Origin of the sequence: Methylobacterium organophilum, from assembly GCF_022533465.1 — a bacterium.
GTDB lineage: Bacteria > Pseudomonadota > Alphaproteobacteria > Rhizobiales > Beijerinckiaceae > Methylobacterium > Methylobacterium organophilum.
Genome location: NZ_CP092848.1, coordinates 3,862,704 through 3,918,011, shown reverse-complemented (window position 1 = coordinate 3,918,011; position 55,308 = coordinate 3,862,704). Strand labels below are relative to the sequence as shown.

The 55,308-nt window shown below is 69.4% G+C and carries 53 protein-coding genes, 2 tRNA genes and 1 pseudogene (2 of these 56 running past the window's edge); 31 read left to right on the top strand and 25 right to left on the bottom strand.

What is annotated here, in order from left to right; all coding sequences use genetic code 11:
* Together MMB17_RS18475 and MMB17_RS18470 are read right to left on the bottom strand one after the other, a co-directional pair.
* Positions 1 to 1,213 carry the 5' portion of a phage terminase large subunit family protein gene (locus MMB17_RS18475; RefSeq protein ID WP_241099835.1) on the bottom strand. 806 nt of this gene lie to the left of the window's left edge, so only the first 1,213 of its 2,019 coding nucleotides appear in the window; the start codon lies at positions 1,211 to 1,213; the stop codon falls past the left edge of the window.
* A gap of 4 nt (positions 1,214 to 1,217) precedes the next feature.
* A complete protein-coding gene (locus tag MMB17_RS18470; RefSeq protein WP_241099834.1) occupies positions 1,218 to 1,865 on the bottom strand; it encodes a hypothetical protein in 648 nt (215 codons plus the stop codon).
* Between the two features lie 247 nt (positions 1,866 to 2,112).
* Here MMB17_RS18470 and MMB17_RS18465 point away from each other — a divergent pair.
* Positions 2,113 to 2,460, top strand: a pseudogene (locus MMB17_RS18465) (IS1595 family transposase); the annotation flags it as partial.
* 611 nt (positions 2,461 to 3,071) lie between these two features.
* Here the strand turns inward: MMB17_RS18465 and MMB17_RS18460 are convergent.
* The 7 genes from MMB17_RS18460 to MMB17_RS18430 all read right to left on the bottom strand — a co-directional run bounded on the left by MMB17_RS18460 (position 3,072) and on the right by MMB17_RS18430 (position 7,467).
* A complete protein-coding gene (locus MMB17_RS18460; protein ID WP_241099833.1) occupies positions 3,072 to 3,311 on the bottom strand; it encodes a hypothetical protein in 240 nt (79 codons plus the stop codon).
* A 19-nt stretch (positions 3,312 to 3,330) separates the two neighbouring features.
* Positions 3,331 to 3,407 (bottom strand) — tRNA-Met (locus MMB17_RS18455).
* Between the two features lie 248 nt (positions 3,408 to 3,655).
* A complete protein-coding gene (gene nusG, locus MMB17_RS18450) occupies positions 3,656 to 4,360 on the bottom strand; it encodes a transcription termination/antitermination protein NusG (RefSeq protein ID WP_241099832.1) in 705 nt (234 codons plus the stop codon).
* A 20-nt stretch (positions 4,361 to 4,380) separates the two neighbouring features.
* A complete protein-coding gene (locus tag MMB17_RS18445; RefSeq protein ID WP_241099831.1) occupies positions 4,381 to 5,310 on the bottom strand; it encodes a DUF1376 domain-containing protein in 930 nt (309 codons plus the stop codon).
* Positions 5,310 to 6,719 carry a replicative DNA helicase gene (locus tag MMB17_RS18440; RefSeq protein ID WP_241099830.1) on the bottom strand — a complete coding sequence of 470 codons (1,410 nt, stop codon included), beginning with the start codon at positions 6,717 to 6,719 and terminating at the stop codon, positions 5,310 to 5,312. The genes MMB17_RS18445 and MMB17_RS18440 overlap by 1 nt, the downstream gene beginning before the upstream one ends.
* Positions 6,716 to 6,931, bottom strand: a complete 216-nt coding sequence (locus tag MMB17_RS18435; RefSeq protein ID WP_241099829.1) for a hypothetical protein — start codon at positions 6,929 to 6,931, stop codon at positions 6,716 to 6,718. Before MMB17_RS18435 ends, MMB17_RS18440 begins: the two co-directional genes overlap by 4 nt.
* Positions 6,932 to 7,092: 161 nt before the next feature.
* A complete protein-coding gene (locus tag MMB17_RS18430) occupies positions 7,093 to 7,467 on the bottom strand; it encodes a hypothetical protein (protein WP_241099828.1) in 375 nt (124 codons plus the stop codon).
* Between the two features lie 110 nt (positions 7,468 to 7,577).
* Here MMB17_RS18430 and MMB17_RS18425 point away from each other — a divergent pair, with 110 nt between their 5' ends.
* The 9 genes from MMB17_RS18425 to MMB17_RS18385 all read left to right on the top strand — a co-directional run bounded on the left by MMB17_RS18425 (position 7,578) and on the right by MMB17_RS18385 (position 15,347).
* Positions 7,578 to 7,769 carry a hypothetical protein gene (locus tag MMB17_RS18425; RefSeq protein ID WP_241099827.1) on the top strand — a complete coding sequence of 64 codons (192 nt, stop codon included), beginning with the start codon at positions 7,578 to 7,580 and terminating at the stop codon, positions 7,767 to 7,769.
* 375 nt (positions 7,770 to 8,144) lie between these two features.
* A complete protein-coding gene (locus tag MMB17_RS18420; RefSeq protein WP_241099826.1) occupies positions 8,145 to 8,954 on the top strand; it encodes a helix-turn-helix domain-containing protein in 810 nt (269 codons plus the stop codon).
* 434 nt (positions 8,955 to 9,388) lie between these two features.
* The gene (locus MMB17_RS18415; protein ID WP_241099825.1) at positions 9,389 to 11,881 is read left to right on the top strand and encodes a hypothetical protein; all 2,493 of its coding nucleotides are present in this window, start codon (positions 9,389 to 9,391) and stop codon (positions 11,879 to 11,881) included.
* Positions 11,878 to 12,117 carry a hypothetical protein gene (locus MMB17_RS18410; protein WP_241099824.1) on the top strand — a complete coding sequence of 80 codons (240 nt, stop codon included), beginning with the start codon at positions 11,878 to 11,880 and terminating at the stop codon, positions 12,115 to 12,117. The genes MMB17_RS18415 and MMB17_RS18410 overlap by 4 nt, the downstream gene beginning before the upstream one ends.
* Positions 12,114 to 12,563 (top strand): hypothetical protein, encoded by a 450-nt coding sequence (locus MMB17_RS18405; RefSeq protein ID WP_241099823.1) that lies wholly within the window; start codon positions 12,114 to 12,116, stop codon positions 12,561 to 12,563. Before MMB17_RS18410 ends, MMB17_RS18405 begins: the two co-directional genes overlap by 4 nt.
* A gap of 265 nt (positions 12,564 to 12,828) precedes the next feature.
* Entirely contained in the window at positions 12,829 to 13,521 is a 693-nt protein-coding gene (locus MMB17_RS18400) for a hypothetical protein (RefSeq protein ID WP_241099822.1), read from the top strand.
* Positions 13,518 to 14,501 (top strand): DUF6551 family protein, encoded by a 984-nt coding sequence (locus tag MMB17_RS18395; protein WP_241099821.1) that lies wholly within the window; start codon positions 13,518 to 13,520, stop codon positions 14,499 to 14,501. The genes MMB17_RS18400 and MMB17_RS18395 overlap by 4 nt, the downstream gene beginning before the upstream one ends.
* A complete protein-coding gene (locus MMB17_RS18390; protein WP_241099820.1) occupies positions 14,498 to 15,037 on the top strand; it encodes a hypothetical protein in 540 nt (179 codons plus the stop codon). The genes MMB17_RS18395 and MMB17_RS18390 overlap by 4 nt, the downstream gene beginning before the upstream one ends.
* Before the next feature lie 91 nt (positions 15,038 to 15,128).
* On the top strand, positions 15,129 to 15,347 hold the full coding sequence (locus tag MMB17_RS18385) for a hypothetical protein (RefSeq protein ID WP_241099819.1): 219 nt from the start codon (positions 15,129 to 15,131) through the stop codon (positions 15,345 to 15,347).
* On the opposite strand, the gene MMB17_RS18380 is transcribed toward MMB17_RS18385, so the two are convergent.
* The 9 genes from MMB17_RS18380 to MMB17_RS18340 all read right to left on the bottom strand — a co-directional run bounded on the left by MMB17_RS18380 (position 15,311) and on the right by MMB17_RS18340 (position 24,585).
* Positions 15,311 to 16,645, bottom strand: a complete 1,335-nt coding sequence (locus MMB17_RS18380) for a site-specific integrase (RefSeq protein WP_241099818.1) — start codon at positions 16,643 to 16,645, stop codon at positions 15,311 to 15,313. The two genes, MMB17_RS18385 and MMB17_RS18380, sit on opposite strands and share 37 nt — an antisense overlap.
* A 114-nt stretch (positions 16,646 to 16,759) precedes the next feature.
* Positions 16,760 to 16,849 (bottom strand) — tRNA-Ser (locus MMB17_RS18375).
* A gap of 129 nt (positions 16,850 to 16,978) precedes the next feature.
* A complete protein-coding gene (gene tatC, locus MMB17_RS18370) occupies positions 16,979 to 17,779 on the bottom strand; it encodes a twin-arginine translocase subunit TatC (protein ID WP_241099817.1) in 801 nt (266 codons plus the stop codon).
* Positions 17,776 to 18,246, bottom strand: a complete 471-nt coding sequence (gene tatB, locus MMB17_RS18365) for a Sec-independent protein translocase protein TatB (protein ID WP_241099816.1) — start codon at positions 18,244 to 18,246, stop codon at positions 17,776 to 17,778. Before tatB ends, tatC begins: the two co-directional genes overlap by 4 nt.
* 88 nt (positions 18,247 to 18,334) lie before the next feature.
* On the bottom strand, positions 18,335 to 18,619 hold the full coding sequence (locus tag MMB17_RS18360; protein WP_241099815.1) for a twin-arginine translocase TatA/TatE family subunit: 285 nt from the start codon (positions 18,617 to 18,619) through the stop codon (positions 18,335 to 18,337).
* Positions 18,620 to 18,792: 173 nt separating this feature from the next.
* A complete protein-coding gene (gene nagZ, locus MMB17_RS18355; protein WP_241099814.1) occupies positions 18,793 to 19,800 on the bottom strand; it encodes a beta-N-acetylhexosaminidase in 1,008 nt (335 codons plus the stop codon).
* A 180-nt stretch (positions 19,801 to 19,980) separates the two neighbouring features.
* Positions 19,981 to 21,387, bottom strand: a complete 1,407-nt coding sequence (locus tag MMB17_RS18350) for an SPOR domain-containing protein (protein ID WP_241099813.1) — start codon at positions 21,385 to 21,387, stop codon at positions 19,981 to 19,983.
* 25 nt (positions 21,388 to 21,412) lie between these two features.
* Complete coding sequence (argS, locus tag MMB17_RS18345) at positions 21,413 to 23,170, bottom strand: arginine--tRNA ligase (RefSeq protein WP_241099812.1); 1,758 nt, start codon at positions 23,168 to 23,170, stop codon at positions 21,413 to 21,415.
* A 122-nt stretch (positions 23,171 to 23,292) separates the two neighbouring features.
* On the bottom strand, positions 23,293 to 24,585 hold the full coding sequence (locus MMB17_RS18340; protein ID WP_238311203.1) for a deoxyguanosinetriphosphate triphosphohydrolase: 1,293 nt from the start codon (positions 24,583 to 24,585) through the stop codon (positions 23,293 to 23,295).
* A gap of 123 nt (positions 24,586 to 24,708) precedes the next feature.
* On the opposite strand from MMB17_RS18340, the gene MMB17_RS18335 reads away from it, so the two are divergent.
* A complete protein-coding gene (locus MMB17_RS18335; protein WP_238311202.1) occupies positions 24,709 to 25,035 on the top strand; it encodes a HesB/IscA family protein in 327 nt (108 codons plus the stop codon).
* Positions 25,036 to 25,151: 116 nt separating this feature from the next.
* On the top strand, positions 25,152 to 27,089 hold the full coding sequence (locus tag MMB17_RS18330; protein ID WP_241099811.1) for a hypothetical protein: 1,938 nt from the start codon (positions 25,152 to 25,154) through the stop codon (positions 27,087 to 27,089).
* 46 nt (positions 27,090 to 27,135) lie between these two features.
* On the opposite strand, the gene MMB17_RS18325 is transcribed toward MMB17_RS18330, so the two are convergent.
* Positions 27,136 to 27,423, bottom strand: a complete 288-nt coding sequence (locus MMB17_RS18325; protein ID WP_238311200.1) for a hypothetical protein — start codon at positions 27,421 to 27,423, stop codon at positions 27,136 to 27,138.
* Between the two features lie 154 nt (positions 27,424 to 27,577).
* Here MMB17_RS18325 and MMB17_RS18320 point away from each other — a divergent pair, with 154 nt between their 5' ends.
* Positions 27,578 to 28,540, top strand: coding sequence for a lytic transglycosylase domain-containing protein (locus MMB17_RS18320; RefSeq protein WP_420847285.1), 963 nt, complete (start codon positions 27,578 to 27,580; stop codon positions 28,538 to 28,540).
* Between the two features lie 63 nt (positions 28,541 to 28,603).
* Positions 28,604 to 29,509: an alpha/beta hydrolase gene (locus tag MMB17_RS18315; protein WP_241099810.1), complete on the top strand. Its 906-nt coding sequence runs from the start codon at positions 28,604 to 28,606 to the stop codon at positions 29,507 to 29,509.
* Between the two features lie 46 nt (positions 29,510 to 29,555).
* Here MMB17_RS18315 and MMB17_RS18310 read toward each other — a convergent pair whose 3' ends face one another.
* From MMB17_RS18310 to sfnG, 4 genes are all read right to left on the bottom strand, one after another.
* The gene (locus tag MMB17_RS18310; RefSeq protein ID WP_241099809.1) at positions 29,556 to 31,253 is read right to left on the bottom strand and encodes a methyl-accepting chemotaxis protein; all 1,698 of its coding nucleotides are present in this window, start codon (positions 31,251 to 31,253) and stop codon (positions 29,556 to 29,558) included.
* Positions 31,254 to 31,446: 193 nt separating this feature from the next.
* Positions 31,447 to 32,583 carry an endo-1,4-beta-xylanase gene (locus MMB17_RS18305; RefSeq protein WP_241099808.1) on the bottom strand — a complete coding sequence of 379 codons (1,137 nt, stop codon included), beginning with the start codon at positions 32,581 to 32,583 and terminating at the stop codon, positions 31,447 to 31,449.
* A 158-nt stretch (positions 32,584 to 32,741) separates the two neighbouring features.
* Positions 32,742 to 34,001 (bottom strand): SfnB family sulfur acquisition oxidoreductase, encoded by a 1,260-nt coding sequence (locus tag MMB17_RS18300; protein ID WP_241099807.1) that lies wholly within the window; start codon positions 33,999 to 34,001, stop codon positions 32,742 to 32,744.
* 43 nt (positions 34,002 to 34,044) lie between these two features.
* On the bottom strand, positions 34,045 to 35,160 hold the full coding sequence (sfnG, locus tag MMB17_RS18295; RefSeq protein WP_241099806.1) for a dimethylsulfone monooxygenase SfnG: 1,116 nt from the start codon (positions 35,158 to 35,160) through the stop codon (positions 34,045 to 34,047).
* Between the two features lie 539 nt (positions 35,161 to 35,699).
* Here sfnG and msuE point away from each other — a divergent pair.
* The 17 genes from msuE to MMB17_RS18205 all read left to right on the top strand — a co-directional run bounded on the left by msuE (position 35,700) and on the right by MMB17_RS18205 (position 53,674).
* Positions 35,700 to 36,293, top strand: a complete 594-nt coding sequence (msuE, locus tag MMB17_RS18290) for an FMN reductase (RefSeq protein ID WP_238311194.1) — start codon at positions 35,700 to 35,702, stop codon at positions 36,291 to 36,293.
* On the top strand, positions 36,290 to 37,264 hold the full coding sequence (locus MMB17_RS18285; protein WP_241099805.1) for an aliphatic sulfonate ABC transporter substrate-binding protein: 975 nt from the start codon (positions 36,290 to 36,292) through the stop codon (positions 37,262 to 37,264). Before msuE ends, MMB17_RS18285 begins: the two co-directional genes overlap by 4 nt.
* Complete coding sequence (locus MMB17_RS18280) at positions 37,261 to 38,046, top strand: ABC transporter permease subunit (RefSeq protein WP_241099804.1); 786 nt, start codon at positions 37,261 to 37,263, stop codon at positions 38,044 to 38,046. Before MMB17_RS18285 ends, MMB17_RS18280 begins: the two co-directional genes overlap by 4 nt.
* Positions 38,047 to 38,050: 4 nt before the next feature.
* Positions 38,051 to 38,920, top strand: coding sequence for an ATP-binding cassette domain-containing protein (locus MMB17_RS18275; RefSeq protein WP_241099803.1), 870 nt, complete (start codon positions 38,051 to 38,053; stop codon positions 38,918 to 38,920).
* A gap of 17 nt (positions 38,921 to 38,937) precedes the next feature.
* Positions 38,938 to 40,113: an FMNH2-dependent alkanesulfonate monooxygenase gene (gene ssuD, locus MMB17_RS18270; RefSeq protein WP_238311190.1), complete on the top strand. Its 1,176-nt coding sequence runs from the start codon at positions 38,938 to 38,940 to the stop codon at positions 40,111 to 40,113.
* A gap of 42 nt (positions 40,114 to 40,155) precedes the next feature.
* Complete coding sequence (locus MMB17_RS18265) at positions 40,156 to 41,139, top strand: sulfonate ABC transporter substrate-binding protein (protein WP_238311189.1); 984 nt, start codon at positions 40,156 to 40,158, stop codon at positions 41,137 to 41,139.
* Between the two features lie 155 nt (positions 41,140 to 41,294).
* A complete protein-coding gene (locus MMB17_RS25280) occupies positions 41,295 to 41,885 on the top strand; it encodes a ComEA family DNA-binding protein (protein ID WP_276518045.1) in 591 nt (196 codons plus the stop codon).
* A gap of 613 nt (positions 41,886 to 42,498) precedes the next feature.
* Positions 42,499 to 43,200, top strand: coding sequence for a carbonic anhydrase (locus MMB17_RS18250; RefSeq protein ID WP_241099802.1), 702 nt, complete (start codon positions 42,499 to 42,501; stop codon positions 43,198 to 43,200).
* Positions 43,201 to 43,213: 13 nt separating this feature from the next.
* Positions 43,214 to 44,776: a SulP family inorganic anion transporter gene (locus MMB17_RS18245; protein ID WP_241099801.1), complete on the top strand. Its 1,563-nt coding sequence runs from the start codon at positions 43,214 to 43,216 to the stop codon at positions 44,774 to 44,776.
* A gap of 164 nt (positions 44,777 to 44,940) precedes the next feature.
* The gene (locus MMB17_RS18240) at positions 44,941 to 45,798 is read left to right on the top strand and encodes a TrmH family RNA methyltransferase (RefSeq protein WP_241099800.1); all 858 of its coding nucleotides are present in this window, start codon (positions 44,941 to 44,943) and stop codon (positions 45,796 to 45,798) included.
* 48 nt (positions 45,799 to 45,846) lie between these two features.
* Positions 45,847 to 47,439 (top strand): phytoene desaturase family protein, encoded by a 1,593-nt coding sequence (gene crtI / locus MMB17_RS18235; protein ID WP_238311185.1) that lies wholly within the window; start codon positions 45,847 to 45,849, stop codon positions 47,437 to 47,439.
* Positions 47,439 to 47,861 carry a DUF2141 domain-containing protein gene (locus tag MMB17_RS18230; protein WP_241102234.1) on the top strand — a complete coding sequence of 141 codons (423 nt, stop codon included), beginning with the start codon at positions 47,439 to 47,441 and terminating at the stop codon, positions 47,859 to 47,861. Before crtI ends, MMB17_RS18230 begins: the two co-directional genes overlap by 1 nt.
* A gap of 8 nt (positions 47,862 to 47,869) precedes the next feature.
* Positions 47,870 to 48,847, top strand: a complete 978-nt coding sequence (locus tag MMB17_RS18225; protein ID WP_238311184.1) for an ABC transporter ATP-binding protein — start codon at positions 47,870 to 47,872, stop codon at positions 48,845 to 48,847.
* Positions 48,844 to 50,043, top strand: a complete 1,200-nt coding sequence (locus tag MMB17_RS18220; RefSeq protein WP_241099799.1) for an ABC transporter permease — start codon at positions 48,844 to 48,846, stop codon at positions 50,041 to 50,043. Before MMB17_RS18225 ends, MMB17_RS18220 begins: the two co-directional genes overlap by 4 nt.
* A 124-nt stretch (positions 50,044 to 50,167) precedes the next feature.
* Complete coding sequence (locus MMB17_RS18215; RefSeq protein WP_238311182.1) at positions 50,168 to 51,718, top strand: phytoene desaturase family protein; 1,551 nt, start codon at positions 50,168 to 50,170, stop codon at positions 51,716 to 51,718.
* Positions 51,719 to 51,797: 79 nt separating this feature from the next.
* Entirely contained in the window at positions 51,798 to 52,550 is a 753-nt protein-coding gene (locus tag MMB17_RS18210) for a lysophospholipid acyltransferase family protein (RefSeq protein WP_241102233.1), read from the top strand.
* Complete coding sequence (locus MMB17_RS18205) at positions 52,547 to 53,674, top strand: glycosyltransferase family 2 protein (protein WP_241099798.1); 1,128 nt, start codon at positions 52,547 to 52,549, stop codon at positions 53,672 to 53,674. Before MMB17_RS18210 ends, MMB17_RS18205 begins: the two co-directional genes overlap by 4 nt.
* Before the next feature lie 20 nt (positions 53,675 to 53,694).
* Here the strand turns inward: MMB17_RS18205 and surE are convergent, their stop codons facing one another.
* Together surE and serS are read right to left on the bottom strand one after the other, a co-directional pair.
* Complete coding sequence (gene surE / locus MMB17_RS18200; RefSeq protein WP_238311180.1) at positions 53,695 to 54,459, bottom strand: 5'/3'-nucleotidase SurE; 765 nt, start codon at positions 54,457 to 54,459, stop codon at positions 53,695 to 53,697.
* Positions 54,459 to 55,308: the 3' portion of a serine--tRNA ligase gene (gene serS / locus MMB17_RS18195; RefSeq protein WP_241099797.1), read on the bottom strand. 650 nt of this gene lie beyond the right edge of the window; only the last 850 of its 1,500 coding nucleotides appear in the window; its start codon lies off the right edge, out of view; the stop codon is at positions 54,459 to 54,461. Before serS ends, surE begins: the two co-directional genes overlap by 1 nt.

Genomic DNA, 55,308 nt, shown 5'->3' with positions numbered 1-55,308 from the left:
CGTCGGCGCCGGCGAACAGGATCAGCGCACCATGCGAGACCGTACCCGACAGATAGTCGTCGCGCCGGGCGTAGACATCCTGCCATTCCGGCGCGTCGGCGCCCTCCTTCCAGGTGCGGGCGAGCTGCGTGTTGAAGAAGGTACGCAAGGCCTCCGGCCCCCGCCTCAGCGCCCGCCGGAATTTCGCGACCGTCTCCCGGATGGTCTGTTTCGGTGCGTAGAGCTTGGAGGCGACGCCGCCTGCATGCTCATTCGGCACGGCCATTGCCCCGCACGAGGGGCAGAGCGCTCGACGAACCCCGAAGGCCTCGGGCGCCCAGACTTCCGGCAGCTGCCGCTCGCCGCAGCAGGTGAAGGCCGCAGTCTGCCGCCATTCGATCCGCTTCAGCGCGACGAGGCGCTGCGCCTCAGTCCATGGCTTCTCGCAGGAGATGCACTCGTATCGCGCCGTCTCCGGCCGGATCGTGCCGCCCTCGTCCTTCTCGAACCGAACCCGCTCCCATTCCAGCGATTGCCACGCCGAGCAGTGCGGGCAGGAGACGAAGGCCTTGCGCTGGTCGCTCTCCTCGTAGCTGGCTTCGATCGCGGAACGCCCCGACACGGTGGGCGAGCACGCTACGACGGTGAGGCTGTTTCCCTTGAACTCGGCCTGCCGTTCCTCGGCCAGATCAATCGGCGGGCCCTCGCCGCCGGCTGAGGCGGGATATTTGTCGATCTCGTCGCAGACCAGCAGCCGAATGGGCCGCATCGCAAGGTTGGTCGGGCTGTTCGCGCCGACGAGCGTGATGTGCCCCCCGGGGAACTGCTTGTGGGTCAGCGTGGCGCCCGCATCCCGGGCCTTCGCCTCGCCGAACAGCTCCCGCAGGACCTTGGTGTCCCGGATCATCGGCGCGAGACGGTCTTTCGAGAACGTCTCGGCCGCATCGTCCTTCGGCAGGACCGCCAGAATAGGGCACGGGTCCGAGTGCACGAATCGGCCGATGATATTTTCGAGCACCGTCGTCTTGAGCAACTGGGTGCACGCCATCAGCGTGATCTTGCTCACCCCGGGCTCGGTCGCCCACAGCATCGGTCCGCGGGCGACCTCGACCCGCGAGACGATGAAGCGGCCGCCGTTCGACGACTCCTTGCTCAACCGGCGATACCGCTCGGCCCACTCGACGACGTTGACGCCTGGAGGCGGGGTCAGGCCGCGGCCCCAGGCCCGCCTCACCCCCTCAAGGTCGAGGGAGGTCGATGTCGGGCTCGCCGAGCTCGACGAGGTGCTGGTGGACATGGGCGGTGAGGACAGTCGTCAGCGTCCGCGCATCAATCTTCAGCTCGTCCGCCATCACCACCGCCACCCGCGCTGGCCACGCGAGCCAAGCGTCCCGCAGATCGCGGGACAGCTCAAAGAACAGGTTCTCGACAGCGTCACGGTCGACCAGCTTGCCCTGGTCTCGCTCGACGATCTGCTTTCGCTGCAGGCCGAGCCAGTTTTCTTTCCGCCTCACAGCCTCCGCGATCGGGAGGTTGGGGCTGTCGGGATCAAGGTGGAGCTCCTCGTCCTCGTCTCCGCCCTCAGTCGGCAGTTCAGGCCGCTGCGGCGGTTCCGGGGCGAGGTCCGGAGCCGGCTTCGGGCGGGCCTCGGCGTGACTGGCGTTGTTACCATCCCTGCCGCGCACCGGGCGGTGGGTAACACCGCCCCGGTAGTTCGCTGGGCGCTGGTCGAGGTTCCATTCGGTGCCCTCGACGTCGACCAAGCCGGCATCGTTAACGACCAGAAGTCCCTTTTGCTTCCAGGTGGTTACGGCCTTCCGGGACACGCCTCTCTGACGCGCGAACTCGGCCTGGCTTAGGAATTTCGCCCTGCTCGTTTCGGCCATGGGCGTTGTTACCTGTTACCCTGTTACCGGGTTTTCGAACCCTGGCGCTAGAAATCGATGGGGCCCCGTCCACCCGTATAGATTTCGACCTCTCCAGGGTCCCCGCCGATCAGGGGGGGGCGGCATGGGGCCTCTGACCACCTGCCGTTCGAGGTAGTCTATGATCTGCCTGCCTGTACTCGTTCCGCCCGGCGATGGGCCATTGGCCGGGTGGGTGCGTGCCAGTTCTTCCATTCTCGATGGAGGCTTCAAGTGCGCGGGTTGCGGCAAGCAGTACTCGGTAACGAGCGGCACCATCTTCGCCAGCCGCAAGCTGTCGTTCATGGACCTGTGCGGCGCAGTTGCGATCTTCGTGAACGCGGTCAAAGGGCTGTCGGCCCTGCAACTCGGCCGAGACCTGTCCGTGTCCTACAAGACGGCCTGGGTTCTCGCGCACAAGCTGCGCGAATCGCTTGGCGCCGAGATGAAGGGCTTTGGCCTTGCGGGCGAGGTCGAGATCGACGGCGCCTACTTTGGCGGCTCGGTACGGCCCGAGAACCGCAAGGAGGATCGCAAGGACCGCCGCCTCAAGGAGCACCAGACCGGCGAGCGCCGAACTACCGCAGATTTTGCGGTTGTTGGTCGCCAAGCTAACCCTTTGATCCCGCTCCGTTATGGGATTTCCCATATCGGCTTCAGTATCCCCAAGCCTGCGGCGGCCGGCCGCCAGAGGGTTTTGGTGCAACTTGCACCGAAACCGTCGCAACTTGCGACAGTTTAAGACCGGCCTCTACCGCCCGAAACTGGCTCAACTTGAGCCAGTTTATCGTCTGCATCCGTGGGTTCGTTCAGCCTGAGATCGCGGGCCGCTGCCCTTACTCCACCTTCCGGCCGACCGACACGGAATTTTGCGTCAGGTTGACGCGATATTTCTGCCTTCAGGATGGCCTCCATAGGGTTTTGTCGCAACTTGCGACAAAACCTCTGCATCCGTCAGCCTGATCCACTCGGCAACGTGCTCGGAGGGGGGCTCCTCAGATCGGGGGACACCCGCCCCGGGCCGTAGAGCGGCTGAGCTTCGCTTCTCAGAGATCGGGGTTTTGTCGAGCCTCGATGCGGAGCGGCCGGCGTCGAGTAGGTGATGTCTCCTCGACCTATTCCACCAGCGGATAGGTTTTCCCCGGTTTGGGGGAAAACTTCGGCCGGGTTGGCTCTAGTCGATCTTGATCAGAGGCGAGCCGGTGCGCCTTCGGGCGCGTCAGGTCGCTCCATCCAGTGCGTTGCCCGCCACCCCTTCGGCAAGCCGCTCCACGACGCGGAGCGGTTGCACATGCTGTCGCCACTGTCCCACCGGCAATCGGGATATCGCTCACCGACGAAGCGGTCTCCATCCGCAAGCCAGATCTTGGCCCAGAGATCCACCTTGCGATCTTTCGGAGCCGTCTCGATGGCGTTCCATGCGGGCATCGGCCAATCCTCGGTGAAGTGGTTGCGGCGGTCGGATTCGAACCGACGACCTCCAGGTTATGAGCCTAGCGAGCTACCGGGCTGCTCTACGCCGAACACATGGAACTTGGTGCCAGGAAGGAGGAGGCGTCCTAGATGCGCTGCTTACGCAGTGCCCTGGCTGATCTCCTTGCCGTGTCTGAAGCCATCCGGAACGACTAAGGAACGTATCGCATAAACAGTGCACTTGGAGGGTACTGTTTATGGGACCAGCCTCCGAAGCAGAGAAGCGGTGCAGCCCGTCTCCGTCGCGGCTCCACATCAATCCCATCAGGGAGAGTTAAGCGACGACATTTGCAGATATATTAGATCCTCTGCAAATCGGCAATCCCAAGCCTTACCGGGGTCGAGCGGCCGAAGATGCTAACACCTACCTTGACGAAGTCTCCGGGCAGGATTTCCTCGACGATGCCGGGAAAGCTCGCGAACGGCCCCTCCCGCACAATCACACTGTCACCAATCTTGATCCCGACCGGCTGCACGATCTCGTTCCTGGCTACGGCGTCGAGGAAGCGCTGTAGGCTTTTGGGGTCGAGACGCGCGGGCTTCATCACCATGCCGGGCACGTTGCCAATGGTCTCCGCCTCCGGTTCCGGCTGGCTGACAATCTCGGAGATGCCGGGCAGAGCCTGCACCTCCTCCAAATGGGCGCCGTCACGCACGCCGATGATCAGCGTCCGGATCAGCAGAGGTACGTGTCGGACCACACGTCGGCCACGGCGCACAACAATCAACGATGCTCGCGGTTGGAAGGCTGGAACGGCAAGGTTCTGCAATGACTCGTCTAGGGTCTTTCGACCCAACCTGCCGAGGTGCGGACCGGTACGGGCAAGATGCCAGCGCAGAGAGGCGTCGATGGCTACCCCCTCAGAGCCTCGGATCGGCTCAGAGGCGCCGGCCGCAAGTCCTGAGGAGAGGGATTGGCCGCCCGCCGCCCGCATCTCCGCCTTCCTCAGGGCCCGACGCTGCCGCCTGGCCCGCTCACGCTGCCTCTTTCCGGAGCGGCTCATGCCTCTGTTTCCTGCTCTTTTCAGCTTGCGGTTGCCCAGACGGTTCTGCCGGGCTGGATCGCGAATTCGTTCAGAATGGCTTGCGGAACTCGGGTTCTGGCATCGTCCGGCGGAGGCGTGCGCTGTGCGAGCAGCCATTGGCCTCCGGTCCGGCGCCATTGCTGGACATGGCGGCGCCAGTCCTCATCCGTGAGGTTGGCCAAGAACGAGGCGTGGTCTTGGGGCCGACCACTAGGCGGATCAGCATAGCCAGAGGGCGGTTCGAATCTGTCCTGGTTCAGCCATGTCGCAGCCTGTGCGACAAACTCGGTGCCGATCTTCCCGCCCTCGGCAAGCTGTGCTGCGTAGCGGCGCACGCCCTCCATGATCCTCGCTCGGGTCGCCCCTCGTCGGATTGCTCCGCCGTAAGCCTTCACGGCTGTCTTCCGAGGATTGTCCCCCGATCTCTTAGGATAGGCTGCCCAAAATTCGGCGAAGCCTTCTGGATCCGTCCCCTTGGGGACTATAGGGGTATCTTCTCTTCTCTTCTCTTTTAGGCTTCGATCATTATTAAGCGGCGCTTCGGTGTAGTCGTTGTTTTTCAAGGGCTTATCGGCGTCATTTTCTAGGTCAGCCGGAGTTTTCCGCTGCTGCCGCGAGATTTTTCCGCCTTTTCCCGCATTTTCCCGATTTTTTCGCACGGAATCGAGTTCACGGGCGGCCCGGTCATTGCTGATCCGGCCGTCTTCGAGGGTAAGCTTTCCGGACGCGACCAACTCGTCGAGGTGGCGCTGAAAAATCTTGAGAGTCTGGTTGCAGCGGCCGGCGAGACCTCGCGTGTTCAGCGTGATCGGGCCTTCGTTCAGCATGATGAGCTGCACGACGACGTGATAGACCCGATACGCGCCGTCGCTCAACGCCTCCGTCCCGTCCATCCAGGCCGGGATGTCGTGCTTGTAGAAGCCGACCATCAACGCGCCTCCGCGAGCACGTTACATGCAATGTCGCAGAAGCACTCGATGCGCCGGCACGGGCCCGAGCGCTGCTTCAGGATCTCAATTTCTAGGACGTGCTGCAGGCGAGCGAGGTTGTCGACCTCAGGATCCGTCAGGTTCGCCTTGTGCTCAAGGTAATAAGCCTCGCGGTACAGGCCGAGCACAACGTCAGCGTCCTGCTCAATGGATCCGGATTCGCGCAGGTCTGAGAGCTGCGGCCGCCTCTCCTGTCGCTTCTCAACTTCGCGGTTGAGCTGCGACAGTCCGAGAATCGGAGCCCCCAGTTCTTTCGCTAGTCCCTTCAGCCCGGTCGAGATCTCCGTCATTTCCTGAACGCGATTGCCGGCGTAACGCTTGGACGGACGCACGAGCCCGATGTGGTCCACGATGATTGCCGCCAGCGGTAGGCCTTGGCGCTCCGCTCGGAGCCGCATCTGACGCGCACGGGAGGCTATCTGCGCCAACGTGATGCCAGCCTGCGGCTCAATCCATAGCGGCAGCTTCTCCGAGAAGTCTCGCGCGTCCCGCAGGCGCCGAAGCGCGTCATCGGACAGGCTGCAGGCCTCTGCGATGGCGCGGTAGCTGATTTGATCAAACGCACGGGGATCGTAGGCCAGGGCAGCCAGAACCCGCTCCGCCAGCTCCTCCGCTTCCATTTCGAGGGAGAAGAAACCGACGACACCGGCGGTCCGGGCTGCGGCAAGCGCGAAATGCAGTGCGACCAGGGTCTTGCCCATACCGGGCCGGCCAGCGAGCACGATGAACTGCCCGGGCCCCATGCCCAAAGTAGCGGCATCGAGCGCCGGGACCCCGAAGGACACGCCGCGCCTGAACTTGCCCTGCCGGGCCTGCATCACACGGTCTAGCGCCTTAGTCGCGCTTTTTCCAAGCGTGACGCGCCGCGCGTGCTCCGCCAAGCCAGCGCTGGCGACGTCGTCCAATGCCTCGATCATGCCGGCGGCATAAGACGAGGGCGCGTGCACAGAACCGGACGTCATCGCCGCCACGGCTTCCTGTGCGGTGGCAAGCACCCTCCGCATCTGCGCGGCCTGAGCGATCAGGCGGGCATAGCCGGGCGCGCCGGAGACCGTGATCGCCTCGGCCACGAGGCGGGCGAGGTAACTGCCGACCGTGACGCCGCCGAGATCGGCATTGCCGAGGACCGACAGCATCAGCTTCCGGTCGATCGGTTCGCCGGCATCCCGGCGCGCGCACATGACGGCGAAGATGTGCTGATGCACCGGCTCCACAAAGTCTTCCGGCTGGACATGCTGGCGAGCGAGGTCGAGGGCGTCGTTGTTGATGATGACGGCACCGAGCAGCGATTGCTCTGAATCGATCGCCTGCGGCGGCAGGATCTCGCCGGTTGGGACCTTAATTGTCATGTCCGCTTCTCAAACCTTGCCGCGGCACCCTTGATCCAAGCCGTCTGTGCTGGGGTCTGGAACAGTTCGAGGAATGCGGACCAAGCCTTGGCCGCCTCGCGCCCATCCTCGATCCGCAGCGTCCGATCCGCTCGGGTCTTCGCTGCGACGAAGCGATCCCAAGCTTCTGCTTCACGCCGATCGCGTTCCGCTGCGAGATCCACGACGCTCATGGCGGCAACCTCTGAAGAGGGCATAAGAAGACGGCGGCGCGGTGCAGAAAGCATCGCGGCCTAAGTTCTGGATTGAGCTTTCGGGTAACCCGGAGGTTGCCGGCCCTCGTCAGCCGTTACCTCACGGAATCGGCGGCTCGCGATCGGAGCGCGGCGTGGCATCAGGCTGCTGTCCGGTCCAGGGCGCGATCAGCACCGCCAGCCACCCGGCGCTCTCCATCAGGGCCTGTGCGGTTTTCGAGCGCAGACGGAACGCGAAGGGCCTCTTGGCACGCCCGGAGCCGGGCGAGGTGGGCGCGATAGGCACTGTCCAATTCCTCTCGGGTACGCGCGTCGAGGGCCACCTGGCGAAGGCGGTCCATCTCTTCGGCCCGGATGATCCGAGCCTCGTTGTTCCAAATCCCGCGGATGCGACGATCGCCGATGCCGGTGACGAGGGCGACCCGTGCGAGCGCAGCCTTGACGTTCTCGCCGAGTCGCAGCGGGCCAGCGATGAGTTCGACAAGCGTGCGAGCTTCGGCCTGGGCGGTGGACATGACGATTGCCTGACGTTCGGGACGTCGTCCCGCGATCGTGGGTGAATATTCCGACACCTTGGGTCTCTCCTGTGGTGGATTGCTCCTCGACCGCAGGAGAAGACTTCCAGATGGCGACCCGGAACGTTGAACTAAGCCGCTTCGAGACTGTCGGCCGCGATGCTTTGGCGAGCGCGAGCGGGCAACAGAATCGGGCGGCTGTGAAGGCGAAACGCCAGGAGCACGGTCGCCAGGAGGAGCGGCACCATGCCCCTTGGGAGCGCGCGAACGCGCCAATGCGCAGCATGGTGATGCAGCGCTGAAGGGCTCACAACGGAGCGCCCTCGGGTGCGGCTGCCGGGCGCGGGGACACCAAGCTCGGCGAGGCCGACTTTCTTTTCGGTTGCATCTCAGGCGGCGTGACGCGCCCGCCGGTGATCTCGTGAATCCGCGCGGCAACGCGGATCGACGGACCCCGGGCCCGAAATCGTAGCTTCCGAACCGTGAGCGCTCCGATATCGCCGATCAGGTCGGCCATCGCAGCGTCTGTCAGCCCTTCCGCACGCATAAAGTCTTTAAGCAGCATGGCCGACGTAAGTACACGCTCAGGGTACGTTCTGCAACCCCTATGTGGGAGCGCGACGAGTACACCACTAGGGGAGCGACCTCTAACCCTTTGCGAGGTTATCCCTTTTCCCATGTCACATACCCTAAGAGAACTCCGCGAGCGGCGCGGCTGGACCCAGAGCGAGGCGGCCGACCGGATGGGCGTGTCGCGCAGCCACTACGTGAAACTGGAGCGTAACGAGCGCGGCCTGACGGCGCACACGATCGAGCTGGCGGCCAAGGCCTTCGGGGTGCCGATGTGGCAAGTCTTCGGCGAGGCCGGCTCTGTCTCGGACCCGGCGCTCGACATTAGTATCCGGGATCATGTCGGTCGCGTCCTGGCCAGCGCGGAAGCGCGGGGACAGGCCCGGCCGCCAAACGCGTCACCTGATTCGACCGTCATTGCCCTTCGAAACCGGCTCGTCCCAATTCCAGTTGTCGGAAAGGCGGAGGCCGGCGCGTTTCGTGAGGTAGACGAGCTTGAGGATACGGGCGAGGAGCCTGAACTGATTTTCGACGAGCCGGATCCAGACTTTCCTAAAGCCAAGCGTGTCGCCTTCACCGTCCAAGGGGATTCGATGAATGCCGCCGTCCCGCCGCTCCTCGACGGCTACCGGTTGATCTGCGTCGACTTCCAGGATGCCGATGTCCCGCTCAGCGACGGCATGACCGTGATCGTGCAGCGGACACGCGACGGCGGTCTCACCCGTGAGTGGTCGGTGAAGGAGGTCGAGATGGGGGAGACCGAGATCGCGTTCTGCCCGCGTTCAACGAATCCGCGACACAAGCCTATCGTTGTGCCGATCGATGCAGAACCGAACGACGAGACGAAGGTCGAGGTAATCGCCATTGCTAGGTCGGTCTCGGCGTCGATCCCTCGCTACCGCATCAAGCGTCCTTAATCCGCCTTCGAGAAAAATTCGTTGGGGGAATCCACGGCCGTAAATTGGACACCCGCCGCACTCGCAGGAACAATGTGGGAATGAGTTTGGGCGGGGAGAGGTGATGGAGGCCGTCGCGTGTTTCAGGCTCCACGTTCGGTGCGGGAACTGCAAGAGGGTGACTGCTCACAATCTGAGCGTCCCAAATGTTGAGGACGCACCTCGCGAAGTCGATGAATTGCTCGCCAGCGCCTTCCTGGAGCGGCAGCGCATGTCCTGTTCGCAGTGCCAATCCTACAAGGTGCAGCTCATGGGCGCGACACAGATCGGCCTCGACTCCTTCGCCCAATGTACCCTTTGAGGGGTTGACCTGTACACTTTTAGGGTACTAATCTCCCCTCCGTCATCTTGGGCGGAGCTTCCCTATGAGTGCATGTGCAGCCACACGAAACGATATGTCCGCGACGGTCCATTTTGGAACTGCGGAGCGTGACGGGGCCACTCTGTTCTATGCCAGCGGTAACCGCGGCAAGAGCGTAAAAGCGGACGGAAGCGGCGGTGTTCTGGCGCGGGGCTGGTATCGGCAGGCAGACGGTGCGGAGCCGGTAGAGGGCCCTTTCCCGACGAAGACCGCTGCGCGTCACGCGTCCAGTGAAACTTCGAGTAAGCGCCCGGCAGATAACGCAGGTGCCGAAATACTCGGTGATCCTGCCGCTGCAGCCCAGGCGCAGAAGGCGGCGGCTCCGCTCGGCTTCATCCGTACCGATATCCCTCACGGCGAGAAGAGCTATGGCCTGATCGTCAATAAGGACGGTGCCGGCCTCTTGGCTCCTCCGGGCAGCACCGTCATCGTCGAGCCGACTCCGCCGACCGGCGCGGGGCTAGCTGTGCTTTACCGCAACAACCGGCCAGAGATCTGGGACCTTACGCACAATTTCGTCCCCGGCATGTTCGATCTTTGCGTCGGGTCCGGTGTTTCCTCGTTGGTCGAGGCAATCGAACCATCGACGGGACGGCTCGGCCATATCGATGGCCGGACCGTAGAGCGTGCGCACAGAATCGTCGGGGTGCATATTCCGCTCGACGTTTTTGGTCTGCACCGACGTGCTCCGGAAAAGCTGAAGGTCATGGCCTCTTGCCCTGAGGATATGGGCGAGTTCGAGGTTCGTGACGCTTCTGCCTATCCCACGCTACGGGTTGGCGAGACCGCAATTTTCGATGCGACCGCTCGCGATCTTCGTGATGGTGGTCTGTACGTATTCGAGTGGTCGAACGGGTTTCGGTCCATCTCGCTCGCCCGATTTCGGCCGGCCGACCATTGCAATCCGGATTACTGGTTCGTCGATCCGATCAACCTTCCCGGTAGCGCTGATCTCGCCAAGCGCAGTGAAGCGAAGGCGCGCTCAGGTGGCATTCTTTTCTCCAGCGACGGCCCCTACTCCGCCACGCAACTACAGGCTCGGATTGTCGGCACAGTCATTGGTGTGCTGGTCCCTCATCACGACGCTGTCCGCGGGAACAACACCGCGCCAAATCGAAAAATCGAGCAGCGCTCTGAGGCTGAGCCTCCGGCTCCTGGGTCTCCGGAGGCAATGGCGGCGTGGCGCGCTGCCAATGCCGAATTCGACCATCGCACGCGCCTCCCCGATGCCACCTTGGAGCGCCTACGCCTAGGCGATGTATGGTTGTGGACCACAGAAATGGTCCTTGGTGCCCTGGCCGGAGACTATTCAACCGCTGCGTCGAATGACATGGCCGTGGCTATGGAGGCGACGCCTGACTCCGATCTGCATGAGCTTCTCATTTTGACGAAAGAGCGTGATCTGCGGTTTCAGGAGGCGCTACGGGACACTCGGGTCAACGAATTCTTTGCGCTCGCATATCCTGATCGAGATGACGATGCCGACGAGAACGAGGGGCGCACAGACCCTGCTTTTGCGGCCATCGAAATACATAAAAAGGCCTACGCGGCGTGGCTTCCGCACTTTCGAACCGTGTCGAATCTCCTCATCACGGATCCCGCCTACACCGTAGCCGTAAACGAGGCTCAGGCACCTGAGCGCATCGAATCGGATGCCTTCGAAAATTTGTGCCTGACGATCCCTACCACATCCGCAGGGATCATCGCTCTCGCTGATTATCTGCCGGGCGCGGTGGCTCGCAACGGGGTGGTGCAGCACGACAATGACGCACTGGTAGCGCTGTCGACCATGTGCAGTGCCGTGAAGCAACATTTTGGCGGCGATATCCGCATCGAAATGGCGGACGCATATTATGACAACACATTGAAGATACTTGGGGCCATTAAAGACCATGAGCGTGCAAGGGAAGCCGAAAATATCGCCTGTGCTCGTTATGATGCAGGACTAGATCTTGACGGAGAACCGATTTCTGGGGAACAACAAAATGTATCTGATTTGGTTTGGTCTGATGCTATAAATCAGGCTAACGAAGCATGGCGGAAACTTTTTACTGTTCGCCCTCTTTGCCTTCACGAGTTGTGGCTATTCATTGATTATATTGGTAGGCAGTATCAAAATTATACTGGCATGACGGATGCACCTGACATCTGGGGTGCATTGCGCAGTTCTGTCGAATCTATTCGGACGGCATCCGAAGTTCCTGCGGCTCGGGGATACGACCTATCCAAATTCTCGGTGTTTGAACTGTCGAGTCTGTACGGGATATCCCGTCAACAGCAACGCGCTTTGGAAGGTTTTGGTCAAACGAGATCTGGTAAAAATCTTTCTGCGCTCGTTAAAGCGGAAGAGGATCGGTTCTCGTTCCTCGCCGACGACGTCATAAGAGAGATGAGCCGGCGCCAGCCAGCAGACGCGGACGAGCGCGATATCATCCTCTGCGACCGTCTCCGCCACGAGTTGGACTGCGAATATCGTCTCGACGCTGATTTGATGAGCGAGATCTCCGCGACGTGGGGGGCGAAATGAGCAACGTCGTCTCCCTTATTTCTCAGCGGCCCGTCAACCGGGCCGCCCTCCGCCGCCGCATTGAGATGTCCATTGAGCAGGCTCTCGATGCCGCCGCCCGCCTCATCGCCTACCTCGACGATCTGGACGGGGAAGCGGAGGCTGAGGACGACGGCACCGCTGAGCCGGCGATGGCAGCCATGGTCGCTGCCGACGCTCAGATCCGCTGGGCCGGCTACGAGGGAGGGGCCGCATGAGCACCTCTGCCCCGGCCGAGGCTCAGGTCCGCGGAGTCAACCTTATTCTCCTCTCCGGCGGCGGCGAGATCCATCTCGACGACATCGTGACCGCCGAAGAGGGACAGCGCGTCCTCGATGATATCGACGGGGCTATCCTCAATATCGAGGATCAGCTTGGCTTCGACAACGGCAGCCGAGACCCGTTCTGGCGCAAGCGTGCTGAGTCGGCGCTGAAGAAGAAGCGCCGCCAGAGGCCGGCAGTGCAGAAGCGTATTGCCGAGTTGCGCCGGGCAGAAAGGCGCATCGCTTGGCCCGATCCTTCTACTCTAATGATGGACGGTAAGCGGAAGGCCTTCGTCAAAGCCGCGGGAGATCTGCTGTCGCCGGAAGTGATCACAGAGATTTGGGCGCATGCCGCCGAACTCAACCCGTCCTTGTTTCAAAACGGAAGGGAAGGCGAATGAGACGTTCAGGCTACGTGGATGCTCTCGGCCGAACTTGGACTGCAAAAAGCCTCGATGCGCTTCTGGCTGATCCCGCGGTTCGCCTTACTGTCGAGCAGGGTGCCCAGATCGGCATGTTCAACCCTGGCACCCGCATGTCCCCCGGCGCCGTCTTCGCATGGGCCCGGGACCGTTACACGAGAGAGGAGCCTGCCGCCCTCCTGCTGTTGCTAGTCGCGCGGTTCTTCGACCGCGGCGGCAAACCAGGCTTGGGGAGGATCGAGGCGTGACGGACCCGATCTTCGCCGCCATCGCTGCCGTTGATCTCGCGCGTGGCACGCACTTGGCTGCTCTCGACGACCTGGACGAGAGCAGCGCCGCCCAGATGGGCCGCGCGAACGCCGCCGCCGACGCCGAAAGGACGGCATTCCAGCAAATCGCAGAGGTCATGCCGACCACGCTGCGGGGGCTCCATGCCTTGGTCGAACGCTACGCTGCGGAGGCAGAAAGGGACGAATGCCTGCCTTCTGGCGGCCTCTATATGCGTCACGTCGCCAAGGCAGTGCTCGCCTGCGAATCAAAAGGCTGTTTTTCAGCATGCTGTGAGCAAAAATCCCCGACAGATGAGAGACTTGGTCGGGCAAATCGAAATGCTCCTTGGGAGCGTCCGAAGCGCATCCCCGACATCGTCGATATTGTCGCTGGCTGGCGCAGCCTCACGCCCCAGATGCGAGAGCGCATCGGCGTCATGGTCGTCGACATGGTGCTGCAGGGCTTCATCTCGGGCGAAGCCTACATCGCTAGCGGCCAGCCCGAGGATCTGGCGGTGCTTGATGAGGAGATCCGCGGCAACGCCAAATGCGCCGAGGACGAACTGCTGACGACCCTGACGCAGGTCGTGGAGGCTGCGCTACCGGACCTCTTCGGAGCGCCTGATTGCAACCCCCTATGGTGCGACAATCCAGGAGCGCGGCCATGAGGAGACGTGTCGTAGCGCTGGACATGCCGGACGCGCAACCCGGCCATCCTCCAACCGCCAAGCCCGAGCTGACGTGGATCGCGCCTGGCGAGTTGCTGATCGATGAAGGGTATCAGCGCGACCTTTCCCAGGCCTCCCTCAAGCTCATTCGGCGCATCGTCGAGGGCTGGGACTGGCGTCGGTTCAAGCCCCCAGTGGTGGCATGGACGGAAGAAGGCCTTGAGGTGATCGACGGGCAACACACTGCCATCGCCGCAGAAACCCACCCGGGCATCGAAACTATTCCCGTCATCGTCGTTGACGCCGTGGCGCAGATAGATCGCGCTCAGGCCTTCATCGGCCACAACCGGGATCGGGTGGCGATCACGGCCCCCCAAATGCACGTCGCCGCCGCCGCAGCGGGCGACGCCGATGCGCTTGAGGTCAACCGGATCTGTCTGGCAGCGGGCGTCGAGCTGCTCAGGCTGCCGCCTGCCCGAGCGGTCTACCGTCCCCGTACAACCATCGCCCTGAGCGCGGTGAAGGCGCTCGTCCGTAGCGAGGATGAGAGCGATGCCACTTGGGTATTGCAGACCCTGGCGGATGCGGATCTAGCCCCGATCTCCGCCTCGCATATTCGCGCGCTACAGCACCTCATTACCAATGAGGATTTCAGCCCGATCGACCGCGCTGCTGCGGCCCGTGCAATCCAGGCGCATCCGATCAAGATCGCTATGAAGGAAGCCAAAGAGCACGCTTCCATTCACACCGTCCCAGTTTGGCGTGGTCTCGCTGCTGTCTGGTTTCGCGCCATGAAGAAGCAGTCCAAATCCGTCTCGCGTGGATTGGACGCTTCCTCTGCGACAGACAAAGTCATTGATGTACCAAAGTGGGTTCCAAAATTCCTCATTGAAGAATACTGTGATATTGCAATACTAGAAGACGAAGAAAGCGCCGCATCCAAGATTCGCAAGAAAAAACAAGAGGTTAGTGCAACATGATCCCGCCTGATGTCGTCGAGAAGCTGCAGAAGCAAATCTTGCTGTTGACAAGCAATCATGACGGCGAGGTGGTCGCGGCAGCGCACGCTATTGAGCGCACGCTGAAGGCTGCCAACCTTGACATGCATGCGTTGGCAGCCAGCATTCGCTCAAGATCGCCGGTGCGGAATGAGGTTTGGCGCAACGCGGCATATGCCACGCCTGGGTTCAACTACGCGAACGTGTTCTGGCAGGCGACGCAAAATGGCCTGCATCCCACGCACCCAGACGCCTCAAGCCCGCGCTTCGGCCTATGTCTATATACCACCGAGCGCGTCGAAACTTGGCGCGAGGTCGGTCGTCACTGCCTCGAACTGAATCGCAAGATCCCGAAGCGGTACGGCGGGCGGTTCTTGCGCGAGTTCGAGATCAAGCTGCTGGAGCAGATCAAGAAGGGCGGCCTGTGGCCGACGAACACTCAAGTAGCTTGGCTGGAGCGTGTCGTGGCTCAGTGCCACCAAGTACGTGATGCTCAGCGTCGGGCGGGTGCCGAATGAGCGAACGCGACCTCGCGGCTTTAAGTGTAGGCGTGCTTCATGCCGCCAGTACGGTCGCGAAGCTGCTGCTCGACCCGCTTCAGGAAACGCCATGAGGGAAGAGGCGGTCACGCCCGAGCGGATTGAGCGGGCCCTCCGCTACCTCGCATATATCGTGGCGCGGGATGATGAGGGCGAGGTCTATGTGCCGATTCTCGACCGGCTGGAAGAGGAGCTGGCCGAGTGCCGCCGGCGAGAACTGCCGCGGGATCGCGCTCGGCGCCTTCTCGCCGCTCACACGGTCGAAGGCGGCTTGAGAGCGATCCGCTGAAGCCATTCAAGCTTCTGCGCGAGGCTCGGGCCGGTGCCGTAGCGCGGCCGGTGGTACTTGTGGCCCATCAGTGCCGCCGCGACTTTGTCGGGCGCTTCGACGGCCGTCAGGCGATCCTCGAAGGTGTGCCGGAACGAGTAGAGCGTCTGCCCTTGCTGGGGTAGAAGCTTGCGCCCGCTCATCATCTTGTTGACGAGTGCCGAGAGCGAGGCCGCCTTGTCGCGGTAGCGCGGGAACCCGTGAGGGCTCGCCTTCGCCGCCATCAGTGAGACCCCGACCAACGGGATATCGCGTTCTGACTGATCGGTCTTCATGCGCCGCCCGTCCGGCCGGACCTTCACGTGCGGTATCGCCGCGTCCAGGCAGATGGTCTCGGCGGTGAGGTTGCAGGCCTCCGAAAGCCGCAGCCCAGTTTCGACGAGCAGGTAGACGATGAGCCGGGCTTCATCGTTGAGCCCCTCCAGTGCGCCGGGCTCTAGGTGCCTGGCCTGGACAAAGGCTGGATCGAAAGCCACGCGCTGGCCTTTGCCGCCGCCCTTGATGCGCATCTCCGAAAAGACGGGCGCGAGTCCGAGCCGCCGGGCACGATCGATCGCGCGGAACATGGTGGCGAGGTGCCCAAAATCCTTGTTGGCCGTGTCGGGATCCATGTCCTCATCCAGGATCCGACCCTGCCACCAATCCCGGAAGTCGAGCGCGTTGTTGCGTGTGACCCGCGTAACCTCCAGGTCGCCGACCAGCGAGATGAAGTTCGCGACGGCCCGCTTCTTCGGGTTGGCCCATTTGCGCCTCTGGTTGGGGGAGAGGTCGTGCAATTCGGCCTTGGACAGCTTCTCGAATTCGGCGAACAGGTCCGAGACCATCAGCTTGGGCGGAGCCACGCCGCCGAGCGCTGCGGCCTCGGAAACCCTGTCCTCCGGTCCGGCCGTCTCCGCAAGCGCTTCAACACGCTTCAAGATCTCCGCCACGGGCAGACGTGCGACATCGGTGGCGCCGAGGTATTCGAAGCCTAGGCGGCGAGCCATGATCCGCGCTTGGTCGTAGCGGGCCTGGGCGTCCGCCTGCTTCCCACTGAGGCTGGCGCGCCAGAACGTCTCAAGCTCCTCGTTGATCTGATGCGCTGCGCGACGGGCCCGCACCTTGCGCGGGTCGTCGACCACCCGGATCTTGGTGGACTGTCGGATGACGCCGCGAGGATCGACCTCGACGAAAGCGGCAGGCACTCGCCGGGCATAGTGCCAGATGCCTTGTCGGGCGGTCAGGAAGTCGGGCTTCGGAGGTCGGCTGCTGTCGCCCAAGGAATCGGCCTGCGTTGGACGAAACGTTAGACGATATCGTCCCCCATAAGGGTACGACTTGTCAAGAAACCGACGCTAAGTCTCTGTGATTGCTTATGTCTGGAATTTAGGCGGTGGCGGAAGGGGTGGGATTCGAACCCACGGTGGAGTTGCCCCCACGGCGGTTTTCAAGACCGCTGCCTTAAACCACTCGGCCACCCTTCCCCGCCGCCGCCGGCCGGGCCGGGGGGCGGGATGCCTGTCTAGGATCGCCGCCGCGGCAGCGTCAACCTCGGCCGCCGGGGCGCCCGGCCGGAAAGCGGGGGAACGGCCGGCGGCGCGGGGCCGCGGCCGTCAGTCCTCCAGCCCCTCGGCCTTGCGCTGCGTCTTGCGGCGCTTCTCCATCTGGCTCACCGAGAACACCGAGGCCTCGTAGAGGAGCAGCATGGGGATCGCCAGCGAGAGCTGCGAGATCACGTCGGGCGGGGTCAGCACCGCCGCGGCCACGAAGACCAGCACGATGGCGTAACGGCGCTTCTCCCGCAGGAAGGCCGCGTCGATCACCCCGATCTGGCCGAGCAGCGTCAGGATCACCGGCATCTGGAAGGCGAGGCCGAAGGCGAAGATCAGGGTCATGATCAGCGAGAGATACTCGTCGACCTTGGGCAGGAGCGCGATCGTCGGCTCGCCCTCGACCCCCACCTGCTGCAGCGAGACCGAGAACTGGATCAGCAGCGGCATCGCCAGGAAGAACACCACCAGCGCGCCGAGCACGAAGAAGATCGGGGTCGCGATCAGGTAGGGCAGGAAGGCCCGGCGCTCGTTGCGGTAGAGGCCCGGCGCCACGAAGGCGTAGATCTGCGTGGCGATCACCGGGAAGGCCAGGAAGGCCGCCCCGAACACGCTGAGCTTGATGTTGGTGAAGACCTGCTCGAGGAAATGCGTCGCGATCAGCTTCGCGTTCTCGGCCCCCACCACGGCGACGTAGGGGTGCACGAGGATGTTGTAGATCTGCCTCGAGAAGAAGAAGCACCCGAAGAACATCAGCACGAAGGCGATCAGCGATTTGATCAGCCGCGCGCGCAGCTCGATCAGGTGATCGAGCAGGGGCGCGCGGGAGGCCTCGATCTCGGCCTCGTCCGCCTCGGAGATCATGGCGCCTCGCCTGCGGAATTCGGATCGGTCTTCGGGAGCTCGGTCACGACCGCGCCCGTCCAGGATTTCTTCGCGGCCGGCACGGGCTCGGCGGCCGGCTCCGGTGCGGCCGGGGCGGCCTCCTCCGGGCGGGGCACGTCGTAGCTGCCGGCGGCGGGGGCCTCGGCCTTGCCGCTCCGGCCCTCGACCGCGTTCTTGATCTCCGAGCGGATGGTCTCGACCGGGTTGAAGTTCGGCCGGTAGCTGTCGACGGAGCGCTTCACGCCCTCGACGTCGCGGCGGATCTCGTCGAGCTCGGCCTCGCGGATCGCCTCGTTGAACTGGCCCTGGAACTCCGCCGCCATGCGGCGCACCTTGGTCGTCACCTGGCCCAGCGTGCGCAGGGCCTTCGGCAGGTCCTTGGGCCCGATGACGATGAGGGCGACGCCGCCGATCAGCATCACCTCGCCCCAGCTCATGTCCAGCATCGCGTCGTCCGTCCCGCGGTCAGCGCCCCATCAGGACGGTCGCGGGCCTCCCGGGGAGGGACCCGCGAAAACGCCCGTCCGATGGGACTCAGACGGCCTTGCGCTCGCCGGCCGGCACGTGGGTCTGCGGCGGGACGCCCGGCGCGCCGCCCGGCCCCTCGCCCTGCGGCGGCAGGGTGCGGATCGGCTCGCCGCTGCTCGGCGGCGGCGCGGCGTTGCCCGCGCCCGGGGTCTCGTCGTCGGCCATGCCCTTCTTGAAGGCCTTGATGCCCTTGGCGACGTCGCCCATCAGCTCCGACACCTTGCCGCGGCCGAACAGCAGCATCACGATGACGGCGACGACGACCCAGTGCCAGATACTCATGCTGCCCATGGCAACCTCCTGCGCCGCGCGGAGAGCGACAACCTCTTGCGCGCGGCGGATGTCCGTTCTGCTCGGATGGCCGGGAACCTAGGGATCGCGCAAGGCGAACACAAGCAGGGCGCCCGCATGACCCGTGCGCGCTGTCGCCGCTCTGTCACAGGCGGCCCGCCCCGGAGGGCCGGTCACGCCGCGGCGGCGAGGCCTTCCTCGAAGCGGGCGCGGGCCTCGGCCAGGTCGAAGCCCTCGGGATCCGGCCGCAGCCGCGCCAGCGCCGCCGCGGCCCGGCGCAGGGCGTCGCCGGAGAGGAGCGGGGCGGCCTCGGCCACGGCGCGCATCTCGTCCATGGCGCCGTTGCAATGGAGCACGGCGTCGACGCCGGCGGCGAAGGAGGCCTCCGCCCGCTCCCGGAACGAGCCCCGGAGGGCGTTCATGGAGAGGTCGTCGGTCATCAGGAGGCCGTCGAAGCCGATCCGGCCGCGCACGATCTCGCGGATCACGGTCGGCGATTGCGTGGCCGGCCGCTCCGGGTCGAGGGCCGTGAACACGATATGCGCGCTCATGGCGAGGGGCATGTCGGCCAGGGCGACGAAGGGCCGGAAATCGCTGGCCTCCAGGCTGTCGCGGCTCGCCTCCACCACCGGCAGGGCGTGGTGGCTGTCGCAGGCGGCCCGGCCATGGCCGGGCATGTGCTTGATCACGGGCAGCACGCCGCCGTCCATCAGCCCCTCGGCCACCGCCCGGCCGATCGCGGCGACCACGTCGGGATGCGAGCCGTAGGCGCGGTCGCCGATGATGGCGTCCGAGCCCTCCACCGGCACGTCGAGGATCGGCGCGCAATCGACGGTGATGCCGACGGCGCGCAGGTCGTGGGCGATCAGCCGCGCGCCGAGCCGGGCCATCGCCGTGCCCGAGCCGTTGAGCCGCCCGAAGCGGCTGCCGGCGGGGTATTTCGGCCAGTGGGGCGGCCCCATGCGCTGCACCCGGCCGCCCTCCTGGTCGATCAGGATCGGCGCGTCCGCCCGGCCGACCGTGTCGCGCAGGGCGTCGGTGAGCGCCCTCACCTCCTCCGGCGTGCCGATGTTGCGCTTGAACAGGATGAAGCCCCAGGGCCGCACGTCGCGGAAGAAGGCGTCCTCCTCGGGCAGGAGGCGCGTCCCGGAGCAGCCGAGGATCAGGGCACGGGCGGTCATGGGTCTTGAATCTGGCTCGGGCTGGCTCGTCGGCAAACGAATCGGGTGAGAGTCAACGCGCGGGATCGGACACCGCCCCCGTCCCCGCGGCAAGCGCTCCGCGGGGACGGCGGCGCAGGCCGCCGGCGGGTGTGGCCGGGGAGAGTCAGGCGCGCGGGCGCCGCGTCGCCGGTGCGGCGGTCAGTTCTTGGCGACGAAGCACTGGCCGCCCGCGCCCTGGAGCTGGCTGCACAGGCTGGTGGCCGCCGCCTTCTCCAGCGGCCCGACGCGGACGCGGAAGATCGTCTTGCCGTTCACCTCGGCCTGGCGGATCAGCTCGGGCTTGCCGGCGAGCTGGCTGTACTTGGCCTGCATCTGGCGGAAGGCGGCCTGGGCCTCGGCGGCGCTGTTGCGCACGCCGAGCTGCACCGAGAAGCCGCTGACCGGGCCGCTGGTCACCTCCGCCGCGGGGGCGGCGGCCGGCTCCGCCATGGAGGCGGTGGTCTCCGGGGCGACGGCGGCGACGCGCTGCGGGGCGGGCTTGGCCTTCACCGGGGCCGGGGCGGGCACCGGGGTCGCGGGCGCATGCGCCTCGGCGGCCTGGGTCGGGGCGGGGGCCGGCGTCGCGGTCGCCTGGGTCGCGGGCTGGTTGCGCAGGGGCGGGCGCCGGGCGGCCGGGGTGGCGGTGCCCTCGTCGTCGGGCAGCACCATCGTCGGGATCGGCGAGGGGCCGGCATTGGCGCTCTCGGCGGCCGCGTCCCGCTGCGGGGCCGGCGGCGGCGTGTCGGGCTTCACCGAGACGGTGCGCACCCGGCGCGGCTCGCCCAGCGACTCCGTGAGGAGGCCGGTCTGGGGCGGGGTCGAGGCCCCGGTGCCCCCCGGGGCGCTCGCCTCCTTGCTCTGGGCGGCGCGGGCCGCGGCGGCCACGTCGAGGGGCTGCTCCTCGCGGTTGACGATCTTGATCTGGCCGTCCTTGGCGTTGCGCTCGTAGATCTGCTTGTTCTGGTCGGGGATCTCGACGCCGTCCGCATTGGTCGGGGCGACCTTCAGGGGCGTCTTGTCGGCGAGCACGGTGACCGGGCCGCTCTGGCCGCCGCCATGGAAGGCGCGCCAGCCGAGGGCCCCGGTGACGCAGAGGGCGAGCACGCCGAGGCCGGCTCCGACCTGGACCATGCGCGAGCCCCTGGGCCGGCGCCCGGCGGGGGCGGCGTGGCCGGCGTCGGTCTCCTCGAAGGCGGCCGGATCGTGCGGCTCGTCCGCGGGGGCGGGGGCATGGGCGGCCGGATGGCCGTAGGCGCTCTGCTCGACGGAGGCGAGGTACTGGTCGAAGGCATCGGCCGGCGAGGGCTCGGCCCGGGGGGCGGGCGCGTCCTCGAAGCGCGGCTCCGTCCGCTCCCGCGCGGGAGCGCCGCCGCGCGTCTCGAGGAGGGCGCGGAAGGGATCGTCCTGGCCGACGATCCGCGCGAGCTCGGCGAGGGGATCGGACTTGGCCGCCTGCGGCGCGGGCGCCTTGGGAGGGGCGCCCGGATGTTCGTTCCGAGAGGTTTGACGCAGCTCACGCTCGAAGGCGTCGAAATCGATCGGCGCGCGCGCAGCGGTCGTCGTCATGGTTCATCCTCTCAAAGCCGGCGCCTCACCGCATCTCTTCGGGCGCGGTGACACCGAGGACCGAAAGGCCGGAGGCGAGCACGCCTCCCAGGGCCTCGACGAGGGCCAAGCGGGCCCGGGTGGACTTTCGGTCGGTTGGATTAACAATCCGTAATTGCGGCAAGTCTTTGCCCTTGTTCCAGAAACTATGCAGCGAACTTGCCAGTTCGTAGAGGTAGAACGCGATTCGGTGCGGCTCGTGCGCCACGGCAGCCGATTCGAGCACCCGGGGATACTGGGCGATCAGCCGCATCATCTCGACCTCGCCGGGATCGGTGAGCACGGACAGGTCGGCATCGCCCAGGAGGGCCTCGCGGGAAAAGTCCTCGTCCGGCAGGGCCTCCCGGGCCTGGCGCATCACCGAGAAGCGCCGGGCATGCCCGTACTGCACGTAGAAGACGGGGTTGTCCTTCGATTGCTCCACCACCTTGGCGAGGTCGAAATCGAGGGTCGCGTCGTTCTTGCGGTAGAGCATCATGAAGCGGATCGCGTCGCGCCCGACCTCGTCGATCACGTCCCGCAGCGTCACGAACTCGCCCGCCCGCTTGGACATCTTCACCGGCTCGCCCGCGCGCAACAGCCGCACCAGCTGGCACAGCTTCACGTCGAGGCTGGCCCGGCCGTCGCTGACCGCCTTCACCGCCGCCTGCATGCGCTTGACGTAGCCGCCATGGTCGGCGCCGAGCACGTCGATGAGCTCGTCGGCCCCGCGCAGCCACTTGTCCCGGTGATAGGCGATGTCGGAGGCGAAGTAGGTGTAGGAGCCGTCGGACTTCAGGAGCGGCCGGTCCACGTCGTCGCCGAAATCGGTGGAGCGGAACAGGGTCTGCTCCCGGTCCTCCCAATCCTCGGGCAGCTGGCCCTTGGGCGGGGGTAGCCGGCCTTCGTAGACGAGGCCCTTCTCCCGCAGGGCGCCGAGCAGCTCCGCGACCTTGCCGCCATTCTCGCCCTGGAGGGTGGCTTCCGAGAAGAACACGTCGTGGCGGATGCCGATCGCGGCGAGATCGGCCCGGATCGTGTCCATCATCGCGTCGATGGCGAAGCGGCGCACCAGCGGCAGCCACTCCGCCTCCGGCGTGTCGAGGAGGGCGCGGCCATGGAGCTCGGCGAGCTTTTCGCCGACCGGCTTCAGGTAGTCGCCGGGATAGAGCCCCTCGGGGATGGCGACGGCCTCGCCCAGGGCCTCGCGGTAGCGCAGATAGGCGGAGCGGGCGAGCACGTCGACCTGCGCCCCGGCATCGTTGATGTAGTACTCGCGGGTCACGTCGCGGCCCGCGGCGGCGAGCAGGTTGGCCAGCGCGTCGCCGAACACCGCGCCGCGCCCGTGGCCGACATGCATCGGCCCGGTCGGGTTGGCGGAGACGTATTCGATATTGACCCTGCCGCCGGGGAGCTTGGCCTTGCCGAAGGCCTCGCCCTCGGTGAGCGCCGCCCGGACCACGTCGTGGAACACGCCGGGGGCGAGGCGCAGGTTGATGAAGCCGGGGCCTGCCACGCTCGCCTCGGTGACGCGCACGTCCCCGCGCAGCTCCGCCGCCAGCGCCTCGCCCAGCGCCTTCGGATTGGCCTTGGCCTCCTTGGCCAGAACCAGGGCGGCGTTGGTGGCGAGATCGCCGTGGGACGGGTCGCGCGGCGGCTCCACCACGACGCGGGACAGGTCGAGCCCCGGGGGCAGCGTGCCGGAACGGGTGAGCGATTCGAGCGCCTCGCGCACGCGGGCCTCGAAGAGGGCGAAGATGTTCATCGATTGCGTCCGTGGCGCGGCCCCGCTGGCCCGGAGCCGCCGTGTCAGGGCGGCCCATAGCAACGGGGCGGGATGGTGTCACGAAAGCCGCGCGATTCTCTCCCGTCGCGGCCGGGGCGGTCTCACGGTTCGGCCAGCGGCAGGCCGCGATGGGCCGGGCGCCAGAGCAGGTCCGGCGTCTCGGCGAAGAGGGCGCGGTGGGCGAGCGCGGCATAGGTGTCGGTCATGCCGGCGATGTAGTCGGCGATGCGCCGGGCGATCCGGCCCTCCTCGGCGCCGGCGAGTCCCGCGCACCATTCCGCTGGCATCCGGGTCGGGTCGGCCCGGAAGGCCGAGAACAGGTCGACCACGATCCGCTGCGCCTTCTCCCGCACCGCCACCACCTCCGGGTGGCGGTACATCCGCGCGAACAGGAAGCGCTTGATGTCGGCATCCGCCGCCGCGATCCCGGCGGAGAAGGCGACGACCGGCGCGCCGGCGGCCCGGATCGCCTCGACGTCCCGGGGCTTGAGCGCGGCGAGCCGGCGCTCGCTCTCGCCGATCACGTCCTCGACGAAGCGGGTGATCACCCGGCGGGCCAGCTCGTGCACCCGCCGCGAGGTCTCGAGCCCGGGATGGGCGGCGGCGATCTCGTCGAGGAGACCCTTCAGGAACGGCACCTCGGCGAGGTCCTCGAGCTCGAACAGGCCGGCGCGCAGGCCGTCGTCGAGGTCGTGGCTGTCATAGGCGATGTCGTCGGCGAGCGCCGCCGCCTGGGCCTCCGGCCCGGCGAAGCGGGACAGCTCCAGGTCGTTGAGGGCGTTGTATTCGAGGATCGCCGCCGGGATGCCCTGGGCGTGGCGGGGCGTCGGATGCCCGTCCGGGGTGAGGAGGGGGCCGTTGTGCTTCACCAGCCCTTCCAGGGTCTCCCAGGTCAGGTTCAGCCCGTCGAAGCCGGCATAGCGCCGCTCCAGCCGGGTGACGATGCGCAGGGCCTGGGCGTTGTGGTCGAAGCCGCCGAAGCCCGCCATGCAGGCGTCCAGCGCGTCCTCGCCGGTATGCCCGAAGCAGGTATGGCCGAGGTCGTGGCTCAGGGCGAGGGCCTCGGCCAGGTCCTCGTCGAGGCCGAGCGCCCGCGCCAGCGCCCGGGCGATCTGGCTCACCTCCAGGGTGTGGGTGAGCCGGGTGCGGTAATGGTCGCCCTCGTGGTGCACGAAGACCTGGGTCTTGTGCTTCAGGCGCCGGAAGGCGGTGGAATGCACGATCCGGTCGCGGTCGCGCTGGAAGTCGCTGCGCGTGGGCGAGGACGGCTCGGCGATGAGCCGCCCGCGCGTCCGCGCCGGGTTTGTGGCGTAGGGGGCCCGCCAGCGCTCGCCGTTCTGCCGCACGTCTCGTCCCCTCGCTCTGCGCCGGCCCCGGCCCTGCGCGGCCGGCATCGCCCACCCGCGTTGCGGCGCAACGGGGGCGCGCATATCTTGAGAGCTAGGGCGGGGGAAGGGATCGCGCGAGGCGCGGCCGCCCTCCCTGTCCCCGGCTTGCCAAAAAAATCGAGCGTGACGATGTCCGAGATCACCCTCACCGCCCGCGCCGCCCGGCGCATCAACGAGATCATGGGGGCGGAGCCGCCCGGCGCCTCCTTGCGCATCTCCGTCAATGGCGGCGGCTGCTCGGGCTTCTCCTACGCCTTCGACATCGAGCGGGTGCGCACGGAGGAGGACATCGTGATCGAGCGCGACGGGGCCACCGTGCTCGTCGATCCGGTCTCCCTGGAATACATGGGCGGCGCCACCATCGATTTCGTGAACGACCTGATCGGCCAGTCCTTCAAGATCGAGAATCCGCAGGCGACCTCCTCCTGTGGTTGCGGCACCTCGTTCTCCCTCTGAGTCGCCGCCCCGGTGACGCTCGGGCCGCCCGCCCGATTGCGCGGCGCGGCGAAGTGCGGCACGGATGGCGCCTGCGAGCCAACCGCGACAGACAGCGCATTTTTCGGACCTGCCCCATGATCCCGTCGACGACACGTCCCGGCCTCTTCCGGCGGGCGGCGCTGGCATCGGTCTGCGTCCTGGCGCTGCAGGCGGGGCTGGCGCTGTCCGCCGCGCCGGCGCGGGCGCAGGAGGCGGCCACCGCCGTCCAGGACGTCGAGATCGGCCCCCTCGGCTTCGTCTTCGGCGACACCACGGTGAGCGCCGAGAAGGTGACGGTGAGCGGCACCCGCCTCTCGAAGGACGACCTGCTCGCGATCCTGCGCAGCGACTCCAAGGAGCCCTGGACCGCCCGGCTGCGGCGGCTCGATGCCGGCAGCCTGACCATCCCCGCCCTGCGCACGGAGCGCAGCGTCGGCGGCCGGCGCCAGTCGGTGATCTACAAGGACGTCTGGGCCAAGGGCGTGCATGGCGGCCGCATCGCCGAGCTGACGGCCTCCGGCGCCACCCTGGCGATCGAGGGCGGCGGCGAGGGGGAGACCAAGGTCCCCGGCGGCACCGGCAGCTACGGCAAGATCCGGGCGGAGGAGGTCGACCTCACCGCCCTGTCCCGGCTCTATGCCGAGGCCGGGGACGGCAAGGGCCCCTGGCTGAAGGCCTATGCCGGCTTCTCCGTCGACGACGTCGCCTTCACCGACGACCGCGGCACCGTGGTGCGCGTCGCCCACACCGCCGGGCGCGACCTCGCCGGCCGGCAGATCCCGGCGACCTGGGGCGCGGCGCTCGGGGCCCTCACCGCCCCCGATCTCGCCGAGGCCGATGCCGCCCGCCGCGGCAAGGTGGCCGGCATGTCCGCCGATCTCGCCGAGGCGGTCTCCGTCGGCAGCGTCGAGGCCACGGGCTTCTCGGTGCACGAGACCAAGGGCGAGGCGCCGATCGACATCGCCGCCGAGCGCCTCGCCTACGCGGCGGAGGGCGCGGAGGCCGGCACCAGCCTCTCGGGCCTCACCTTCGCCAGCGGCGCCACGCGGGGCAGCCTCGCCAAGCTCTCCCTGTCGGGCTTCTCCCTGGCGCCGACCATCGCCGCCCTCCGCCGCATCGCCAGCGATTCCGCGCAGGCGCCGAAATCCGGCGCGGGCGGCGAGGCCAAGGAGGTGCAGAAGGGGGCCGAGGCCGCCGAGGCGTCCGAGGCTGATCTGCGCCGCCTCACCCCGATGCTCGGCACCCTGACCCTCACGAGCCTCGCCCTGGAGGTCCCGGCCGAGGAGGCGCCCGCGGCCTCTGCCGCCGCCGATCCCCTGACCCGGGGCCGCGAGCTGGCGCAGAAGAAGCCGGCCGAGCCCCTGCGGATCGGCCTGCGCGGGGGCACCCTGAGCTTCGGCCCGCCCAAGGACGGGGTGCCCGCCGAGAGCCGGATCGCCCTCACCGGCCTGACCCTGCCGGCCTCCGCCGTGTCCGGCGTGCCGGGGCTCGGCTCGCTCGGCTTCTACGGCTATCGCGACCTCGACCTCGATCTTGGCGCGGACACCGCCTGGGACGAGCCGAGCAAGGAGCTGAAGCTCAGCGGCGTCACCCTCTCCGGCAAGGATATGGGCCGCCTGCGCATCGACGCGACCCTGGGCGGCATCGGGCCGGAGGTGTTCGACCCCGACGCCGCGGTCTCCGGCTTCGCCATGCTCTCGGCCACCGCCAAGGCCCTCGACCTGACCCTGGAGAATGGCGGCCTGTTCGACCGCTTCATCACCGCCCAGGCCAAGCATCTGAGCCTCAAGCCGGACGAGCTGCGCAAGGAATACGTCACCGCCAGCGTGATCGGCGTGCCGGTGATCCTCGGCAATTCCGCCGCCGCCAAGGCGATCGGCGCGGCCATGGGCAAGTTCGTGACCAAGCCCGGCACGCTCTCGATCAGCGCCAAGGCCAAGAACGGCGCCGGGCTCGGCGTGGTCGATTTCAGCACCGCCCCCACCCCCGCCGCCGTGCTCGACAAGCTCGAGGTGAATGCCAAGGCGGAGTGAGCCCCGCCCTCCGCCCCGTCCTCGCGCGGCGGAGCCGACCCCTCCCCTACAGCATCGGCACCGCGCCGGTGCTCTCGAATTCCGCCACCTCGCCGACGAGGTCGGTCACCGAGATGCCGAGGCTGCGGCCGTTCTTGAGGCGCAGGGTCGAATCGGGGGTGAGCCAGATCGGGCGCAGGGCCGCGTGCGAGCCGGTGAGCTTGCCATGGGCGACGATGACCCCGTCGCGCCGCTCGATCACCACCGTGTAGCGGACCCGGACCGGCTCGACCGCCTCGGCCGAGACGTGGCCGCTCCCACGCAGCGTCTGCAGGACTTCGTTGGGCTCGTACATCGCGGGGACGCGCTCGGGGCGGAACGGGGAACGGCGGTCTGGTGAAACGGGAAAGACCGGCAAGTGTTTTGCCGTTTATTCCCGAACAACGCTACCCCCGATCCGCCGCCGCCGCGCCATGGATTCCCCCCTCCCCGCGCCCTAGGTTCAGGCCGTGCGCCTCCTCCCTCTCCAAGCCCCCGCGGCCCGCGCCGTCCTGTCCGCGGGATTCCTCGTCCTGGCCGCGGCGCCGGCCCGGGCCGAGGCCCAGACCGAGACCGTCGAGCAGGCGCTGTGCCGCCTGATCGAGACCTCGGCCCGGACGCAGAGGCTGCCGGTCCCCTTCCTGACCCGCCTGATCTGGCGCGAGAGCAGCTTCCGCGTCGGCGTGGTGAGCCCCGCCGGGGCGCAGGGCGTCGCCCAGTTCATGCCGGGCACCGCCCGGGAGCGCGGGCTGACCGACCCCTTCGACCCGGAGCAGGCGATCCCGCACGCGGCGCATTTCCTGGCCGACCTGCGCCGCCAGTTCGGCAATCTCGGCCTCGCCGCCGCGGCCTATAATGGCGGCCCGGCCCGGGTCTCCGCCTGGCTCGCGGGGAGCGGCGGCCTGCCCGCCGAGACCCGCGCCTACGTGATCGCCATCACCGGCCGCCCGGCGGAGGATTGGCGCCCCGCCGCCACGGTCGAGATGCCGGAGGGGCCGCCCAAGGATGCGCCCGCGGCGCCGAAGGCGCAGGAGGCCGGCAAGGAGGGGACCGAGGAAGCGGCGAAGGGGGAAGGAAAGGCGGATGGGCCCGAGGCCCAGAGCTGCCTCCAGGTCACCGCGGCCCTGCGCATCCCCGCCCGCGGCGACCGCTTCGCCCTCGCCATCGAGGGCGGCCCGGCCGCCCCCTGGGGCGTCCAGCTCGCCGGCAACTTCTCCAAGTCCCTGGCGCTGGCGAGCTTCTCCCGCGCCCGCAGCCTTTACGCGAGCGTGATCGGCGAGGCCCGGCCGATGATCATCGGCACGCGCCTGCGCTTCCGCGGCACCCGCACCTTCTACCGGGTGCGCCTGCCCGCGGAGACGCGGAAGGCCGCCGACGCGCTCTGCGCCCGCATCCGCGGCGTCGGCGGCGCCTGCATCGTCCTGAGAACCTGAACGCCGCCATCAATCCGCCCCGGATCACGTGCGAAGCGTGGGCTCAGGCCAATCGGAAGATGTATGCTCAAAGCTCTCGCCGCCCTCGCGTCCCTGGCCTGCCTCGTCGCGACCACCCTCGGTCTCGGGGGCTGCTCGCCCCTCGCGCTGTTCGACGCCCTCGGTCCCCGTGACGCGGGCGGGCGGCTGGCGCGGCAGAACGCGGCCTATGGCGAGGATCCGCGCCAGCGCCTCGACGTGTTCGTGCCGGTCGCCGGCCCGCGTCACGCGCCGGTGCTGGTGTTCTTCTACGGCGGCTCCTGGAAGAGCGGCAGCAAGGACGATTACGCCTTCGCGGCCCAGGCGCTCGCGGCCCAGGGCTTCGTCACCGTGGTGCCGGATTACCGGCTCTACCCCAAGGCGCGCTTCCCCGATTTCCTCGACGACGGCGCCGCGGCGGTGGCCTGGGTGCACGACAACATCGCCGATTACGGCGGCGACCCGAAGCGCATCGTGCTCGCCGGCCATTCGGCGGGGGCCTACAACGCGGTGATGCTCGGGCTCGACCCACGCTACCTGCGCCGGGCCGGGGTCGACCCGCGGGTGATCCGCGCGGTGGCCGGCCTCTCGGGGCCCTACGACTTCCTGCCCTTCGACCACAAGACGTCGATCGACGTGTTCGGCGCGGCGGAGGATCCGGCGCAGACCCAGCCCGTGACCTTCGCCGGCCCCCATTCGCCGCCGGCCTTCCTCGCCAGTGGCGACGGGGACACCGTCGTGCGGCCGCGCAACACGCAGAGCCTCGCCGGGCGCCTGCGCGCCGCCCGCGTTCCGGTGCAGGAGCGCCTCTATGCCGGCCTCGACCATGCCGACACGCTCCTCGCCCTCTCGGTCACCTTCCGCTCGAAGGCCCCCGCGCTCGCCGAGATGACCGCCTTCCTGCATCAGCACGCCACCGAGCGGCGGATGACGACGGTCAATATCCGCTGACGACGGGCCGGAGGATCCGGCCCGTCGCGCTTCGTTTTGCCGGGGATCAGGCCGCGCGCACGCTCGCCAGGAAATGCGCCACCTCGGCGTTGAGGTGCTCGGACTGGCGCGAGAGCTCGGAGGCCGAGGACAGCACCTGGCTCGCCGCCGCGCCGGTCTCCTCGGCGGCGCCCGCCACTCCCGTGATGTTGTGCGTCACCTCGCCGGTGCCGGTGGCGGCCTGGGCGACGTTGCGCACGATCTCCTGGGTGGCCGCGCCCTGTTCCTCGACGGCGGCGGCGATCGAGGTCGCCACCTGGCTGATCTCGCGGATCCGCGTGGCGATCCCGCCGATCGCGTCCACCGCCTGATCGGTCACGCCCTGGATCTGTGCGATCTGGCCGGAGATCTCCTCGGTCGCCCGGGCGGTCTGGCTGGCGAGCTCCTTGACCTCGGCGGCGACCACCGCGAAGCCGCGCCCCGCCTCGCCGGCCCGGGCCGCCTCGATGGTGGCGTTGAGAGCGAGCAGGTTGGTCTGGCCGGCGATGGTCGAGATCAGGCTGACCACGTCGCCGATGCGGGCGGCGGCCTGGCTCAGCTCGTGCACGAGCTGCGCGGTCTGGTCGGCCTCGCCCACGGCGACCTGGGCGAGATCGGCGGAGCCGGAGACCTGGCGTCCGATCTCCTGGACCGACGAGCCGAGCTCCTCCGCCGCGGCGGCGACGGTGCCGACATTGGAGGCGGCCTCCTCCGCCGCCGCGGCGACGGTGTTGGACTGGCTGGCGGTCTCGGTGGCGGTCGCGGTCATGGTCTGGGCGGTCGCCTGCAGCTCGGTCGCCGCGGAGGAGACCAGCCCGACGATTCCGCCGACCGTGGTCTCGAAGCGATTGGCCAATTCCATCATGGCGCGCCGGCGCTCGCTGGCGGCGGCCTCGTCGGCGATGCGCCGGATCTCGGCCTGCTCCGCCGCCTTCTGGGCGACCATGGCCCGGATGCCCGCCACGGCCCGCCCGATCGCACCGATCTCGTCGCCGCGGGTCGCTTCCGTGATCTCGGCATCGGTGTCGCCCTCGGCCATGCGCCGGAGCACGGATACGAGGTTGCCCATCGGCCGCGTGATGCCGAACACGGCGACGAGGATGGCGGCGAGGGTGCCGAGGAACAGGCCGAGGGCGCTGAAGCCGATCAGGCTGTGGCGCGTGGCGTTGGTCTGATCGGTGAGATCGTCCGAGCCCTTCTCCATGTAGCGCTGGATCTCCGTCCCGAGGTCGCGCGTGCCGGCGACCAGCGTCTCGAAGATCGGGTCGATGCGCGCATGGGTCAGGTCGAGGGCCTCGGCGCCGTGCTGGCCGGGCAGAAGGGCGATCCGGAGCGCCTCCTGGGCGACCTTGGTGAAGTCCTCGATCAGGGCGGCCTGCCGGTCCGTCCGCTCCGCGAAGCTCGGCGCCTGCTCGCGCAACTCGGCCAGCGCCTTGCGGATCTGCGGGAGCGCGTCCGCGAAGGCGGCACTCGCCTTCTCCATCCGGGGCCGCTCGGTCTCCGCGATGGTGCGGTACAGACTGTAGTTGAGCTCGAAGACCATGCGATTGAGGCGGCGCGCGGTCGCGACCGCCCGGGCCTCGCGGACGATGAAGACGCTGTAGGCGTCGTCGATCTTCGTCATCTGCGCCTGCGCGTACCAGACGCAGCCGCCGACCACGATTCCAATCATCCCGATGACGGCGAGAAGCTTGGAAAGGATATTGATACGGGCGAGAAAATGCATGCCTGCGCCTCTGGAAGTTGCACTCCTTGTCGTTATTGAGCATTCCTTAAATTTTCATAATTCGCATTTTGTGCAGTCGATGACATTCGACGCATGAATGTTGCGGCTTCGTGCCGCGTTGCTTGTCTACACGTAATGGAATCACGATCGCGTGATGCATCTTATGGTTGTGATCCGCGTCGCTCCGGGGCGGTCAGTCTCGCCGCAGGCGCGCCCGGGTCTCCCGGTGGTCCGGCGCGCCTTCGAAGGCCCGGCGCATCGCCTGCCAGAGGGGCGTGCGGCGGTACTGGGCGTCGAGGGGGAGCGCGCGCTGCGCCAGGCCGTCCGGCCTTTTGCGCTGCGGGCTGTGGTTGAGCCAGGTGCCGGCATTCGTGATGTCCCAGCTCACCACGTTCAGCACGGCGGCTTCGTCGAGCACGACGTCGAGGAAGGCGCGGGCGCGATCGGCCACGCCCCGGTCGCGCGCCGCGATCTCCGCGGGGAAGGCGCGGTCGTCGACGTCGAACTCGGTGATCTCGATGGCGAGCCCCCGCCCCGCGATCTCCCGCAGGAAGGCGCGCAAGGCCTTCGCGTCCAGGGGAATGGTGCTGTCGAGATGGCCCTGCATCCCGAAGCGGCGCACCGGCACGCCGCGCTTGAGGAGCCCGTCCAGGGTCGTCAGCACGAGGGCGCGGCGCCGGTCGATCCAGTCCGCACCGAGCTCGCAATCGTCCTCGTTCCACACGCCGACCGCCTTGGGGTCGGTGTCGCGCAGCATGCCGAAGGCGAGGTCGATGTAGGCGGGGCCGAGGGCGGCGAGCCAGGGCGTGTGGCGCAGCCCGTCCGCCCGGCCCTCCTGCGGCGCCAGGATCTCGTTGACCACGTCCCAGGCCTCGATCCGGCCGCGGTAGCGGTGGGCCATGCCGTCGATCCAGCGGCGCAGGAATGCCTCCGCCTCCCGGGCGGTGCCGATGCGCGGCAGCACCCAGTCGGGAGTGGCCCGGTGCCAGACGAGGCAATGCCCGCGCATCCCCTGGCCGTTGGCGGCCGCGAAGCGCAGGGTCTCGTCGCCGCCCTGGAACGTGACCCGGCCCGGATCGGGCAGGACATGCTCCATCTTCATCGCGTTCTCGGCCGTCACGATCCCGCATTCGCGGGCGATGGCCGCGCCGTAGGCCGGGTCCCGGCGCAGGGGCGTGATGTTCACCGCGCTGCCATAGGCCAGCCCCTTCCGCGCGGCGGCCGCCTGCAGGCTGTCGGCGCTCCAGGAGGCGGCCTGCGCCCGGGCGAGGGGCAGCGCAGCGGTGGCGGCGAGGCCCGCCAGCGTCCGGCGGCGTGTCGGCGGGATCATGCGGGGGCCTGGCGCGGGCGCCGCGCGCGGGCGGCTCTGGGGCGAAGGATAGGGCGGCGCCGTCGCCCGTCCCTCCCCGGAGGTTACCGAACCCGCACGCGAAAAGGCCGCCGGACGGTGTCTCCGGCGGCCTTTCCGTCCCCGTGTCCGGGCGGCGCTCAGCTCCAGGCGTGATAGGGCGGGTTCACCCCGTTCAGCGCGTGGTTGCCGACGATCGCATATTTCCAGCGCACGGGATCGTGCAGGGTATGGGTGCGGGCGTTGCGCCAGTGCCGGTCGAGATTGTGCTCGGCCAGGGTCGAGCGGGTGCCGGCGAGCTCGAACAGCCTGTTGGCCGCCTCGATCGCCACCTCGGTGGTGAGCACCTTCGATTCCGCAACCGCGAGCTGGGCCGCGGCCACGCTCGCCTCGTCGGGGGCGGCCACCGCCGCGTCGATGGCGAGGCCGGCCCGGTCGAGCAGGGCCTCGGCCGCGTGCAGGCGGATGGTGAGGTCGCCGATCGCCTGGATCGTGTAGGGGTCGTCCGAGGCCCGCTCCTGCCCGCTGTCGATCCAGGGCCGGGCCTTCTCGCGCACGAAGGCGATGGTGTCGTCGAGGGCCGCCCGGGCGATGCCGGCATCCACCGCCGCCTGGATGATCTGGAAGATCGCCCCGTCCGAGCGCGGCTTCTCGTAGCCCTTCCAGGCCGGCACGAGATGGGTCTTCTCCACCCGCACGTCGTCGATGATCACCGTGCCGCTCGCCGTGCCGCGCTGGCCGAAGGCGGACCAGTCGTCGATCACGGTCAGGCCCGGGGCGTCGCGCTCGGCGATGGCGTACCAGGCCCGGCCCTGCTCATCGAGGGCGACGATCGGCACGAGATGGGCGAGCAGGGCGCCGGTCGCGTAGAACTTGCGGCCCCGCACGATCACGTGGTCGCCGTGATCGGTGAAGCGGGTGTCGAAATCCGCCGCCCGCTTCGTGCCCTTCTCGGAGAAGGCGTTGCCGAAGCGGGTGCCGCGCAGGACCTCGCCGAACAGCAGGGCTTGCTGATCGGGATCGGAGACGGTGCGGATCGCCGCGACGATGCCGAGATGGTTCTGCGCGATCTGCCCGATGGAGGGATCGGCCGCCGAGATGATCGCGATGACCTGGGCGAGGGTCCGGTAGGACACCTCCGGCCCGCCGAAGGCCCTGGGCACGTTGATCGACCAGAGGCCGCTCTGGGAGAAGGCGTCGAGTTCCGCCAGCGGGCGCCGGCTGTCGCGGTCGCGCAAGGAGGCGTCCTGGCGGAACTGGGCGGCGAGCTCGTGCGCGACGCGGATCGCCTCCGCGTCGTCGCGGATGACGTGGGCGGGCCTGTCCGGACGGACCGGGCCCGGCACGCCCTGGGGCTTGTGGCCGGCCTCGATCGTGCTGGGATTCACGGCGATGTTCATGGGCGGGTCTCCGGAGAAATGAGGGGGGCGTGAGGGCGGCGGCTCAGGCCGCCTCGGCCCGGCGCTCGCGGGCGGCCTCCAGGGCGCGCACCCGCGGGATCACATGCTCGCCGAAATAGGCGACCTCCTCCTGGAAATGCAGGAAGGCGAGCAGGGCGAGGTCGACGCCGGCATCCTTCAGCGCCACGATGCGCTCGGCGATCTGGTCGGGCGTGCCGATCAGGTTGGTCTTGAAGCCGTCATTGTACTGGACGAGGTCGTCGAAGCTGGACTTCGCCCAGTTCCCCTCCCCCTCGGGCGAGGCCTTGCCGGCATTCTTCACCTCGTGGCCGAAGGCCTTCACCGCCTCCGGGTCGGCCTGGTCGAGGATCTCCTGGAGGACGGCGCGGGCCTCCGCCTCGGTGTCGCGGGCGATGACGAAGGCGTTGACGCCGATGCGGGGATGGTTGCCGCTCTCGGCCGCCTTGGCGCGGATGTCGTCGACCTGCGCCTTGATCGCGTCCGGCGTGTTGCCGTTGGTGAAGTACCAGTCGGAGACGCGGGCCGCCATGTCGCGCGCCGCCCGCGAGGAGCCGCCCTGGAAGATCTCCGGCAGCGGCTCGGCCGGCTTCGGCTTCAGCGTGTAGTTCGTGTAGCGGTAGAAATCGCCGCGGAAGCTGAAATCGTCCTGCGTCCAGATCCCGCGCAGGGACCGGATGAACTCCTCCGAGCGGCGGTAGCGCTCGTCGTGGTCGAGCCAGGGCTCGCCGATCGCCCGGAACTCGCCCGAGAACCAGCCCGAGACGATGTTGACGGCGATGCGGCCGCCCGTGAGCTGCGAGATCGTGGCGATCTGCTTGGCGGCCAGCGTCGGGTTCCAGGGGCCGGGCAAGATCGCGGCGATGACCTTGAGCCGGCTCGTGGCCGCGAGCAGGGCGTGGCTGAAGGCCACCGATTCGTGCTGGTACTCGGCGCCGTAGCCGGCGGTGAAACGGATCTGCGTCAGCGCGTAGTCGAACCCGGCCTCCTCCGCGATCTGGGCGAGGCGGCGGTTGTAGTCCGCGTCCCAGCTCGTGCGCTGGGGAATCTTGCTGATGACGAGGCCGCCGGAGACGTTCGGCACCCAATAGGCGAAACGGATCGGCTCCTGGCCGTTCTGCGGTTGCGGATGGGAGCTCATGGCAGCCTCTGACGCTAGCCCGGTCCGGCATAGGCCGGCCGATCTCGGGCGGTGGATGACATTCTGAAGCAGAAGTTCGCCAGCCGCCTCGCGGCATGCGGGGCTGGGACTGTCTTTCCAGATGCAGCCAAGCATCCGGCAAGATGCTTGCGACGTCAAAGGAAGCAAAAAGCTTTTTGTGACCAGTCTAGATGAGTTCGTTCCGCTTGTGGTGCGCTTCGGAGAAGATGCTTCGCGAGGGCGAGCGGTTGCTGCGCCGCACTCTGCCGTTCGTCAAAAAGAACGATCGGCATCGGGATCGGGCGCCGAGACGTCTTTTGGCCCCTCGTCTGCGCTGAAAAGCGAAGAATTCTCCATTATCACCCCTGGGCCGAGACGATCATCTCCGAAGCCCCGTCCCTTTAAAAGAACGTTTCATTGACCGTGGGGCCGGTCGCGAGCACGTTTGTCGAAAGCGTTTTTCGCCGCGCGGCAGGGGGACGGGAAGGGGTTGGCCCGTCCCGGCCGGTTGCGCGGTTTCGGCCACGGAAGAGCCTCGCATGTCACGTCAGAGAATCGTCGGCTTCAGCGCGAACCTGCAGCGTCCCTCCAAGACCCGCGCCCTCGTCGAGGCGGTGGCCGCGGAGACGGCGGCGCGCATCCCGGTCGAGATCCGCCTCTACGACGTGGTCGATGCCGGCAACGGCCTCGGCTCCGCCTGGAGCCGCGAGCAGCTGCCCCTGCCCGCCCGGCACATCCTCGACGAGATCGAGGAGGCCGATGCGCTGATCGTCGGCTCGCCGGTCTACAAGGGCGCCTATACTGGGCTGTTCAAGCACCTGTTCGATTTCGTCGATCCGGCGGCCCTCGCCAACAAGCCCGTGGCGATCGTGGCCACCGGCGGCGGCCATCGCCACGCCCTCGTGGTCGAGCATGCCTTCCGCCCGCTCTTCGGCTTCTTCAACGCCCTCGCGGTCCCCACCGCCGTCTACGGCTCGGATGCCGATTTCGAGAACGGGGCTCTGGTCAATCCGGGGGTGCGCGCCCGGGTCGAGGATGCCGCCGCCCAGCTCTCGGGCCTCCTCACCCGCGGCCTGCTGCCCGGCCTCCGCCCGGCCCAGACCGCGGCCGCCGTGGCCGGGGCGGCCCGATGAGCCTCGGCCGGCGCGGTTTCCTGGCCGGGGCCCTGGCGGCGGGGCTGCCCCTCGGCGCGGCCTCTCCCGCCCGGGCCGGCGAGGAGAAGGTCTTCCGGATCGGCTACCAGAAGAACGGCATCCTCGTCGTCGCCAAGCAGCGCGGCTCGGTCGAGGAGCGGCTCGCCCGCCTCGGCTGGAGCGTGCGCTGGACCGAGTTCTCCTTCGGGCCGCCGCTCCTGGAGGCGGCCAATGTGGGCGGCATCGATTTCGGCCAGACCGGCGACGCCCCCCCGATCTTCGCGCAGGGGGCGGGCGCCGACATCGTCTACGCCGCCGCCCAGGAGGCGGGCGGCTCGGGGGCGGCGATCCTGCTGCCGAAGGGCTCCGAGATCCGCTCCCTGGCGGAGCTGAAGGGCAAGCGCGTCGCCTTCGCCAAGGGCTCGAGCGCCCACAACTTTACCATCGCCGCCCTCGAGAAGGCGGGGCTGACCTATCGCGACATCGAGCCGGTGACGCTGGCCCCGGCCGACGCGGCCGCGGCCTTCGCCCGGGGCAGCGTCGAGGCCTGGACGATCTGGGACCCCTATTTCGCCGTGGCCGAGGCCGGGGAGGGCGTGCGCGTGCTGACGCTCGCCACCGACGTGGCGCGGCCGAACAACTTCTTCCTGGCCCATGCCGGCTTCGCCCGCCGCCAGGGCGTCGTGCTCGCCGAGGCGATCGAGGCGCTGGCCGGCGTCGCCCGCTGGTGCGAGGCCCATCGCGACGAGGTCGCCGCCCTGCTCTCCAAGGGCACCGGCGTGCCGCTCGCCGCGACCCGGCGCGCCGTCGACCGCACCGACTACGTCATCGGGCCGATGAGCCCGGCGGCGGTCGCCGAGCAGCAGCGCATCGCCGACCGCTTCCACGCCCTCGGGCTGATCCCGAAGCCGATCCGCGTCGCCGACGCGGTCTGGCCGGCGCCCGCCCGCACCGGACGAGACCCGTCATGAGCCGCTCCACCCCCCTGAACCGCCTCGCCGGCCGGGCCGTGCCCTGGCTCCTGCCCATCATCATCCTCGTCGGCTGGCAGGCGGCGGTGTCCTCGGGCCTCGTCTCCAACCGCTTCATGCCGGCGCCCCTCGACGTGGCCCGGGCCGGCTGGAGCGCGGCGCGCACCGGCGAGCTCTGGACCAATCTCTGGATCAGCTTCCTGCGGGCGGCCGGCGGCTTCCTGATCGGCGGCGGCATCGGCTTCGCCCTGGGGCTCGCCAACGGCCTGTCCAAGGGCTCGGAGCGGCTCACCGACACCACCGTGCAGATGGTGCGCAACGTGCCCCACCTCTCCCTGATCCCGCTGGTGATCCTGTGGTTCGGCATCGGCGAGGAGGCCAAGCTCTTCCTGGTGGCCTTGGGCGTGTTCTTCCCGATCTACGCCAACACCCTGCACGGCATCCGCTCGGTCGACCCGCAGCTCGTCGAGATGGGCCGCGTCTACGGCATGTCCCGGGCCGAGCTGTTCCGCCGGGTCGTGCTCCCCGGGGCACTGCCCTCGATCTTCGTCGGCCTGCGCTACGCCCTCGGCATCATGTGGCTGACGCTGATCGTCGCCGAGACGATCTCCGCCTCCTCCGGCCTCGGCTACATGGCGATGCAGGCGCGCGAGTTCATGCTCGTCGACGTCGTGGTGCTGGCGATCCTGATCTACGCCGCCCTGGGCAAGATCGCCGATGCCCTGACCCGGCAGCTCGAGCGGATCTGCCTGTCCTGGAACCCCGCCTACCGCACGGTCTGACGCCATGCTGCTCGATATCCTGCGGTCCGAGGCCGACACCCCTCCGCGGGCGGCCCATCCCGCCCCGGTCCCCCCCTCCCCCGTCGCCCCGGCGCCGTCTCCCGCCCCGGCCGCCCCGGCCCGGAACGAAACCGGCATCGGCCTGACGCTGCGGGGCCTGCGCAAGAGCTTCGAGGGCCATGCGGTCATCGAGGGGCTCGACCTGCACGTGCCGGCCGGGCAGTTCGTCGCCGTGGTGGGGCGCTCCGGCTGCGGCAAGAGCACCCTGCTGCGCCTGATCCTCGGGCTCGAGACCCCGAGCGGCGGCCGGCTCGACTTCGAGGAGCCCGGCACCGCTCCGGGGCGGGGCCGGCGCCTCAAGCGCATCATGTTCCAGGAGCCGCGGCTACTGCCCTGGTCCCGGGTCGTCGACAACGTCGCGGTCGGCCTCGGGCAGGGGGGCTCGGGCAAGGAGCGGCGCGCGCGGGCGCACGCCGCGCTGGCCGAGGTCGGCCTCGCCGAGAAGGCGGGGCAATGGCCCGCCACCCTCTCCGGCGGCCAGCGCCAGCGCGTGGCCCTGGCCCGCGCCCTGGTGAGCCGCCCGGGCCTCCTCGCCCTCGACGAGCCGCTGGGCGCCCTGGACGCCCTGACCCGCATCGGCATGCAGGACCTGATCGAGCGGATCTGGCGCGCCCAGGGTTTCACGGCCCTGCTCGTGACCCACGATGTCGGCGAGGCGGTGGCCCTCGCCGACCGCATCCTCGTCCTCGACCAGGGCCGCGTCGCCCTCGACCTCAAGGTCGACGTGCCCCGGCCCCGCCGGCGCGGCGACCCCGACCTCGCGGCCCTCGAAGGCCGCATCCTCGAACATCTGCTCGGCGATCACGCCGCCTGAGCGAGACGGAGACCGACATGACCGCTTCTCAAGACGGGCGCACCGACGTCCTCTGGTTCCTGCCCACCCATGGCGACGGCCGCTATCTCGGCGCCTCGGACGGCGCCCGCGACGTCTCGCTGAACTACCTGCGCCAGATCGCCCAGGCCTCGGACGATCTCGGCTATTACGGCGTGCTCCTGCCCACGGGCCGTTCCTGCGAGGATTCCTGGGTGGTGGCCTCGGCGCTGGCGCCGCTGACGAAGCGCCTGCGCTTCCTCGTGGCCGTGCGCCCGGGCCTGCAGGAGCCCTCCGCCGCCGCCCGCATGGCCGCCACCCTCGACCGGATCTCGGACGGCCGCCTCCTCATCAACGTCGTCACCGGCGGCGATCCCGTCGAGCTCCGGGGCGACGGCGTCTTCCTCGACCATGACGAGCGCTACGTCGTCACCGACGAGTTCCTCCACATCTGGCGCGGGCTGATGGCCGGGGAGACGGTGCGCTTCGAGGGCAAGCATCTGCGCGCCGAGAACGGCCGGGTGATCTTCCGCCCGGTCCAGGCCCCCTACCCGCCCCTCTATTTCGGCGGCTCCTCGCCCGCCGGCATCGAGGTCGCGGCCGACCATTGCGACGTCTATCTCACCTGGGGCGAGCCCCCGGCCGGCGTCGCCGAGAAGATCGCCAAGGCGCGCGAGGCCGCCGATCGCCGCGGCAAGACCTTCTCCTACGGCATCCGCCTGCACGTGATCGTGCGCGAGACGGAGGCCGAGGCCTGGGAGGCGGCGGAGCGCCTGATCTCCCGCCTCGACGACGAGACCATCGCCCAGGCCCAGGCGACCCTGAAGCGCCAGGATTCCATCGGCCAGAGCCGGATGATGGCGCTGCATGGCGGCCGCCGCGACAAGCTCGTCGTCTCCCCCAATCTCTGGGCCGGCGTCGGGCTGGTGCGCGGCGGGGCGGGCACGGCGCTGGTGGGCTCGGCCGATCAGGTCGCCGACCGGATGAAGGAGTACATCGATCTCGGCATCGACCGCTTCATCCTCTCCGGCTACCCGCATCTGGAGGAGGCCTACCGCTTCGCCGAGCTCGTCTTCCCGAAGCTCCCCCTGCGCGCCACCACCGGCAACCCGCCGAGCACGGCCCGCAACAACGGCCCCTTCGGCGAGGTCATCGCCAACGACATCGTGCCCGGCCGCCGCATCGCCGCCCATTGAGGGCGGCGTCTCTTCCTGCCTTTCCAGACCGAGGATGTCCCGATGCCGGCCGTCGCCCGCGCCCTGTCCCGGCCCGATCTCCCCCGCCGCTGGCGCCTGCTCGCGCTCCTCGCGCTCCTCCTGTTCCTGCCGCTCGCGGCACGGGGGCAGGAGGCACAGGACAAGGTGGTCCGGGTCGGCTACCAGAAATACGGCACCCTGGTGCTGCTCAAGGGCAAGGGGCTGCTGGAGAGGACGCTCAAGCCCCTCGGCTACCGGGTGGAATGGGCGGAGTTCCCCTCCGGGCCGCCCCTCCTGGAGGCGCTGAACGCGGGGGCGATCGATTTCGGCTCGGCCGGCGAGGCCCCGCCGATCTTCGCCCAGGCGGCGAGCCCGCGGCTCGTCTACGTGGCGAACGAGCCGCCGGCTCCGCAGGGCGAGGCGATCCTCGTGGCCAAGGACAGCCCGATCCGGACGCTGGCCGACCTAAAGGGCAAGACCATCGCCTTCAACAAGGGCTCGAACGTACATTACCTCGTGGTGCGGGCCCTGGAGCAGGCGGGCGTGCCCTACGAGGCGGTGAAGACCGCCTTCCTCGCCCCCGCCGATGCGGGGGCCGCCTTCAGCCGTGGCGCCGTCGACGCCTGGGCGATCTGGGATCCCTATCTCGCCTCCGGGGAGCGCAGCACCGGGGCGCGCACCCTGGCCTCCGCGGAGGGCCTGGCCCCGAACCGGCAATTCTACCTGTCGCGCCGCGAATTCGCCGATGCCAACCGCAAGGCGATCGACGCGCTGCTCCAGGCGATCGGCGAGATCGACGCCTGGGCCAAGGTCAATACCGACGCCGTCGCCGCCGAGCTCGCCCCCTCCGTCGGCATCCCGGCGCCGATCCTCACCGTCGCCCTCAAGCGCCTGTCCTACGGCGTGCAGCCGCTCGACGCGCAGACCGTGGCCGATCAGCAGCGCGTCGCCGATGCCTTCCACCGCCTCGGCCTGCTGCCCAAGCCCCTGACCGTCGCCGACGCGGTGTGGAAGCCCGGCAGCTGAGGACGCCGCCCTCACCGTGACCCGCCCGCAACGCTTCCACGGCGTCGGGCGGCTCGACCCGTGATACCCTGGAACCCTTTCCGGGGCGCGGCGCTCTCTTGCCTGGCGAGCCGCCGCGCGCCGGTACGCGAGAGGATGACGGGTTTCTTGGGGCGATGAAGGCATCGACGCTGTTTCTCGGCTTCACCCTGGCGGTGCTGGCCGCGGTGCTCACCCTGCTCTGGCAGGCATTCGGGCCGAGGCCGCTTCCGCCCTCTGCCCTGCAGGGCCCGGCGACGAAGCCCGCGCCCACCGCGCCGGCCCCGGCGGAGCGCACCGAAGAGCCGGGCGTGCGCAGCGTCTATCCCGGGCCGCGGCCGAGCGCGGCGCCCCGCCCCAGCAGCAGCGCCGAGGCGCCGGCCGCCCCCGCCCCTGCCCCCGCCCCGCTTCCGGAGGCCGGGACCGAGAAGCCGGCTCCCGCCGCTCCCGCGCGGGGAGCCGAGGCCGCGCCGCCGGACGAGATGCCCGGCGAGGATCCGCAGGACGTGCCGGCGGCGCCCGCGCCCGCCGAGGCCGCCGGGGCGGAGACGGGCGGCGTCGACCTGAACACCGCCTCGGTGGAGCAGCTGAACGGCCTCGGCGCCGGGATGATCGGCCGGGTGATCGTCGCGGGCCGGCCCTATGCCAGCCCGGACGACCTCGTGACCCGGCGCATCCTGACGCGCCGGGACTTCGAGACGATCCGCCCGCACGTCACCGTCCGCTAGACGCGCCCCTCCCCGTTCCGGATCGCCCGTCGCCGGGGCCGGGGCCGCGCCCCGGCTCGCGGCCCAGTCGGGCCTGGTCTGCGGAACGAGGGCCTCCGGGTGCCGTGGTTTATTCTAATCCCGGAATTTTTCGAAAAATCGTCTTCTGGTGCGCATCGGCACGTCGATGGTCAATTTTCGCGGATTAAACGCCTGATCTCTGCTCGTAACATATCGCACTGATATAAATTTCTTCTTTTCCTATCCTGCGAAGCACCGGTCGGGACTGTGTGCTGACCCCGGAGTTCCGGGAAAATCTGCCATCGTTCCGATCCCCATCCGCATCGACGACCCCGCGTGCCGCTTCGTGGCGGCGGCCGCGGAGTCCTGTCGGTTACCGCGCTGCGGCGAGAGGCTGCGTCGGGGGGAATCGCGGGAGGTTGGTCGTGCCGGCGCAGCACGGGGGAAGGATGAAGCCGGCTTTCATCCTCGCCCCGCCCGTCGTTCCTCGGAGCGGCCGCGTGCGCGCCAAGGATCGTTGCCCGTTCCGGCCCCCGCCGGACGGTCTCCGTCGTCGATGAATCGTTCTCCGTTGCTCGGCAACCGGGCCACCCCCTAACCGACGAGGACCAACGTGAATCACATCTTCCAGGGCATATCGAGCTTCCGCGGAAACGTGTTCCCGGGGCAGCAGGCCATGTATCAGCGCCTCGTGCGCGACGGGCAGTCCCCCAGCGCCCTCATCATCGCCTGCGCGGATTCCCGTGTCTCGCCCGAGCACATCACCCAGGCGGGGCCCGGCGATCTCTTCGTCTGCCGCAACGCCGGCAACATCGTCCCGCCCTTCGCCGAGCAGAACGGCGGCGTCTCCTCGGCCATCGAATACGCGGTGGTGGCCCTCGGCGTGCGCGACATCGTCGTCTGCGGCCATTCGGATTGCGGGGCCATGAAGGGGCTGATGAACCCCGGCGCCCTCTCCAGCATGCCGAACGTCGCCGCCTGGCTGCGCCACAGCCATGCCGCCAACCAGATCGTCTGCGAGGCCTATCCCGAGGGGATGGACCCGAAGGCCCGCCACCGCGCCGTGGCCCTGGAGAACGTCGTGGTCCAGCTCGGCCATCTGCGCAGCCATCCGAGCGTGGCCGCCGGCCTCGCCAAGGGGCAGCTGCGCCTGCACGGCTGGTTCTTCGAGCTCGAGAGCGGCCAGATCCTCGGCTACGACGGCAAGCTCGGCCGCTTCGTGTCGATCGAGCAGGACGCGGAGATCCCCGTGGCGCAGGCGCCGGCGGTGCGCCTCGCCGCGCCCGAGATGGTCGTCCCGGTCGCGGCCGAGTGACGGAGCCCCTGTCATGAACGCCCTTGCCCGGCTGCTGCCCCCCTCCCTGAAGCGGGACTTGCCCTCCTCCTTCGTGGTCTTCCTCGTGGCCTTGCCCCTGTGCATGGGCATCGCTATCGCCTCGGGCGTGCCGCCCGAGCGCGGCCTGCTCACGGGGATCGTCGGCGGAATCGTGGTCGGCCTGCTGGCCGGCTCGCCGCTCCAGGTGAGCGGGCCGGCGGCCGGGCTCGCGGTGATCGTGTTCGAGTTCGTGCGCGAGCACGGCATCGGCATGCTCGGTCCCGTCCTCGTGCTGGCGGGGGTGATCCAGCTCATCGCCGGCGCGGCCAAGGTCGGCGGCTGGTTCCGTGCGATCTCGCCGGCGGTGGTGCACGGCATGCTCGCCGGCATCGGCATCCTGATCGTGCTCGCGCAGATCCACGTGCTGACCGACGCGCTGCCCCAGGCGAACGGGCTCGACAACCTCGTCGCCATCCCCGCCGCCTTCTTCAACTTCGTGACCGGCGACGGCTCCCGGGCCGGGGCGGTGACGGTCGGCCTCACCACCATCGTGGCGATGATCGGCTGGGAGAAGCTCCGGCCGGCGAACATGAAGCTCGTGCCCGGCGCCCTGATCGGCGTGCTGGCCGGGACCGTGATCGCCGCCCTGTTCGCCCTGCCGGTGAAGCACGTGGTGGTGCCGGAGGCGATCTTCTCCGGCATCGCCCTGCCCGTCTCCGGCGAGTGGGCCCGGCTCGCCGAGCCGACCATGCTCGTCGCGGCGCTGACGCTCGCCGTCATCGCCAGCGCCGAGAGCCTGCTCTCGGCCGCCGCCGTCGACCGGATGCACGACGGTCCGCGCACCCAGTACAACCGGGAGCTCGGCGCGCAGGGCGTGGGCAACGTGATCTGCGGCCTCATCGGCGGCCTGCCGATGACGGGCGTGATCGTGCGCTCCTCCGCCAACGTCCAGGCCGGTGCCGCGACCCGCGCCTCGGCGATCCTGCACGGCCTCTGGATCCTAGCCTTCCTGCTGCTGCTGCCGGGCCTGCTCAAGCTGGTGCCGACGGCCGCCCTCGCCGGCATCCTCGTCGTCACCGGCTGGCGCCTGATCGGGCCGCACCATGCCCTGCACCTGCATCGCCAGTACGGCCTCGCCACCGCGGCGATCTGGCTCGCCACCATGGTCATGGTGGTCGCCACCGACCTGCTCACCGGCGTGCTGGTGGGGCTCGGCCTCAGCCTGATCCAGGTCGTGCCCTACCTCCTGAAGGGCCGGCTCAAGATCGAGACCGGCGCGGCGGAGACGGCGCAGCCCGCCGGCGTGGGCAAGGCGGTGCCGGAGCTGCGCCTCTCGGGCTCGGCCACCTTCCTGCAGCTGCCCCACCTCAACGAGGCCCTGGAGCGCACGCCCTCGAGCGGCCCGGTGCGGCTCGCCGCGGACGAGCTGCACCATGTCGACCACACCTGCCTGGAGGCGATCGGCGAATGGGCCTCGCGCCGGCTCAAGAGCGGGACGCGGATCGAGGTGGTCGGCGGCAGCCGCTCGATGCGCGACCGCCTGATCGCGGCGGTGGGCCCGGTGCCCGCCCATTGAGGCCGGATCGGGCATCCGCGGAAGCGGTCCCGGTCCGGCGGAGGGGACGCCAGGATGCCGCGCCGCGCCCGGTCGCCCTGCGACCGGGCGCGGCTCCGCGCGGGCGGCTCCGGGGATCCCGGGGCCGCCTCACGGCGCGGCCGGACATCCGCTACAGAGGCGGGATGACCCCGATCCTCATCGACGATCCCCTGGACCCGCGGCTGGCGCCCTATGCCGCGATGCGCGAGCGCGATCTCGTCGGGCGCGAGGGCCGCTTCATCGTGGAGGGGGAGGTGACCCTGCGCACCCTGCTCTCGGGCCGGGCGCGCTTCCGGGCCGAATCCGTCCTGCTGAGCCCGAACCGGCTCGCCGGCCTGGCGGATCTTCTCGACGGGCCGGACGCGCCGCCGGTCCATCTCGCCGCCAAGCCGGTCATGAGCGCGGTGGCGGGCTTTCCGATCCATCGCGGCGTGCTCGCCGTAGGCCTGCGCGGGGCGGAGCCCGCGGCAGAGGCGCTGATCCCGCCCGCCCCCGCCCCGGCGACGGTGGTCGCCCTGGTCGGGCTGACCAATCACGACAATGTCGGCGGCCTGTTCCGCAACGCCGCCGCCTTCGCCGCGGACGCGGTCCTGCTCGATGCCGCGACCTGCGACCCGCTCTACCGCAAGGCGATCCGCGTCTCCGCCGGGGCGGCGCTGACCGTCCCCTTCGCCCGGGTCGCGGACGGGGCGGCCCTGCTGGCGCTGGCCGAGCGGCATGCCCTGGAGCCCCTCGCCCTGACGCCGTCCGGCGACGAGGAGATCGGCGCCTTCGCCGCCCCGCCGCGCGCCCTCCTGCTGCTCGGCACCGAGGGGCCGGGCCTGCCCGCCGCCCTGATGGCCCGGATGCGCCGGCTGCGCATCGCCATGGCGCCGGGCTTCGATTCGCTGAACGTCGCCACCGCGGGGGCCATCGCCCTGCATCACCTGGCGCTGAACACCGTGGCCGCGCGCAAGCGGGGCCATACGCGCGACAATCCGCGCCAATTGCCGGCTCCCTGAAGCCGGCCAAGATTGGCGTCGGGTTCACGAAACGGGGAGCGGTGTGCAGTGCTGCAGTCGCGGGAGGGCATGCGCACTCTGTCCGGGAGCCGCGTGATCGTCGTGGGAGCCGGCCCCGGCGGCCTCGCCACGGCGCTCCTGCTGGCCCGGGCCGGCCTCCACGTCACCGTGCTGGAGCGCGACGCCGCCGTCGGCGGCCGCACCAAGACCGTCGAGGCGCCGGGCGGCTACCGCTTCGACATCGGTCCGACCTTCTTCCTCTATCCGCAGATCCTCGCCGACATCTTCGCCTCCTGCGGCGAGCGGCTGGAGGACCACGTGGCGCTCAAGCGGCTCGACCCGCAATACCACCTCGTCTTCGAGGGGGAGGGCGGCCGTTCCAGCGAGATCCGCGCCACCGGCGACCTCGACCGTCTGGAGGCGGAGATCGCCCGGATCGCCCCGCAGGACGCCCGCAACCTGCGGTCCTTTTTCGCCGAGAACCGGAAGAAGCTCTCGAAGTTCAAGCCGGTGCTGGAGCAGCCCTTCGACAGCCTCCTGTCGATGGCGAGCCCCGCCATGCTCACCGCCCTGCCCCACCTGCATCCCGGCCGCAGCGTGGAGGGCGACCTCAAGCGCTTCTTCGCCGATCCGCGGGTGCGCCTCGCCTTCTCCTTCCAGACCAAATACCTCGGGATGTCGCCCTTCCGCTGCCCGAGCCTGTTCACGATCCTCTCGTTCCTCGAATACGAGCACGGGGTCTATCACCCGGTCGGCGGCTGCGGCGCGGTCTCCGAGGCGATGGCGGGCCTCGCCCGGCGCATGGGCGTCGACATCCGCCTCAACACGCCGGCGGAGCAGGTCCTGTTCGAGAACGGCAAGGCGAGCGGCGTCGCCGTGCCGGGCGAGACCCTGAAGGCCGATGCCGTCGTCATCAACGGCGACTTCGCCAAGGTCGTCCCGCAGATCGTGCCGGAGGCCTACCGGCCGCGCTGGCGCGACGCCAAGGTCGACAAGGCCCGCCTCTCCTGCTCGACCTACATGCTCTATCTCGGCATCGAGGGACGCATGCCCGAGGCGCTCGGGCACCATACGATCCTGCTGGCCCGGGATTACCGGCGCAACATCGAGGAGATCACCGGCGGCGTGCTGCCGATGGAGCCCTCGCTCTACGTGCAGCATGCGGGCTTCACGGACGGCGGCATGGCGCCCCCGGGCCACACCGCCCTCTACGTGCTGGTGCCGGTGCCCAACCTGAAGGCCGGCATCGACTGGGCGGCGGTCGGGCCCGCCTATCGCCGGCTGGTCCTGGACCGCCTGAGGCTCCTCGGGATCGAGGATATCGAGGAGCGCATCCGCTACGAGCGCGTCGTCGATCCCCGCGGCTGGCGCGACGACTTCGCGGTGCATGAGGGGGCGACCTTCAACCTCGCCCACGATCTCGGCCAGATGCTCTGGTTCCGGCCGCACAACCGCTTCGGCCACGGCCTCTATCTCGTCGGCGGCGGCACCCATCCCGGCTCCGGCCTGCCGGTGATCTACGAGGGCGCGCGCATCTCCGCCCGGCTGCTGATCGAGGATCTCGCCGGCCGCCGGGCGCCGGAGGTGCTGGCGGAGCTTCCCGCCACGCAGCCCCTGGCGACGCAGGGGGAGCCGTCGTGATTCGCGCCGCCGCCGGCGCGGGCGGGTTCCTCGCGGCCCTCGCCCTCGTCCCCGGGCAGGCGGCCGGCCTCGACGTGACGGTGAGCGGCATCGAGCCCGGCGGCACGCTCTACGTCGCCCTGTGCCAGGGCGGCCTGTCGGAGGAGGCCTGCCGGATCGGGCAGGACGCGCCCGCGGCCGGGGCGAGCCAGCGTTTCGTCTTCCGCGACCTGCCCCCCGGGATCTGGGCCGTGGCGGCTTTCCAGGATCGCAACGGCAATCGCCGCCTCGACCGCACGCCCCTCGGCCTCCCCCGCGAGCCCTACGCCTTCTCCGGCGGCGGGCGCCGGGCACGGCCGGACTTCGCCTCCGCCAGCTTCCGCCTGAGCGAGCCCGGCGCCGCGCTGCATCTGCAGCTCGTCCGGGCGCTGCCGCCCCGCTGACCCGGCCGATGAGCCAGAGCGGATCCCCCCTCGTGGTCGTCGCCTCCGCCTCCCTGGCCTATCGCGGCCGGCCGGCCCTGGCGCGGGTGGACCTGACGCTCCGGGCGGGGGAGATCCTGGCGCTGCTCGGCCCCAACGGGGCGGGCAAGACCTCGCTGATGCGCCTCGTCGCCGGGCGTCTCGCCCCGGCCGCCGGCAGCGTCCGGGTGGCCGGGGGCGATCCGTTCCGCGCGGGCGCCGTGCGCCGCCTGATCGGCTGGGTCCCGCAGGAGATCGCCCTCTATCCGCGGCTCACCGTAGCGGAGAATCTCGACGTCTTCGCCGAGCTGGCCGGGCTGTCCGCCGGGACGCGCCGGGCGGCCGTCGCCCGGGCCCTCGACCAGGGGGCGCTCGGGCCGGTGGCGCGGCGGATCGTCGGCACCCTGTCGGGCGGCTACCAGCGCCGGGCGAACATCGCCGCGAGCCTCGTCGCCCGCCCCCGCCTGATCCTGCTCGACGAGCCGACCCAGGGCGTCGATCTCGAGGCGCGGGCCGCGATCCACGCCCTGCTGGCCGGCCTGCGCGCGGAGGGCGCCGGGCTCCTCGTCAGCACGCACGATTTCGCCGAGGCCGAACGGCTCGCCGACCGCGTCGCCGTCCTCGGGGAGGGGCGCCTCCTGCGCGAGGGGCCCCTCCCCGCCCTGCTTGATCCCCTGCGCCGGGACGCGCCCGAGCAGGAGGTGCTCCTCGAAGACGCCCCCGCCGCGGCGGCGCGGGCCGCCCTCGCCGCCGCCGGCTTCACCCCGGCCGGTGCCACGGTGTGGCGGGGACGAACCGAGAACGGCCTCGACGGGGCGGCCCTGCTCGCGCATCTGCGCGCCCTCGGCGTGCCGGTGGCGGAGATCCGCCTGCGCCGGCCGGGGCTGGAATCGCTCTACCGCGCGGTGCTGGCCGGCGCGCCCCCGGCGCCCGCCCCCGCCCTGTCCCTGGCGGAGACGGGCCGATGAGCGCCGCCTTCCGGGTGATGTGGCTGTCCCTCCTGCGCGACAGGGCGGCCCTGGCGATGGCCTTCCTGCTGCCGACGGTGATCTTCGTGGTCTTCGCCGCGATCTTCTCCGGCGCCATCGGCGAGCGCATCCGGATCCATCTCGGCGTGGCCGATCTCGCCGACACGCCGACGACCCGGCGCCTGCTGAGCGCCCTTGCCGCCGAGCCCTCCCTGCGCCTCGAACGGCTGGAGGCGGGCGACGTCGACGCGGTCGTGGCGGCGGTGCGCCGGGGGACGGTCGACGTCGCCCTGGTCCTGCGCGGCGATCTCGCCGCGGGCAGCGCGTCCGCGCCGGCCGATCAGCCGGTGCTGCTCGTCGAGAATCCCGCGCGGGCGCTGGCCACGCCGATCGCCCTGGGCCAGCTCCAGCGGGTCCTCAACGAGGCCCTGCCCGACGTGGTGCTGACCCGGATCGTTGCCGACGTCGAGCGCTCGGGCAAGATCGGCGCAGACGAGCGCGCCTTCCTGGAGGAGACCTTCGCCGAGCAGCGGGCCAAGAAGGAGCCCTTCGCCTTCGCCAATTGGGTGGAGCGCCGCTCCACCGGGTCGGGCCGCGGCAACGACCGCGTCGCCTATTACGCCGGCGCCATCACCGCCGTGTTCCTGCTGTTCTCGGCGATGCAGGGGGCGCTCTCCCTCGTCGACGAGCGGAGCGCGGGCCTGGCCGACCGGCTCGCCGCCGCCCCCGGCGGCCTGCCGGCGATCGTCCTGGGCAAGTTCGCCTTCCTCACCCTCCAGGGCGTCGTGCAGACGGCGCTGATCTTCGCCGCCGCCGCCCTGCTCCACGGCGTCGACGTTTCCCGCCATGGAATCGGCTGGCTCGTCACCGCGCTCCTCGTCGCCGCCATGGCCGCGGGCCTGGCGCTGGCCGGATGCGCCCTCGCGGCGACGCGGCAGCAGGCCCATCTCGTCGCGACCTTCGGCGTGCTCCTGCTCTCCGCCGTGGGCGGCAGCATGGTGCCCCGCTTCCTCATGCCGCCCTGGCTGCAGCAGGCCGGATGGCTCACGCCCAATGCCTGGTCGATCGAGGCCTTCCAGCGCGCCCTGAGCGAGGGTGCCACGGCGGCGCTTCCGGCCTGGGCCGTGCTGGCGGGGCTGGCCTTGGCCGGCCTCGGCGCCGCCCTCGCCCTGGTGCGACGGGGGCAGCCCGCATGAAAAACCTGTCGAAGGGGATGGCGCGACCGGTTGGCGCGTTGACCCCGCGATTCCCGATCGTAGCTTCGGCCCAGCGGATCGGCCGAGCTTCGGGCCTCACGCCGATCCGGAGAGCACGACGCCCATGAGCCAGGATTCCTCGATCGCCGTGATCGGCAGCGGCCTCGGCGGGCTGGCGGCGGCCTGCGTGACGGCGGCGCGGGGGCACCGCGTCACCCTCTACGACAAGAATCCCTGGCTCGGCGGCAAGGCCGCGGTGCTGCACGAGGGCGGCTTCCGCTTCGATATGGGGCCGACCATCCTCACCGTGCCCCGGGTGCTGGAGCGGATCTTCGCCGAGGCCGGCCGCAGCGTCCACGACTACATGGACCTGCGCCGGCTCGACCCGCAATGGCGCTGCTTCTTCGAGGACGGCGCGCGGATCGACCTGATCGAGGACGTGGAGGCCATGGCCGCCACCATGGAGCGCTTCGCCCCCGGCCAGGGCGTGGGCGAGGGCTACAAGCGGTTCATCGCCCTCTCCGAGCATCTGCACGGCGTCTCGGAGCGGTTCTTCTTCTGGAAGGCGGTGCAGGATCTGTTCGACACGATCGACCTGCGCGCCAACATGAATCCCGGCACCCTGCGCGACGTTCTGAGCCTGCGCATGCATGCCACCGTGGCGAGCACCATCCGCGGCAAGGTGAAGGATGCCCGCCTCGCGCAGATGCTCGACCATTTCGTGCAATATGTCGGCTCCTCCCCCTACGGCGCGCCGGCGGTGCTCTGCGCGATCGCGCATATGCAGACCGCGGAGGGCGTCTGGTACCCGATGGGCGGCACCCGGGCCGTGGCCGAGGGGCTCACCCGGCTCGCCCAGGAACTCGGCGTCGCCCTGCGGCCCGCCGCCGCCGTGACCGGGCTCGACATCGCCGGGGGCGCCGTGCGCGGGCTGCGCCTCGGCGGGGAGAGCGTCGCCTACGACGCGGTGATCTCCAACATGGATTCCGTGCGCACCTACCGCGAGCTCGTCGGCGGGGCGGTCGGCAAGGCCTACGAGAAGCGGAGCTTCGAGCCCGCCTGCTCCGGCGTGGTGCTCTATCTCGGCCTCGACCGCCGCTACGAGCACCTGGCCCACCACGATTTCGTCTTCTCCCGCGACCCGGAGGAGGAGTTCGACTTCATCTACCGGAAGGGCGAGCCCGCCCCCGACCCGACCGCCTATCTGGCCGCGCCCTCGATCACCGATCCGAGCGTGGCGCCGGAGGGCGGCGAGGCGCTCTACGTCCTCGTGCACACGCCCTATCTGCGGCCGCATCACGACTGGTCGGCGATGTTCCCGATCTATCGCCGGGTGATCCTGGAGAAGCTGAAGCGCACCGGCGGCATGCCGGACCTGGAGGCGCGCATCGTCGTCGAGCGGCACCTCACGCCCCGGGACATCCACGAGCGCTACAACGTGCTCAACGGCGCGATCTACGGGCTGGCCTCGCACGGGCGGATGATGGGCGCCTTCAAGCCCGGCAACCGCTCGCGGGAGGTCGGCGGCCTCTACCTCGCCGGGGGCGCCGCCCATCCCGGGCCCGGCATGCCCATGGTGATGATGTCCGGCTGGATCGCCGCCGACGCCCTCGATCAGGACCTGCGCAAGGGCCGTCCGCAGCAGGCGGAGCCGGCCCTGCGCCAGAGCGCGTGAGGAGCCGGCGCGTGACGGGCTCGCGCGCGTGAGCGCCCCCCCGCCTCCGCCGGAGCGGTCGGCCCTCGTCTGGCGCTTCATGCTGCCCTGGTTCGACCGCTTCTTCCGCCGGCACATGAACGCCCTGCGCCTCGCCCGCTGGGGACGGCCGGCCTGCGCCGGCCATGCCGGGCCGCTCGTCCTCTATTGCAACCATCCCGCCTGGTGGGATGCCGCCACCCTCATCGTGCTCGCCGGCCGGCTGTTTCCGGAGCGCGAGGGCTTCGCGCCGTTCGAGGCGCGGATGCTGGAGCGCTACGGCGTGTTCCGCCGCATGGGCGCCTTCCCGGTCGATCTCGCGTCGCGGAAGGGGGCGCTGCAGTTCCTCGCCGCGGCGCGCAGCGTGCTCTCGGGGCGGAACCGCGCCCTCTGGGTCACCGCGCAGGGCCGCTTCGCGGATGTGCGCGAGCGGCCCCTCGGCCTGAAGCCCGGCATCGCCCATCTCGCCGAGATCGCCCCCGACGCCCTGTTCGTGCCCGTCGCCCTCGAATACGCCCTCTGGCAGGAGCGCGGGGCGGAAGCCTTCTGCGCCTTCGGCCCGCCGATCCCCGCCTCCGTGCTGCTGTCCCTCCCGCGCCCGGCGCGCCTGGCCCGGCTGGAGGGAGATCTGACGGCCCTGCTCGACCGCCTGAGCCAGGACGTGATCGCCCGCGATCCCGGCCGGTTCGAACCCGTGCTCGCGGGCCGGAGCGGCATCGGCGGGGTCTATGACGGCTGGCGCCGGCTCGTCGCCCTCGCCCGCGGACGGTCCTTCGACCCGGCCCATCGCCCGGAGGGGGAGCGGCCGCGATGATGCTCGCCCTCGCGCTCCTGGCCCTCGTCCTCGCCCTGCTCCCGGCCGTGATCGCGGCGGTGAACCTCGCGGTCTACCGCACGCCCGAGCCCGGCCCGGTCGGGACCGGCCTCGTCTCGATCCTGATCCCGGCCCGGAACGAGGCGGCGATCATCGCCGAGACCGTCGAGGCGGCCCTGGCGAGCCGCGGCGTGGCGGTGGAGGTGCTGGTCGGCGACGACCATTCCAGCGACGACACCGCGGCGATCGTCGCCGCCCTCGCCGCCCGCGATCCCCGCCTGCGCCTCCTGCCCGTGCCCTCCCTGCCGGAGGGCTGGACGGGGAAGAACAACGCCTGCGCGGCCCTGGCCGCGGCGGCGCGGGGCGAGCGCCTGCTCTTCATCGACGCGGATGTGCGCCTCGCGCCGGAGGGCGCCGCGCGCCTCGCGGCCCATGCCGCCCGCAGCGGGGCCGCCCTGGTGAGCGGCCTGCCCCGCCAGCGCATGGAGACGCTGGGCGAGCGCCTCACCGTGCCGATGATCGGCTTCCTGCTCCTAGGCTACCTGCCGATGCCGCTGATGCGGGCGCGGCCCGATCCCTCCCTCGGCGCCGCCTGCGGTCAGCTGATCCTGGTCGAGGCGGCGGCCTATGCCGCGAGCGGCGGCCACGGGGCGATCCGCAGAAGCCTGCACGATGGCGTGCGGCTGCCCCGCCTGTTCCGGGCGGCCGGCTACCGGACGGATCTGGTCGCGGCCTCGGCGCTGGCGACCTGCCGGATGTATCCGGGCTTCGCGGCCGCCTGGGCGGGCTTCTCGAAGAACGCCAACGAGGGCATGGCGACGCCGCGGGCGCTGCCCGTCTGGACGCTGCTCCTGTTCGGCGGGCACGTCCTGCCCTGGCTGCTCGTGCTCGTGGGGCTCCTCGGCGGGCTCTCGACCGCTTCGCTCGCCGTCAGCCTCGCCGCCGGCCTGATCTCGCTTGCGACCCGGGCCGCGATCACCCGGGCCGCGGCCGAGCCAGCGGTCACGATCCCGCTTCATCCGGTCACCGTCCTGATCGCCCTGGCGATCCAGTGGAACGCCCTCACCCGCGCCGAGCGCGCGGGCGTGGCCCTCTGGAAGGGGCGGCGCTACCCGGTGCCCTGAGCTCTCGCCGGGCCGCTCCCCTAGTCCCGGAAGGCCTGGGCGAAGCGAGTCAGGGTCGGCTCGTCGGTGAGGTCGAGGCGCAGGGGCGTCACCGAGATCTTGTGGTCGGCGATGGCCTTGAGGTCCGAGCCGTTGCCCGGCTCGAACCGGGCCTTGGCGAAGGCGAGCCAGAAATAGGGATTGCCGCGCCCGTCGTGGCGGGCGTCGATGGCGAGCAGGGCCTGGTTGCGCTGGCCCTGGGCGGCCACCGCGATGCCCTGCACCTCCTCCGCCTCGCAATCGGGGAAGTTCACGTTGACGAGGATGCCCGGCTCGATCCCGATCTCCAGGATCTTGCGGATCACCTTGGCGCCGTGATGGGCGGCGCAGCCCCACTTGATGTTGGCCCGCCCCCCGAGGCCGTAGGCCTGGCTCAGGGCGATGGAGGGCACGCCGAGGATGGTGCCCTCCATGGCGCCGGCGATGGTGCCGGAATAGGTCACGTCCTCGGCGACGTTCTGGCCGCGATTGACCCCGGACAGCACGAGGTCCGGCTTGTGGTCCTTGAGGAGATGGGCCACCCCCATGATCACGCAATCCGAGGGCGTGCCCTTCACGGCAAAGCGCTTCTCGCCGGCCTGGCGCAGGCGCAGGGGATCGTTCAGCGACAGCGAATGCGACACGCCGGACTGGTCGGATTCGGGGGCGACCACCCAGACGTCGTCGCTGATCTCCCCGGCGATGCGCTCCAGCGTCTCAAGGCCCGGCGCGTGGATGCCGTCGTCGTTGGTGACGAGAATGCGCATCAGGAGTTCGGTCCCTCGATCCGGTTGAGGCCGCCCATATAGGGCTGGAGCACGGACGGGATCGTGACGCTGCCGTCCGGGTTCTGGTAGTTCTCCATCACCGCGATCAGGGCGCGGCCCACGGCCACGCCCGACCCGTTGAGGGTGTGCACGTAGGAAACGCCCTTGCCGTCCTTCGGCCGGTAGCGCGCGTTCATCCGCCGCGCCTGGAAGTCGCCGCAGACGGAGCAGGAGGAGATCTCGCGGTAGGTCTGCTGGCCGGGCACCCAGACCTCGATGTCGTAGGTCTTCTGGCTGGCGAAGCCCATGTCGCCGGTGCAGAGCGTCATCACCCGGTAGGTCAGGTCGAGCTTCTTCAGCACCGCCTCGGCGCAGGCGAGCATGCGCTCGTGCTCCTCGTCCGATTTTTCGGGGGCCGTGATCGAGACCAGCTCGACCTTGTTGAACTGGTGCTGGCGCAGCATGCCGCGGGTGTCGCGTCCCGCCGCCCCGGCCTCGGCCCGGAAGCAGGGCGTGAGCGCGGTGACGCGCAGGGGGAGCTGGTCCTCCGAGAGGATGCTTTCCCGGACGAGGTTGGTCAGCGGCACCTCGGCAGTGGGGACGAGCCAGCGATGAGCGGCGGCCTCTGCAAGTGGCCTCATCCGATCATAATATTGTTTTTGTTGCTCGGCAAAGTCGGAACTAATCTCAACAGAGATTTTGCTTCCTTGATCGGATGAATTCGATGTGTCGCTCAACAGATTAGATTTTAATTTTTTTGCCTCGTCTAGAAATCCAATATCATTTGTAAAAACCTGCTGCATAAAATCGGCGGCGGATGCAAAAGGGGTAGATGCGGAAAATTGGTCG

Coding starts and splice junctions, on each gene's coding strand:
- nagZ (WP_241099814.1), bottom strand. CDS start 19,800: ATGACCGCCCGTGCCCTGATCCTCGGCTGCTCCGGGACGCGCCTCCTG.
- MMB17_RS18275 (WP_241099803.1), top strand. CDS start 38,051: ATGCTGCTCGATATCCTGCGGTCCGAGGCCGACACCCCTCCGCGGGCG.
- MMB17_RS18315 (WP_241099810.1), top strand. CDS start 28,604: ATGCTCAAAGCTCTCGCCGCCCTCGCGTCCCTGGCCTGCCTCGTCGCG.
- ssuD (WP_238311190.1), top strand. CDS start 38,938: ATGACCGCTTCTCAAGACGGGCGCACCGACGTCCTCTGGTTCCTGCCC.
- surE (WP_238311180.1), bottom strand. CDS start 54,459: ATGCGCATTCTCGTCACCAACGACGACGGCATCCACGCGCCGGGCCTT.
- MMB17_RS18360 (WP_241099815.1), bottom strand. CDS start 18,619: ATGGGCAGCATGAGTATCTGGCACTGGGTCGTCGTCGCCGTCATCGTG.
- MMB17_RS18430 (WP_241099828.1), bottom strand. CDS start 7,467: ATGTCCACCGCCCAGGCCGAAGCTCGCACGCTTGTCGAACTCATCGCT.
- MMB17_RS18325 (WP_238311200.1), bottom strand. CDS start 27,423: ATGTACGAGCCCAACGAAGTCCTGCAGACGCTGCGTGGGAGCGGCCAC.
- MMB17_RS18330 (WP_241099811.1), top strand. CDS start 25,152: ATGATCCCGTCGACGACACGTCCCGGCCTCTTCCGGCGGGCGGCGCTG.
- MMB17_RS18425 (WP_241099827.1), top strand. CDS start 7,578: ATGGCGACCCGGAACGTTGAACTAAGCCGCTTCGAGACTGTCGGCCGC.
- MMB17_RS18310 (WP_241099809.1), bottom strand. CDS start 31,253: ATGCATTTTCTCGCCCGTATCAATATCCTTTCCAAGCTTCTCGCCGTC.
- argS (WP_241099812.1), bottom strand. CDS start 23,170: ATGAACATCTTCGCCCTCTTCGAGGCCCGCGTGCGCGAGGCGCTCGAA.
- MMB17_RS18420 (WP_241099826.1), top strand. CDS start 8,145: ATGTCACATACCCTAAGAGAACTCCGCGAGCGGCGCGGCTGGACCCAG.
- MMB17_RS18215 (WP_238311182.1), top strand. CDS start 50,168: ATGAGCCAGGATTCCTCGATCGCCGTGATCGGCAGCGGCCTCGGCGGG.
- msuE (WP_238311194.1), top strand. CDS start 35,700: ATGTCACGTCAGAGAATCGTCGGCTTCAGCGCGAACCTGCAGCGTCCC.
- MMB17_RS18435 (WP_241099829.1), bottom strand. CDS start 6,931: ATGAGCGTCGTGGATCTCGCAGCGGAACGCGATCGGCGTGAAGCAGAA.
- MMB17_RS18460 (WP_241099833.1), bottom strand. CDS start 3,311: ATGCCCGCATGGAACGCCATCGAGACGGCTCCGAAAGATCGCAAGGTG.
- MMB17_RS18240 (WP_241099800.1), top strand. CDS start 44,941: ATGACCCCGATCCTCATCGACGATCCCCTGGACCCGCGGCTGGCGCCC.
- MMB17_RS18415 (WP_241099825.1), top strand. CDS start 9,389: ATGTCCGCGACGGTCCATTTTGGAACTGCGGAGCGTGACGGGGCCACT.
- MMB17_RS18335 (WP_238311202.1), top strand. CDS start 24,709: ATGTCCGAGATCACCCTCACCGCCCGCGCCGCCCGGCGCATCAACGAG.
- MMB17_RS18210 (WP_241102233.1), top strand. CDS start 51,798: ATGCTGCCCTGGTTCGACCGCTTCTTCCGCCGGCACATGAACGCCCTG.
- MMB17_RS18350 (WP_241099813.1), bottom strand. CDS start 21,387: ATGACGACGACCGCTGCGCGCGCGCCGATCGATTTCGACGCCTTCGAG.
- MMB17_RS18385 (WP_241099819.1), top strand. CDS start 15,129: ATGAGGGAAGAGGCGGTCACGCCCGAGCGGATTGAGCGGGCCCTCCGC.
- MMB17_RS18440 (WP_241099830.1), bottom strand. CDS start 6,719: ATGACAATTAAGGTCCCAACCGGCGAGATCCTGCCGCCGCAGGCGATC.
- MMB17_RS18205 (WP_241099798.1), top strand. CDS start 52,547: ATGATGCTCGCCCTCGCGCTCCTGGCCCTCGTCCTCGCCCTGCTCCCG.
- MMB17_RS18245 (WP_241099801.1), top strand. CDS start 43,214: ATGAACGCCCTTGCCCGGCTGCTGCCCCCCTCCCTGAAGCGGGACTTG.
- MMB17_RS18410 (WP_241099824.1), top strand. CDS start 11,878: ATGAGCAACGTCGTCTCCCTTATTTCTCAGCGGCCCGTCAACCGGGCC.
- MMB17_RS18305 (WP_241099808.1), bottom strand. CDS start 32,583: ATGATCCCGCCGACACGCCGCCGGACGCTGGCGGGCCTCGCCGCCACC.
- tatC (WP_241099817.1), bottom strand. CDS start 17,779: ATGATCTCCGAGGCGGACGAGGCCGAGATCGAGGCCTCCCGCGCGCCC.
- MMB17_RS18225 (WP_238311184.1), top strand. CDS start 47,870: ATGAGCCAGAGCGGATCCCCCCTCGTGGTCGTCGCCTCCGCCTCCCTG.
- MMB17_RS18285 (WP_241099805.1), top strand. CDS start 36,290: ATGAGCCTCGGCCGGCGCGGTTTCCTGGCCGGGGCCCTGGCGGCGGGG.
- MMB17_RS18300 (WP_241099807.1), bottom strand. CDS start 34,001: ATGAACATCGCCGTGAATCCCAGCACGATCGAGGCCGGCCACAAGCCC.
- MMB17_RS18220 (WP_241099799.1), top strand. CDS start 48,844: ATGAGCGCCGCCTTCCGGGTGATGTGGCTGTCCCTCCTGCGCGACAGG.
- MMB17_RS18395 (WP_241099821.1), top strand. CDS start 13,518: ATGAGGAGACGTGTCGTAGCGCTGGACATGCCGGACGCGCAACCCGGC.
- MMB17_RS18340 (WP_238311203.1), bottom strand. CDS start 24,585: ATGCCGGCCGCGCAGGGCCGGGGCCGGCGCAGAGCGAGGGGACGAGAC.
- MMB17_RS18470 (WP_241099834.1), bottom strand. CDS start 1,865: ATGGCCGAAACGAGCAGGGCGAAATTCCTAAGCCAGGCCGAGTTCGCG.
- nusG (WP_241099832.1), bottom strand. CDS start 4,360: ATGAGCCGCTCCGGAAAGAGGCAGCGTGAGCGGGCCAGGCGGCAGCGT.
- MMB17_RS18265 (WP_238311189.1), top strand. CDS start 40,156: ATGCCGGCCGTCGCCCGCGCCCTGTCCCGGCCCGATCTCCCCCGCCGC.
- sfnG (WP_241099806.1), bottom strand. CDS start 35,160: ATGAGCTCCCATCCGCAACCGCAGAACGGCCAGGAGCCGATCCGTTTC.
- tatB (WP_241099816.1), bottom strand. CDS start 18,246: ATGCTGGACATGAGCTGGGGCGAGGTGATGCTGATCGGCGGCGTCGCC.
- MMB17_RS18445 (WP_241099831.1), bottom strand. CDS start 5,310: ATGGTCGGCTTCTACAAGCACGACATCCCGGCCTGGATGGACGGGACG.
- MMB17_RS18405 (WP_241099823.1), top strand. CDS start 12,114: ATGAGCACCTCTGCCCCGGCCGAGGCTCAGGTCCGCGGAGTCAACCTT.
- MMB17_RS18390 (WP_241099820.1), top strand. CDS start 14,498: ATGATCCCGCCTGATGTCGTCGAGAAGCTGCAGAAGCAAATCTTGCTG.
- MMB17_RS18280 (WP_241099804.1), top strand. CDS start 37,261: ATGAGCCGCTCCACCCCCCTGAACCGCCTCGCCGGCCGGGCCGTGCCC.
- MMB17_RS25280 (WP_276518045.1), top strand. CDS start 41,295: ATGAAGGCATCGACGCTGTTTCTCGGCTTCACCCTGGCGGTGCTGGCC.